The 57671-nt window shown below is 42.4% G+C and carries 52 protein-coding genes, 3 tRNA genes and 1 pseudogene (1 of these 56 only partly in view); 11 read left to right on the top strand and 45 right to left on the bottom strand.

Going from position 1 to position 57671, the window contains the following annotated elements; all coding sequences use genetic code 11:
• Positions 1-188: 188 nt before the first annotated feature.
• The 4 genes from H8S07_RS03190 to H8S07_RS03175 form a co-directional block, all read right to left on the bottom strand.
• Positions 189-701: a nitroreductase family protein gene (locus tag H8S07_RS03190; RefSeq protein ID WP_186855404.1), complete on the bottom strand. Its 513-nt coding sequence runs from the start codon at positions 699-701 to the stop codon at positions 189-191.
• 78 nt (positions 702-779) lie between these two features.
• Entirely contained in the window at positions 780-2264 is a 1485-nt protein-coding gene (locus H8S07_RS03185) for an AAA family ATPase (RefSeq protein ID WP_186855403.1), read from the bottom strand.
• Between the two features lie 223 nt (positions 2265-2487).
• Positions 2488-2558, bottom strand: a tRNA-Cys gene (locus H8S07_RS03180).
• 42 nt (positions 2559-2600) lie between these two features.
• Positions 2601-2672 (bottom strand) — tRNA-Glu (locus H8S07_RS03175).
• A 175-nt stretch (positions 2673-2847) separates the two neighbouring features.
• Between H8S07_RS03175 and H8S07_RS03170 the strand changes: the two genes are divergently transcribed.
• Positions 2848-5097 carry a DNA topoisomerase III gene (locus H8S07_RS03170; RefSeq protein ID WP_186855402.1) on the top strand — a complete coding sequence of 750 codons (2250 nt, stop codon included), beginning with the start codon at positions 2848-2850 and terminating at the stop codon, positions 5095-5097.
• 20 nt (positions 5098-5117) lie between these two features.
• On the opposite strand, the gene H8S07_RS03165 is transcribed toward H8S07_RS03170, so the two are convergent.
• Positions 5118-6041, bottom strand: coding sequence for a S66 peptidase family protein (locus tag H8S07_RS03165; RefSeq protein ID WP_207722383.1), 924 nt, complete (start codon positions 6039-6041; stop codon positions 5118-5120).
• Positions 6042-6394: 353 nt separating this feature from the next.
• Between H8S07_RS03165 and aroF the strand changes: the two genes are divergently transcribed.
• From aroF to H8S07_RS03150, 3 genes are read left to right on the top strand one after another with little or no spacing between them, the layout of a single operon-like run.
• Positions 6395-7405 (top strand): 3-deoxy-7-phosphoheptulonate synthase, encoded by a 1011-nt coding sequence (aroF, locus tag H8S07_RS03160; protein ID WP_021859576.1) that lies wholly within the window; start codon positions 6395-6397, stop codon positions 7403-7405.
• 18 nt (positions 7406-7423) lie between these two features.
• Complete coding sequence (gene aroB / locus H8S07_RS03155) at positions 7424-8485, top strand: 3-dehydroquinate synthase (protein ID WP_118519799.1); 1062 nt, start codon at positions 7424-7426, stop codon at positions 8483-8485.
• Positions 8486-8536: 51 nt separating this feature from the next.
• A complete protein-coding gene (locus tag H8S07_RS03150; protein ID WP_117537542.1) occupies positions 8537-9280 on the top strand; it encodes an SDR family NAD(P)-dependent oxidoreductase in 744 nt (247 codons plus the stop codon).
• Between the two features lie 53 nt (positions 9281-9333).
• Here H8S07_RS03150 and H8S07_RS03145 read toward each other — a convergent pair whose 3' ends face one another.
• The 5 genes and pseudogenes from H8S07_RS03145 to H8S07_RS14695 all read right to left on the bottom strand — a co-directional run.
• Positions 9334-10209 (bottom strand): phosphatidylserine decarboxylase, encoded by an 876-nt coding sequence (locus H8S07_RS03145; protein WP_117537540.1) that lies wholly within the window; start codon positions 10207-10209, stop codon positions 9334-9336.
• A 48-nt stretch (positions 10210-10257) separates the two neighbouring features.
• A complete protein-coding gene (locus tag H8S07_RS03140; RefSeq protein WP_021859580.1) occupies positions 10258-10926 on the bottom strand; it encodes a CDP-alcohol phosphatidyltransferase family protein in 669 nt (222 codons plus the stop codon).
• A 26-nt stretch (positions 10927-10952) separates the two neighbouring features.
• Entirely contained in the window at positions 10953-12011 is a 1059-nt protein-coding gene (locus H8S07_RS03135; protein WP_021859581.1) for a lysylphosphatidylglycerol synthase transmembrane domain-containing protein, read from the bottom strand.
• Positions 12001-12666: a phosphatase PAP2 family protein gene (locus tag H8S07_RS03130; protein WP_186855401.1), complete on the bottom strand. Its 666-nt coding sequence runs from the start codon at positions 12664-12666 to the stop codon at positions 12001-12003. Before H8S07_RS03130 ends, H8S07_RS03135 begins: the two co-directional genes overlap by 11 nt.
• Positions 12667-13205: 539 nt before the next feature.
• Positions 13206-13358: pseudogene (locus H8S07_RS14695) on the bottom strand (L-arabinose isomerase family protein); the annotation flags it as partial.
• 4 nt (positions 13359-13362) lie between these two features.
• On the opposite strand from H8S07_RS14695, the gene H8S07_RS14840 reads away from it, so the two are divergent.
• The 3 genes from H8S07_RS14840 (at position 13363) to H8S07_RS03110 (ending at position 17434) form a co-directional block, all read left to right on the top strand.
• Positions 13363-13527, top strand: coding sequence for a helix-turn-helix domain-containing protein (locus H8S07_RS14840; protein WP_408640162.1), 165 nt, complete (start codon positions 13363-13365; stop codon positions 13525-13527).
• Between the two features lie 115 nt (positions 13528-13642).
• Complete coding sequence (locus H8S07_RS03115) at positions 13643-15229, top strand: Ig-like domain-containing protein (protein WP_186855400.1); 1587 nt, start codon at positions 13643-13645, stop codon at positions 15227-15229.
• 15 nt (positions 15230-15244) lie between these two features.
• Positions 15245-17434: a leucine-rich repeat protein gene (locus tag H8S07_RS03110; protein WP_186855399.1), complete on the top strand. Its 2190-nt coding sequence runs from the start codon at positions 15245-15247 to the stop codon at positions 17432-17434.
• A 75-nt stretch (positions 17435-17509) separates the two neighbouring features.
• Here H8S07_RS03110 and atpC read toward each other — a convergent pair whose 3' ends face one another.
• From atpC to H8S07_RS03005, 21 genes are all read right to left on the bottom strand, one after another.
• Positions 17510-17926, bottom strand: a complete 417-nt coding sequence (gene atpC / locus H8S07_RS03105; protein ID WP_117537530.1) for an ATP synthase F1 subunit epsilon — start codon at positions 17924-17926, stop codon at positions 17510-17512.
• A 21-nt stretch (positions 17927-17947) separates the two neighbouring features.
• Positions 17948-19357, bottom strand: coding sequence for a F0F1 ATP synthase subunit beta (atpD, locus tag H8S07_RS03100; RefSeq protein ID WP_021860096.1), 1410 nt, complete (start codon positions 19355-19357; stop codon positions 17948-17950).
• Positions 19358-19365: 8 nt separating this feature from the next.
• Entirely contained in the window at positions 19366-20265 is a 900-nt protein-coding gene (atpG, locus tag H8S07_RS03095; RefSeq protein ID WP_186855398.1) for an ATP synthase F1 subunit gamma, read from the bottom strand.
• A gap of 12 nt (positions 20266-20277) precedes the next feature.
• Positions 20278-21783, bottom strand: a complete 1506-nt coding sequence (gene atpA, locus H8S07_RS03090) for a F0F1 ATP synthase subunit alpha (RefSeq protein ID WP_021860094.1) — start codon at positions 21781-21783, stop codon at positions 20278-20280.
• A 5-nt stretch (positions 21784-21788) separates the two neighbouring features.
• Complete coding sequence (atpH, locus tag H8S07_RS03085; RefSeq protein ID WP_021860093.1) at positions 21789-22325, bottom strand: ATP synthase F1 subunit delta; 537 nt, start codon at positions 22323-22325, stop codon at positions 21789-21791.
• Complete coding sequence (atpF, locus tag H8S07_RS03080) at positions 22312-22806, bottom strand: F0F1 ATP synthase subunit B (RefSeq protein ID WP_021860092.1); 495 nt, start codon at positions 22804-22806, stop codon at positions 22312-22314. The genes atpH and atpF overlap by 14 nt, the downstream gene beginning before the upstream one ends.
• A gap of 38 nt (positions 22807-22844) precedes the next feature.
• Positions 22845-23072, bottom strand: a complete 228-nt coding sequence (gene atpE, locus H8S07_RS03075; protein ID WP_021860091.1) for an ATP synthase F0 subunit C — start codon at positions 23070-23072, stop codon at positions 22845-22847.
• A gap of 20 nt (positions 23073-23092) precedes the next feature.
• Positions 23093-23755, bottom strand: coding sequence for a F0F1 ATP synthase subunit A (locus H8S07_RS03070; RefSeq protein WP_186855433.1), 663 nt, complete (start codon positions 23753-23755; stop codon positions 23093-23095).
• A gap of 411 nt (positions 23756-24166) precedes the next feature.
• Complete coding sequence (locus tag H8S07_RS03065; protein WP_118660029.1) at positions 24167-25564, bottom strand: aminopeptidase; 1398 nt, start codon at positions 25562-25564, stop codon at positions 24167-24169.
• A 100-nt stretch (positions 25565-25664) separates the two neighbouring features.
• Positions 25665-26528, bottom strand: coding sequence for a LysR family transcriptional regulator (locus H8S07_RS03060; RefSeq protein WP_186855397.1), 864 nt, complete (start codon positions 26526-26528; stop codon positions 25665-25667).
• A 43-nt stretch (positions 26529-26571) separates the two neighbouring features.
• Entirely contained in the window at positions 26572-27912 is a 1341-nt protein-coding gene (locus tag H8S07_RS03055) for a peptide MFS transporter (protein ID WP_243060443.1), read from the bottom strand.
• Positions 27913-27947: 35 nt separating this feature from the next.
• A complete protein-coding gene (locus H8S07_RS03050) occupies positions 27948-28667 on the bottom strand; it encodes an HAD family hydrolase (protein WP_021860086.1) in 720 nt (239 codons plus the stop codon).
• A 57-nt stretch (positions 28668-28724) separates the two neighbouring features.
• Positions 28725-30056, bottom strand: coding sequence for an amidohydrolase family protein (locus H8S07_RS03045; protein ID WP_186855396.1), 1332 nt, complete (start codon positions 30054-30056; stop codon positions 28725-28727).
• A gap of 18 nt (positions 30057-30074) precedes the next feature.
• A complete protein-coding gene (locus tag H8S07_RS03040) occupies positions 30075-30950 on the bottom strand; it encodes a purine-nucleoside phosphorylase (protein WP_186855432.1) in 876 nt (291 codons plus the stop codon).
• A 23-nt stretch (positions 30951-30973) separates the two neighbouring features.
• On the bottom strand, positions 30974-31465 hold the full coding sequence (gene nrdG, locus H8S07_RS03035; protein ID WP_021860083.1) for an anaerobic ribonucleoside-triphosphate reductase activating protein: 492 nt from the start codon (positions 31463-31465) through the stop codon (positions 30974-30976).
• Positions 31466-31660: 195 nt separating this feature from the next.
• Positions 31661-32620, bottom strand: coding sequence for a carbohydrate kinase family protein (locus H8S07_RS03030; RefSeq protein WP_117537518.1), 960 nt, complete (start codon positions 32618-32620; stop codon positions 31661-31663).
• A 13-nt stretch (positions 32621-32633) separates the two neighbouring features.
• Positions 32634-34088 carry a glycoside hydrolase family 32 protein gene (locus H8S07_RS03025; protein ID WP_186855395.1) on the bottom strand — a complete coding sequence of 485 codons (1455 nt, stop codon included), beginning with the start codon at positions 34086-34088 and terminating at the stop codon, positions 32634-32636.
• A gap of 11 nt (positions 34089-34099) precedes the next feature.
• Positions 34100-35197, bottom strand: coding sequence for an ABC transporter ATP-binding protein (locus H8S07_RS03020; protein ID WP_186855394.1), 1098 nt, complete (start codon positions 35195-35197; stop codon positions 34100-34102).
• Between the two features lie 3 nt (positions 35198-35200).
• Complete coding sequence (locus H8S07_RS03015) at positions 35201-36052, bottom strand: carbohydrate ABC transporter permease (protein WP_117537512.1); 852 nt, start codon at positions 36050-36052, stop codon at positions 35201-35203.
• Positions 36024-36914 carry a carbohydrate ABC transporter permease gene (locus tag H8S07_RS03010; protein WP_330598498.1) on the bottom strand — a complete coding sequence of 297 codons (891 nt, stop codon included), beginning with the start codon at positions 36912-36914 and terminating at the stop codon, positions 36024-36026. The genes H8S07_RS03015 and H8S07_RS03010 overlap by 29 nt, the downstream gene beginning before the upstream one ends.
• 11 nt (positions 36915-36925) lie before the next feature.
• Positions 36926-38248, bottom strand: coding sequence for an ABC transporter substrate-binding protein (locus H8S07_RS03005; protein WP_186855392.1), 1323 nt, complete (start codon positions 38246-38248; stop codon positions 36926-36928).
• Between the two features lie 251 nt (positions 38249-38499).
• Between H8S07_RS03005 and H8S07_RS03000 the strand changes: the two genes are divergently transcribed.
• Positions 38500-39534, top strand: coding sequence for a LacI family DNA-binding transcriptional regulator (locus H8S07_RS03000; RefSeq protein ID WP_186855391.1), 1035 nt, complete (start codon positions 38500-38502; stop codon positions 39532-39534).
• Positions 39535-39613: 79 nt separating this feature from the next.
• Here the strand turns inward: H8S07_RS03000 and H8S07_RS02995 are convergent, their stop codons facing one another.
• The 9 genes from H8S07_RS02995 to H8S07_RS02955 form a co-directional block, all read right to left on the bottom strand.
• The gene (locus H8S07_RS02995; protein ID WP_117537508.1) at positions 39614-40765 is read right to left on the bottom strand and encodes an ATP-binding protein; all 1152 of its coding nucleotides are present in this window, start codon (positions 40763-40765) and stop codon (positions 39614-39616) included.
• A 33-nt stretch (positions 40766-40798) separates the two neighbouring features.
• Positions 40799-41566 (bottom strand): tRNA threonylcarbamoyladenosine dehydratase, encoded by a 768-nt coding sequence (locus tag H8S07_RS02990; protein WP_117537506.1) that lies wholly within the window; start codon positions 41564-41566, stop codon positions 40799-40801.
• 203 nt (positions 41567-41769) lie between these two features.
• On the bottom strand, positions 41770-43959 hold the full coding sequence (gene nrdD / locus H8S07_RS02985) for an anaerobic ribonucleoside-triphosphate reductase (RefSeq protein WP_021860080.1): 2190 nt from the start codon (positions 43957-43959) through the stop codon (positions 41770-41772).
• A 167-nt stretch (positions 43960-44126) separates the two neighbouring features.
• Entirely contained in the window at positions 44127-45317 is a 1191-nt protein-coding gene (locus H8S07_RS02980) for a metallophosphoesterase (protein WP_117537504.1), read from the bottom strand.
• Complete coding sequence (locus tag H8S07_RS02975) at positions 45314-47164, bottom strand: DUF975 family protein (RefSeq protein ID WP_117537502.1); 1851 nt, start codon at positions 47162-47164, stop codon at positions 45314-45316. The genes H8S07_RS02980 and H8S07_RS02975 overlap by 4 nt, the downstream gene beginning before the upstream one ends.
• A gap of 91 nt (positions 47165-47255) precedes the next feature.
• Positions 47256-48200 (bottom strand): bile acid:sodium symporter family protein, encoded by a 945-nt coding sequence (locus H8S07_RS02970; RefSeq protein WP_117537500.1) that lies wholly within the window; start codon positions 48198-48200, stop codon positions 47256-47258.
• A gap of 200 nt (positions 48201-48400) precedes the next feature.
• Positions 48401-48473, bottom strand: a tRNA-Lys gene (locus H8S07_RS02965).
• A gap of 184 nt (positions 48474-48657) precedes the next feature.
• The gene (arsS, locus tag H8S07_RS02960) at positions 48658-50685 is read right to left on the bottom strand and encodes an arsenosugar biosynthesis radical SAM (seleno)protein ArsS (RefSeq protein ID WP_021860400.1); all 2028 of its coding nucleotides are present in this window, start codon (positions 50683-50685) and stop codon (positions 48658-48660) included.
• A gap of 42 nt (positions 50686-50727) precedes the next feature.
• Positions 50728-51822: a GTP-binding protein gene (locus H8S07_RS02955; RefSeq protein ID WP_021860401.1), complete on the bottom strand. Its 1095-nt coding sequence runs from the start codon at positions 51820-51822 to the stop codon at positions 50728-50730.
• 271 nt (positions 51823-52093) lie between these two features.
• Between H8S07_RS02955 and H8S07_RS02950 the strand changes: the two genes are divergently transcribed.
• From H8S07_RS02950 to proC, 3 genes are all read left to right on the top strand, one after another.
• Positions 52094-52804, top strand: coding sequence for an L-2-amino-thiazoline-4-carboxylic acid hydrolase (locus tag H8S07_RS02950; protein ID WP_117537498.1), 711 nt, complete (start codon positions 52094-52096; stop codon positions 52802-52804).
• Positions 52805-52806: 2 nt separating this feature from the next.
• Positions 52807-54120, top strand: coding sequence for an amidohydrolase (locus H8S07_RS02945; RefSeq protein ID WP_186855389.1), 1314 nt, complete (start codon positions 52807-52809; stop codon positions 54118-54120).
• Positions 54121-54198: 78 nt separating this feature from the next.
• On the top strand, positions 54199-54996 hold the full coding sequence (gene proC, locus H8S07_RS02940; RefSeq protein WP_117537494.1) for a pyrroline-5-carboxylate reductase: 798 nt from the start codon (positions 54199-54201) through the stop codon (positions 54994-54996).
• A gap of 170 nt (positions 54997-55166) precedes the next feature.
• On the opposite strand, the gene H8S07_RS02935 is transcribed toward proC, so the two are convergent.
• From H8S07_RS02935 to H8S07_RS02915, 5 genes are all read right to left on the bottom strand, one after another.
• The gene (locus H8S07_RS02935) at positions 55167-55724 is read right to left on the bottom strand and encodes a hypothetical protein (RefSeq protein WP_186855388.1); all 558 of its coding nucleotides are present in this window, start codon (positions 55722-55724) and stop codon (positions 55167-55169) included.
• 137 nt (positions 55725-55861) lie between these two features.
• Positions 55862-56110 (bottom strand): hypothetical protein, encoded by a 249-nt coding sequence (locus H8S07_RS02930; RefSeq protein WP_186855387.1) that lies wholly within the window; start codon positions 56108-56110, stop codon positions 55862-55864.
• Positions 56111-56335: 225 nt separating this feature from the next.
• Positions 56336-56821 (bottom strand): DUF3267 domain-containing protein, encoded by a 486-nt coding sequence (locus tag H8S07_RS02925; RefSeq protein ID WP_021860406.1) that lies wholly within the window; start codon positions 56819-56821, stop codon positions 56336-56338.
• A 25-nt stretch (positions 56822-56846) separates the two neighbouring features.
• Positions 56847-57296 (bottom strand): hypothetical protein, encoded by a 450-nt coding sequence (locus tag H8S07_RS02920; protein WP_021860407.1) that lies wholly within the window; start codon positions 57294-57296, stop codon positions 56847-56849.
• A 35-nt stretch (positions 57297-57331) separates the two neighbouring features.
• Positions 57332-57671, bottom strand: the 3' portion of a protein-coding gene (locus H8S07_RS02915) for a hypothetical protein (RefSeq protein WP_021860408.1). Its footprint extends 296 nt past the window's final position; the window shows 340 of its 636 coding nt (coding positions 297-636); its start codon lies off the right edge, out of view; the stop codon is at positions 57332-57334.

Genomic DNA, 57671 nt, shown 5'->3' with positions numbered 1-57671 from the left:
TTTTATGTATTTGAAACTGTAGAAATAAGTGAATTCTTATAAAGAGTTCTTATTGTGTTCTATAACGGAATGCAAAAGAGACCGGAAAAACAGGGGTTTATCCTAACAGCAAAAATGCCTGTATATAACTACAGGCATTCACAACAAATAAAAATGTAGAAAATCAGATATCAATGGCATCCTTTTTCTTATTTATACGTCACCAGTTCATCCAGGCTGATTCGCTCTGTTTTATGACGATCCGGTCCTTTTTCTTCTGTATCCGCATAACCAAGTGCCAGCAGATTGATTGGTTCCAGATTATCCGGAAGTTCGAACTCTTCTCTGACAATCTTTGGATCAAACCAGCATACCCACAAGCTTCCAAGTCCCTGTTCGGTTGCTTCCAGCATCATATGATCTGTCAGAATCGAAGCATCGATATCTGTCGTCTGCATCTGGTCGTATTTGCGCACCCATGCTTTATCGTGATCGGCGCATACGATGATAACTGTCGGTGCACCATAAAGGCGTGCAGCTTTGTCCAGTTTTGAACGGCCCACTTCACTCTGTACCACGATCAGCCGCACCGGCTGCGCATTGGTAGCTGTTGGTGCAACGTGTGCTGCTTCCAGGATTTTCGCCAGCTTCTCCGGCTCTACCTGCTGCTCTTTGTATTTGCGTACTGAAAATCTTTTTTTCATTACATCAAGTAATTCCATTGTCATATCCTCCTGCTATCCGTTCCTGTAATACTGCTCTGCTTTTTATTGCCATATGTAAATATTTATTGCGACAGATTAACCAAGCAGTTCATTTACCATTTCTCTTGTGTATGTGATCGCACCTTTATGCTCCACTTCTATTTGATAAAGTGCATTTGCTGCAATATGCTCTGCTGCCTGCTCCAGATCACGGATACCTGTCGTATCTGCATATTTTTCAATAACCGCATCCAGTGCATCGTCTGTCACGATACACTCTTCTTCTTTCAGGCTCATTCGTTTGAGCACTTTTGGAAGTGAGAATTTTGAAAAAATCACTTTCTTCTCTTCAAATGAGTAATCCGGAATGTCGATCACTGCGAAACGTGACATCAGTGGCGCACTGATCTGTTCTTTGTCATTAGCCGTTGCGATCGGATAAACACCCACAGTCGGCACCATACATTCCATATAGTTGTCTGTAAATCCAAGGTTATCTAACAATGTCAGCAGAACATCTGCCGGGTTGCCGTTACCTTTTCCGGATGCGGCCTTGTCCAGCTCATTAATAATAAATACAAGATTGGATTCTCCTGCCATTGCAAATGCATCCATAATAATTCCCGGCTTTGCGTTGGAATAGATACGGGAACTTCCGGTAAGCTGCTCCGGATCATTGATGGAACTCATATCCAGTGTTGTCCACGGCAGTTTCAGAATTCTCGCCACTGCATAGGCGATCTGGGATTTACCGGTTCCGGCAGGACCTACCAGCAACAGTCCGTATGCCGGCAGCGTATGCGTACGATTGATCTGGATGATCGTCTCAATGATACGCTGTTTTACTTTTTCCATTCCATATAATTCTTCATCCAGAATCCGTCTTGCTTCTTCCGGATCGATTGCTTCAAAATAATCACTCTTCCATTGCACATTCATCATAATGGAAAGCGCTCTCTGTGCATGTCTGCGCTCTTCCGGTGAGACTTCGTGGGATCTTGCAACCGCCAGGTTTCTTCTCGCCCAGAGACGGATATTATCCGGCAGTGTATTTCCGGCACAGTCCATAAAATCAATGATGCTCTGTAAGCTGGTGAGCTTCATGCTGTCACCCATCTCTTCCAGTTCTTCGTCACTGACCTGTGAAGTCGGCGCATCGCTGGCAAGCAGACGCTCAATCATAAACTGTAAAAATCCATCTTCCGCCGAAAGCTTTGTTCCACCGCCGAAAGCAATCTCACGGATCTTGTAAACTGCATAACCTCCTTCTGTATTCTCTCCTGACAGGCGGACATTGATATGATTTTCGCCGAGCCATTTCAGAAGGCTTACAAATCTTGCGTCAATTTTCAGAATGTCCGCACTGACAGTTCCCGTCTCCTGCTGAAATTCAAATGCAGTACGTTTTACCGGGTTTGTAAACATTCCAAGGGAATGATGTTCCCATTTTTTCATCTGGTTATCCAGCACCATCATTGGTTTTTCCGGTGTTGCTTCTCCTTCACCGGAGTAAAAAATCGTGTATGTGCACTCCGCTGCTTTCTTGTCATCCGGAGTATTGTTGAAATCAAATACTGGCATAGCGCTCTCCTTTTATATCTTTGTAAATATTTATATTTCTTTTCTTATGTATTGCCTTACTTTTATGCATATCCATGCATAATTATAACGTATCTGCCGAAGTGCGTCCACCCTTAAAATACTTCTTTTATGTTCACGAAACTTTATCACCTGCAGAAATGCCAATAGATACTTTTTTTCTAACATCAAAAAAGCTTCAGGAATTAACCTAAAGCTTTTTTAGAGGCGCCAACCAGATTTGAACTGGTGATAGAGGTGTTGCAGACCTTTGCCTTACCACTTGGCTATGGCGCCATATTATAGATACTATATATGAAAAAGCCCGAAAGCTCTGAGTGACTCCAACGGGAATCGAACCCGTGTTACCGCCGTGAAAGGGCGATGTCTTAACCGCTTGACCATGGAGCCTTATATAAATCACTATCAAACGTGACCGAAGATTAATATAACACACTCACATACGGATTGCAAGTGTTTTTTTACTTTTTTTGCAATTTTTTTTGCAAATATCTGAACAGTTGACACCCCGCCCAAAATCCGCTATGTTGAATAAAAAAACTCTTATTTAAGGAGACTTACATCTATGAAATCACTCGTTTTAGCAGAAAAGCCTTCGGTCGCACGCGATATTGCGCGCGTACTGAAGTGTCATAAAAATCTGCCCGGTGCAATTGAAGGCAATTCCTACGTTGTCACATGGGCGCTTGGACACCTGGTCACACTGGCTGATCCGGAAAGCTACGATAAAAAATTCAAAGAATGGAATATGTCTGTCCTGCCAATGATTCCGAAGAAATGGGATCTTGTCGTCATTAAACAGACTTCTAAACAATACCAGCATGTAAAAACACAACTATTCCGGAAGGACATTTCAGAAATCATTATCGCAACCGATGCCGGTCGCGAGGGCGAGCTGGTCGCACGTTGGATTCTGGATAAGTCCGGCTGCCGCAAACCGATCAAGAGGCTCTGGATTTCTTCTGTCACAGACAAAGCGATCCGGGAAGGATTCCAGAATTTAAAAGACGGCAGAAAATATAACAATCTTTATTATGCAGCAAGAAGCCGCTCCGAAGCGGACTGGCTTGTCGGCATCAACGCGACCCGTGCCTTAACCTGTAAATACAATGCGCAGCTCTCCTGCGGACGTGTCCAGACACCGACGCTTGCTATGATCGCCGCAAGAGAGACGGAGATCCGCTCTTTCAAACCACAGGATTATTATGGTATGACTCTGCAGGCAGGCGGAATTACCTGGACATGGCAGAGTGAAAAATCCAAAAGCACCCGTTCTTTTCACAAAGAACATCTGGAACAATTACGTGAAGCACTGACAAAAAACCGCACAGCCGGTGTATCCTCACAAACCTACTCCGCAAACCGGCAGTCTTTACAGATTACAGATGTGCACAAAACAAAGAAAAAAACATTTTCACCAGGTCTCTATGATCTGACAGAATTACAGCGGGATGCCAACCGCCGTTTTGGTTTCTCCGCAAAAGAGACGCTGAACATTATGCAGCGCCTGTATGAAAATCATAAAGTACTGACTTATCCGCGGACAGACAGCCGCTATATTAGCTCGGATGTTGTTCCGACGATCAAAGAGCGTCTGAAAGCTATCAACTTCGGTCCGTATAAAGCCTTTGTTCCAACACTTTTAAAAGCTCCGATCCACACAAGCAAATCTTTTGTCGATGACAGGAAGGTCAGCGATCACCATGCGATCATTCCAACAGAGGAATTTGTCCAGCTGGATCATATGACAAATGAAGAGCGAAAAATCTATGACCTCGTCGTGCGCCGTTTTATCAGTGTCCTTTATCCTGCTTATGAGTATGAGCAGACTTCCCTCAAGGGAACTGCCGCCGGTCAGTCATTTTCTTCCAAAGGAAATAAAATCCTTACTCCCGGTTGGAAAGCGGTGTATGAGAATGACAGCAATGCGCATTGGGAGGACGATTTCGATAATGAAACGCACAATTTTTCTGTATCCGGGCAGAATCTTTCAGAGCTTAAAAAAGGAGAATATCTTACAATTGACCGCGCCACTCTGACTTCCGGCAAAACAAAACCTCCGGCAAGATTTACCGAAGCCACACTACTTAGTGCAATGGAAAATCCCGTCAAATATATGGAATCAAAAGACGCTGCTGCCCGCAAAACACTTGGCGAAACCGGCGGACTCGGAACCGTTGCGACAAGAGCTGATATTATAGAGAAATTATTCCACACATTTTTGATAGAAAAAAAGGGACAGGAAATCTTGATCACTTCCAAAGGAAAGCAACTGCTTGAACTGGTTCCGGAAGATCTGAAAAAGCCGGAGCTTACCGCCTCCTGGGAGATGGAATTGTCCCACATCGCGAAAGGCACACAGAAAGAGCAGGTTTTCCTGCATGATATTCAGGATTACACCCGGTCTCTGATCCAGGATATCAAAACAGCGGACGGCACCTTTAAGCATGATAATCTTACCAATCATAAATGCCCACGTTGCGGAAAGCGCATGCTTGCCGTGAACGGCAAAAACGCAAGACTTCTCGTCTGCCAGGACCGCGAATGCGGCTACCGCGAGACAATCGCACTCACAAGCAATGCCCGCTGTCCGAACTGCCATAAGAAAATGGAGCTTATCAAGAAAGGAGATACGGAGACATTTGTATGCTCCTGCGGACACAAAGAAAAACTGGAAGCATTTAAAGCAAGACGCCAGAAAGAAGGCGCAGGTGTTTCCAAAAAAGATGTCCGCAAATATCTGAACAAACAAAAAGAAGAACCTGTCAACAATGCCTTTGCACAGGCATTGTCCGGGATCAAATTAGATAATTAAACCATGTATCCGGGCAGTTCTTATATTGCCCGGAACTGTACACCGTATTCCTCCACTGCCTCTATGCGCACCCGTGCGTGCAATGGCAGTGTCATGGAATCTCCGATATGCCCGGCCCTCACTCCATAGATGACCGGGCATTTTACATCTTCAAGTACCTCTTTCACCGCTTCCAGTGCTGTTCCCGGACGGTCTTTCGTATCACAACCACTCAGATCTCCGACAATGATTCCTTTTACTTCTTCAAATTTTCCTGCCATCTTAAGCTGCGTCAGCATGCCATGCAGCCTGTATGGTTTCTCGCCTATTTCTTCAAAAAACAGGATTTTACCACGGGTGTCCACCTCATACGGCGTTCCGGTAAGCCGACTTAATAGTGTCAGATTGCCACCTGTCAGAATCCCTTCGCCAATTCCTTCTTTGTATATATGAAAAGGTTCTCCGTTAAAATTAGAAAACGCTTTTCCTCTGACCGGTGTCGTCACACTCTGATATACCGCTTCTTTGGCATCTTCTGTTATCGTCCTCGTCCTTCCATAAACTGCACCTCCGTGAAATGTTACCAACCCGGTCTTCTGCCCGATTGCAAGATGCAGCGCTGTAATATCACTGAATCCGGTAAATACAGGCTTTCTCTCCCGGATCATTTCATAATCCAGATAATCAAGAAGTGTCATGGTGCCATAACCACCCCAGATGCACATAACTGCTTTATTTTCTTCATCAGCAAATACTTTATTTAATTTTGCCGCGCGCTCTTTCGGTGTTCCCCTTTTAAATGCCATCTCCGGTGCACAGATCACTTGAAAACCTCTCCCTTTCCAATAACTGCTGACCGCTTCGATGGCTTCCTCTGTGTATGCATTTGCCGGATCGATCAGACAGATCTGATTACCCGCCTTCAACGGCTTTGGATAAAGGATTCTTTTTTTTATTTCTTCCATATTTATACCTCTTTTTCTGTCACTAATGATCGCCTTCATATTCATTATATCGGCTAATTTTTCATTTGACAATTCAGTTCACTGATACCTTGCGCCATAATATTCGTAACTCTTGTTTAACGTTTTGTTACTCCACCCCTAAAAACAGAGGTGTTTATACTTAAAATACACATTTTTATACGGTAAATCTACAAATATTTCAGCACCTACTAAGCACTAACAGAGAAAAATCCCCGCTTTCTGCGAAAATGGGCTAAAAAGGTTGACAAATATAGGCTTCCGCGTTAAGATAAGTGTAGTTTCGCACTTTAAACAGCTAAAATTTTACAGTGTGAATATGGAGGAGAACACTTATGATTATTGTATTAAAACAACACTCCGGTCAGAAAGAAATTGACCGCGTAGAGAATCTGATCAAAACAAAAGGTCTGGACACCCATATTGTAAAAGGTGCAGGTCAGACAATCATCGGCTGTATCGGTGATACAAGCCGTATCGATGCAAAGCTTTTCGAAGTAAACCCATACGTTGACAAAGTTATCCATGTACAGGAGCCTTACAAACTGGCAAACCGTGCTTTCCACCCGGAAGACACTGTTGTAGATGTATCTGGTGTGAAAGTTGGAAGCGGCAACATGGCTTACATCGCAGGGCCTTGCTCCGTTGAGACTTACGAGCAGGTATTATCCATTGCAAAGGATATCAAAGCTGCCGGAGCGAATATGTTACGAGGCGGTGCATTCAAGCCTAGAACAAGCCCGTATTCTTTCCAGGGACTTGGACCGGAAGGTCTTGACATCTTATGCGCAGTAAAAGAAGAAGTCGGACTTCCGATCGTTACAGAACTGATGTCTCCGGAATATCTGGATGTCTTCAACGAGAAAGTAGATCTGATCCAGATCGGCGCAAGAAATATGCAGAACTTTGATCTGTTAAAACAGCTCGGTCAGGTTGACCGCCCGATCCTCTTAAAGAGAGGTCTGAATGCGACATATGAAGAATGGATAATGTCCGCAGAGTATATTATGGCTTCCGGTAATGAGAATGTCATTCTGTGCGAACGTGGTATCCGTACTTTTGAAACATATACAAGAAATACACTGGATCTGCAGAGCGTTCCTGTACTGCGGAAGCTGACACACCTCCCGGTTATCATCGATCCAAGCCACGCCGGTGGAAAATGGTGGCTCGTAGATTCTATGGCAAAAGCATCTGTTGCAGCCGGTGCTGACGGACTGATGATTGAAGTACATAATAATCCGGAAGCTGCTCTCTGCGATGGAGCACAGTCCTTAAAACCAGAAAAATACAGTGAACTGCTGAAAGATGTAAAACAGATTGCTGACATCATTCACAGACAATAGAACAGGAGTAAAGCTACAATGAAACTAACCGTTAATCTTGAAAAAAACAGTTATCCAATCTATATCGAGAATCACATTCTTGCAGATGCCGGAACTTATATTAAGGAAGTCTTTCATGGCAGAAAGATCATGATCGTCTCTGACGATAACGTCTATCCAATCTACGGAGATGCATTGTCGGAAGTGCTGGAAGCTGACTTTGAAGTCTTTCATCTTGTGCTTCCGCATGGAGAGGCCACGAAGAAATTTGAGTCTCTTCCTCTGATCTATGACGCATTGCTTCAGGCACGATTTTCCCGCAGCGATCTTCTGATCGCTCTAGGCGGCGGCGTGATTGGGGATCTGGCAGGATTTGCAGCGGCAAGTTTCTTACGTGGAATCAAACTGGTCCAGATTCCAACTTCCCTGCTTGCGCAGGTTGACTCTTCCGTTGGCGGAAAAGTTGCTGTTGATCTGCCGCAGGGCAAGAATCTGGTTGGTGCATTTTATCAGCCTTCCCTCGTCCTGATAGATCCGGAAGTATTACAGACACTGCCGGACCATTTCATTCACGATGGCATGGGCGAAGTGATCAAGTATGGATGCATCCAGGATCCGGAATTATTTTCCCTTCTGGAAACACATACTTCCTTTGCCGACTTAAAGGACGAACTTGGCAATATCATTTACCGTTGTGTAGACTGCAAACGTGTTGTAGTCGAAGAAGATCAGTTTGACACAGGAAGCCGTATGCTCCTGAATTTCGGGCATACGCTGGCACATACGATCGAACAGTATTATCATTATGAGCGTGAGAGCCATGGTGAAGCGGTTGCGATCGGTATGTATCAACTGACGAAACTCGCAGAAGAGAAAGGTCTTACACCGGACGGAACCTCTATACGGATCCAGGATCTGCTTACAATCTACGGACTTCCTTCTTCCTGCGGTGTTGCTCTTGGCGCTTTGACAGAAGCCATTGCACTGGATAAGAAGAATCTGAACAATCACTTGAATCTGATTCTCCTCCATGGGATCGGCGACAGTTATATCTATCCGGCTGCTTTGGATTTCTTTGACGATACTGAACGAATTGTTTAGGTAAATGAATGATTATATATTGATAACTACTTATTTTTGGAGGCTGAATAAATGAAATTAGAAGGTAAAATTGCAATTGTAACAGGTGCCGGCAAGGGCATCGGAAGAGAAGCGGCTCTCGCAATTGCCGCAGAAGGCGCAACCGTTGTCTGTGTTGCAAGAACACAGGCAAACCTGGACGAGACGGTACAGATGATCGAAGAAAAAGGAGGAAAAGCTACTTCCCTTTCCCGTGATCTGACAGATGCCGCACAGGTACAGTCCATGGTTGATGCTGTTGTAGAACAATTTGGACGCATTGATATCCTGATCAATAATGCCGGTGGATACCCATCTGAGATTTATGACAAAGTCGGACATCAGGCAATCAAGATCTGGGAGTGGAGCGAAGAGCAGTGGGATCAGATCATCAAGACAAATCTGAAGATTCCGTTCCTCTGCCTCAACAAAGTTGTGCCGGTTATGATCAAACAGCATAGTGGTGACATCGTAAGTGTTTCTTCCCGCATGGGACGTATCGCTTCCCAGATGGGTGGCTACGCAGTAGCAAAAGGCGGTATCGTGACACTGACAAAGACAACCGCAATCCAGACAAAAGAATATGGCATTAAAGTCAATGCTGTTGCCCCTGGTATGGTAGATACACCGGGACAGCGGGTATACAACCACAATGTCGGTCAGGACAATGCTGTTATGGACAGTGCTGCAGATGTAGCAAAAGGTATTATCTACCTTTTATGCGACTCACCGAAAGTCATGACCGGACAGGTGATCGATATGTTTACCACACTTTAATTTAAGGCAAATCTTCATTATATGAATTTTCCTCAAAAGAATAGGAACGGCAATTACTTTGCCGTTCCTATTCTTTCGCCCATCTTTACGATAGTTTCATATCCTTCTTCTGTATTACGGATGAGATCGCTATCCAGCACTGCTGCATCCTTTTGCAATAACAGGATAATCGTCGACCCACCAAACTCAAACTTTCCTTTTTCCTGCCCCTTACGGACTGTTCCTGCTTCTTCATAGTTTGTGATCCGTCCAACCATAAGAGCGCCGACTTCCATCATTAAAATCGTCTTAAACCGCTTTGTCTTAAGCAGGCTGTACTCTCTTGTATTCTCTTTGTAAATCGGATACACATCATTGGCTACCGGATTCACCGTATGGAATACTCCCCGAATATGATAATTCTGGGATTTCTCTCCGTCTGCCACGTAACAATATCTGTGATAATCATCCACTGTCAGACGGAACACAAGCGCCATGCCGCCCTCATACTGCTTTGCCAGTTTGCCGGATCTCAGAAGTGATGAGGTTGTATAAAGTGTATCCTTGATCCGGAATGTATTCTCTCTACCTGCTATATCACTGATCGGATATACGCTTAATTTCCCATCGCAAGGACTGATCAACGTCTTTTCATCTCCCTGTGGTATGCGTGCTTCTTCTCTTAATTTTCTTGTAAAGAAATCATTATATGAACGAAACTTTGTCTTCTCACACATAGACAAGTCAATATTGTTCTTTTTTACAAACGGACGGATGCCGATCTTGGATATGAAACTGTCCAGAACATATCCGCCAAGCCTGCTCACCCACGGACGGATCATAATCCGGATAACAGCTCTTCCAAATGCATTTCCATATAAATGTTTTAAAAACTGATCCTGTCCGGTCTCAACACCGACATCTCTGCCTTCCCGGTCTCTGTATTTCATCTGTGTTCTCCTCATATCCTGCCGTCTTCTGATCTCTTATGTAACCTTTTATCTTCTGCAAAGCCATGGCCAGTTCATCTGCATATTTACTTTGTACTTTGTAAATATCATCATAATGATCACTGCCGCACCAACGACCAGCACAAGAAGTGCAAGTGTTTTATTGCCTGGTTTTTTTAATTTAAAGTCTACAACAAATAACAGTCCGACAATAAACAGTGCCAGATGCAGGCAGATACGGAAAACAAAATCCGGTACAAAAAACTGGATCATGAATACCAATGGCAATACAATTGCCATGGATGTGATCGGCAATCCCTTATAGAACTTCTCTCCGCTCTCTGTTACCAGTGCCTGTTTTGCTTCCATTACATTAAAATAAGCAAGCCGGATCACCGAATTGATACAATAAAATGCAATTAAAAGCAGACCGATTGGTCCACGTACTCCCAGCAGATAACAAATCATTGCCGGAAAGATTCCGAAACAGACTACATCACACAGTGAATCAATCTGGATACCAAAAGCTTTCTCATCATCTGTACGGTCTTTCTTAGAACGCGCAACTTTGCCGTCAAACATATCGCAAAGCCCGGATAATGCAAGACAGAAAATCGCAATCTTAAAATGTCCGTGTATTGCCTGTGTCATTCCAAAAACGGAAGAGCAGAGACTCATATAAGTCAGCACAACCGTATAATTATAAATTCCTATCATTTTTTCCCTCTTTTCTTTCCGCTGAATTAGCCAGCCTGTTGTTCACAAGTTTCTGTTGTCTCTTCCCGCCCTCGTCCTATCCGAACATGCGCAACCAATGTCAGTGTTGCGCTGAAGAGAAGTTGTACATAAAACGCAATTCCTCTGCTCAGTACCATTCCCGGTAACAGAAGTCCTGCTGTAAATACTGTTTTAAAAATAATCAGGAACAGATTCTCACTAATTCCCATTCCTCCCGGAAGTGGGAGCATATCCACTGATACAGATACGACTGCCTGCAGCATCACTACATCATATATGCTCGTTCCGTGCAGTCCGAAAGCTTTGTATACAAACCATGTTACAAAAAATAATGAAAATCTCTGAAAAAATGTAATCAGTATAACATTAAAGATCACTTTCTTATGCGTTCCGAAATAAGCCGCCGTAGCCTTATACTGTTCCATAGAATCTGCAAGCTTTTTCGTTCTCTTTTCCTTATGTTTCATAAGCCGGCTCTTTTCCAGAAGCCTGAGACCTTTCATCATGATCCATTTGGCAAGCTCCGGATGAAATGCCAGAATCGACATTGCAACACAACAGCCTACATTTAATGCAACTCCCAGATAAAAAATCGGCAGTATTCCTTCCAGATATTTATGAACAAATCCTCTCTGGAAAAATGCAACGAACAGACCAACAAATACCAGTACAGATTTGTATGTAATCGTAACGATCATCAGTACAAGCGTTGCTACCGGAATCGGTATTTTATTCTTTCTCATATAATAGATCTGCATCGGCTGTCCGCCGCTTGCAGACGGTGTCACCGCACTAAAGAAGAAACCTACACAGGAATATAAAAAACACGTCCGTTTCTTTTCATGAATATCCAGTGTACCGAACATATACCAGATAATGATCGATTCCCCCCAGATAAACAGGATTACACCTGCTGTTCCCGGTATCAGATACCACGGATTCACTTCACCGATCGTCCTGAGCACCGCCGGAAGATCTTCACCATGGAATACACTGTAAAGTGTTAATGCGAAAATCAAAACCAGAAAAATGGTATTCGCAATACTTTTCTTCTTATTTAACAATCTTTTTCCCCTTTTCCCGGCTTCGCCGCTCCATAATCTTACCGGAAATCCGGTAACAAATCTCTGCCACAGCAATGCCTCCAAAAACATCCACAATATAATGCTGCTTTGTTACCTGCGTTGATACACAGACTAAAATTGCAAATACAAGACTGAACCTCTGATACCACTTCGGTATCTGCTTCTGTCCACGGATTCCGATATAACAGAACCAGCTTACCAGACAATGAATTGACGGAAACAATCTGGTCGGATCATCTATCTGATACACCCATCTTAACATCTGGCTGAAAATATCTGTTCCATTCACTACCGGACGCACATTCGTTGTCGGCATTACAATATAAAAGAAACCACATACAAGTCTTGACATAACATCCGCCAGAATAAAACGATAACAGTGGCTTCTGTTCATTCTGGTGATCATAATATAATTTACGATCCAGAATAAATAACATCCGATATAAATGACTGAAAATGCCGGAATCACCGGAACCATTCTGTCAACCGGTAAGGTCAGATCATAAAAATTGCGGTGCTCCATCAGCTTATCTGTTCCTATATAAACTGTGAAATTCACAGCTATACAGATCAGCAGCGGAAGTATTGCATAAGAAGGTATCATTTTTTTCTTCTGTGTCGTGTCTTTCTTCATAATGCACCTCTTTTCACCGTATGTTGTTCATTATAGCAGACTTTTTCCTGCTTGTGCACATTCTTCTTATTTCTTTAAAATATCTTTAATGTTTCTTCAGAATTTAAAATGCCAGGGTCATAAGCCTGCAACCACGATGGGCTTGCTCAGGAGTGGGTGCAGGGCTTAATGACCCGCCCCGATATGAGCATAAAAGGGAAGCGCAAGCTTCGCGATATGCGAATATTGGGCAGAATTGCGAGAGTACGCAGTACGGAGCAATTCGTCTGGCATTTTTTAACCTTATCATCATATATTAATGCCAGGGTCATAAGCCTGCAACCACGATGGGCTTGCTCAGGAGTGGGTGCATGGCTTAATGACTTTTTATAAGAAAATGTATTTGTTAACATTTTTTTCTTAATCTCATCACACTTTCATCACAATTTCTGCCTATACTATAATTGTTCGAAGAAAACGAACACTTATAATTCTTTTTCATAACTTTTTCCTCAGGACTGCAAACCTCCCAATCTGCAGTCCTATTTTAATATGCCAGACTGTTCCAGAGATCTCTCAAATCCAATTTCAATTTCTGCCTGCACTGCAACATGCTCGCGGAATTCTTTCTCATCTCTTCCTTCCAGAAGGTTCTCATATTTGTCATAATATTCTTCAACCAGTGTATCGATATCTGCCTGTGATACTACATTCTATGTGCAGAAGATCCGTCTGGAACATGCGGAATCCATGCTGGAACACACGGATAAAACCGTAGACGAGATTATGCACACCGTCGGTTATAACAACAAAAGATATTTTTATAAAATATTCCAACAAAAATATGACACAACCCCTGCGAAATACCGCCATAGCCATTGATTTTCTAATATGTGACCGGCAGACACTATGATTTTTGTCCCCTTTTCATATGATAAAGATAGAGAAGTGAACGTTAAAACCTATACTTATCAAAATCATGAAAAGGGGGCGCACTATGAACAGACTACATCTTAAGAAAATATTCTCCGGCATCGTTCTTGTCTCGGTTCTTACCGTGACAGGAACGTTGTCCTCACTTATCTGTCCGGCGGAGACCGTCCGGGCATCCGACACTTTATCCAATCCGAAAATCACCGATGATTCTTCTCTCTATGCCGGGAAGAAAGTCACCTGGGACTGCGTCTGGCTCGGAAGCTATCCGCAGTCTGAAGTCACAGCAGAAAATGGACAAATTTACGAAAAATTAAAAGCTGCCGCCGACTCCCAGTGGGATGAAAACGGAGATATTACCATTGGAAACTACAAATATCGGAGGCTTTGCCGCAGCCAGACGGATGTTTCTTATCTCCTGGCTCCGGACTACTGGCCAACCACTAAATATTCCCAGACTTATAATATTTTCCCTTGGGAAGATAACAGCACCTGGCACTATTTTCGATACGAGCCATTGAAATGGCGTGTGTTAAAGATGAATAAATCCACCGCTTTTCTTCTTGCTGACAAGATTTTCTACCGGGGAAGTCTGACAGATATTCCTGACTTCTTTAATAACAAACTATTTTTCCAGATATTTTCTTCCGAAGAACAGGCTGCTGTCGTTGATACAACCCGCAATAATTATAAGCCTTCTGTAAATAAACTTTTTCTGTTAAGCAACTCGGAAGCCTACGGTTCGGGAGCTCTGGCATACGGATTCACAGATGTCACCCTGCTGGAAGATAATGCAAGACGCGCGAAGTGTACAGACTTTGCATTTGCACAGAATGTCTGGCGTGACAAACGTCCACAATATGCCGGAAACTGCAACTGGAGATTAGAAACTTATGATACAACGAGAGCATTGTATGACAGTGTCCAAACGACAGGTGAAATCATGAAAAACAGCATAGCATCCCAGGATTACTATCCTTTACGTCCTGCAATGTATGTTAATCTTTCAAAAGTAAATTATTTATCGGCCGGTACGGTTTCTTCCAATAATACAATGTTCGAAAAGAATGCGATGGTAATCAATGAAAATGAAACGCCAAAGCCTGACAAATCAGAAAATCCAGTTTATAAAGTAAAGAAAATCCGGTTATCCGGTCTTTCCCACAAGATTGCTGCCGGGAAAAAGCTTCCTTTAAAAGCCACGATTTCTCCTTCCAACGCAACCAACAAAGCTCTGCAATGGAAAGCAAGTAACACTAAAGTTGCTACTGTTTCTTCCAAAGGTGTTGTCACTTTAAAGAAAAACAGCGGTGGAAAATCCGTTACCATCACTGCCTTATCCAAAGATGGCAGTAAAGTGCAAGGCTCTTTTAAGATTACTTCCATGAAAGGGATTGTAAAGAAGCTGAAAGTCACTGCACCGTCAAAAATAAAAGCCGGAAAAAGTACGAAATTAAAGGCAGTTGTCACTGCATCCGCAGGTGCAAATAAAGCTTTAACCTTCACTTCTTCAAACACGAAATATATGACTGTTTCCTCCAAAGGTGTCGTGAAGGCTTTAAAAGCCGGAAAAGGAAAAACTGTAAAGATTACAGCAGCCGCAACCGATGGCAGTGGCAGAAAAGCAACCGTTTCCGTCAAGGTATATTAGAAAGGATGGTGCATTATGAAAAAGAATGATAAACGAAAAATAAGAATCTGGAAGAAAACATTTGCCCTGGCACTTTCCTCTGTCATGATTTTTTCCTGTATCCCAATGACTCAGGTAAAGGCCGGAGATGAATCGCCGGAAGCGATTATAAATGGGCTTGTGGATCTTCCGAAAACTTTCATCGACAAAGACTCACAGGATCTCGGCAGTGACCGCGTTTTTTACCGTAATACTAATACAGATCTCTCCATGCTTCCGGCGGAATGTTATAAAAAAGCACTACAATCTTACATTATAGATGATGACGTTCCTATGGGCACACGCAAGGGCGACTATCTGCTGTCCGACTGGGATTACCTTGGATGGATCTTATCTGTCGAAAAAGGGCAGGGAAATTATGGTTATCTGAATGATACACTTTGTAATATGACCATTTATGGAAATCGGCGGAAATCTGAACTGAAACTGGACGATGCCTGGTATAACTGGGGCGGGTATTTCAGTGAAAGCAGTCTTGCGAATGCACAGCAGCATATCGCAAATGATCTTACGAGTACACCGCTTGGATCGCTTCCATTAAAAAAACTCGATTCCATTTCCAATGATACCGAAGAATCTCCGGTTGTTGTCCGCTGGCATGGTGCACTCCGTGCAAAAGACAGTGATATCGCCGGACGCTACAAAGCTTACGCTGTGTATTTTCATAATTTCCGTGTGTCACCGATTTTCCCAATGTACGATAACTCCTACAAGCGGGTGATCAGTGACGAGAAAAAGACCAGTAATATTTACAGCTCCGATATCCGCAACAACAGTGGCGTGGAAGTGTCCGGCACGCAGTCGCTGACAAATTCAACTACTTACGGTGCTTTGAGCAGCATCAGTGGCTCCAAATCTTATACTTATGAAGAATCCGTTACAGTTACACATTCCAAGAGTCTTCCATTCTTCGGAGATTTGGAAACTTCCATCGGATTTTCTGCCAGCCAGTCCATTGAGAAAGGCTGGTCAAAAGAGGAGAGCGAAGAGCGTTCAACGGAAAATACTTCCGAAGTATCTCTTTCACTCCTGCCTTATACTGCAGCTCTTATCCAGCAGCAGACAAAAACACAGACTGCAACGACTTATTATAAATGTCCGGTCTATATCAATTACGATGTTACAATCGTTGAATATGACCGCAACTTAAGAGGCGGTAAATTAAATTCTTACGTTCTCGCCAGCTTCACCGGCGCAGGTTCTAAGAATGCCCGCACGAATCTTAAGAAACGAAGCTACATCCAGGCAAGCATGACGGATCCGGATGGCATCAACTGGGGAACTGTAAAAAAATATAAATATGGAGATGAATTATTGAAACGTATCCGCAGAAACGGACTGATGAGCGCAGCAGGCGGCTCTTACACAGAAACATTATCTTCCGTTTCCAGCAAAGTAGATGATCTTATCCCGACACTTCCGCTTAGTGATATCAGTGTGAAAAGCGGTGCGCCAAAATCAGTCAATATAAAGCAGAACTATTCTTTATCAAAGATTAAACTGGTAGCAACCAACACAAAAGGTGCAGACTATTACGGTTTTAACGCCAAAAAAGGAATCTGGAAGATTACAAATGCCAAAGGAACTCCGGTAAAGAGCAGCACTGCCACGCTTTCCGGAAATGCCGGAAAGCAAGTGCTGACCGGTAAGAAAAAAGGGATGCTGTATCTGACATATTTTATCAATGATAACACTTACAGCACTGCAGATTATATAGAGAAATATTCTACAAATAACTCCGTGGACCGCCCAACGCTCCGCATCAGCATTGCCGGCAATACCGCTCCGAAGATCAGTGGTAACACAACATACAAACCTTCAAAGAAAGCATCCGGCACGGTTACAATACCGACGTATGTCAAGCGTGACGGCAAAACTTACCGTGTAACTAAGATTGCGAGCAATGCTTTTAAAGGTAACACGAAAGTTAAGAAAATCGTTATCCCGTCAACCGTAACAAACATCGGCAAGAAAGCATTCTATGGCTGCAAGAATTTAAAGGTTGTCACCATCAAAACCTCGCAGCTTACAACTGCCCGCGTCGGCAGCCAGGCATTTACGAAAACACATGCAAAAGCGATCATCACTGTGCCGAAAGGGAAAGTAAAATCTTATAAGAAAATCTTCCTGAAAAAAGGGCTTTCGAAAAATGCGACGGTGAAATAACTGGCTTACTCTCTGTAATCTCATAACGACTTAAAAGGGGACGGGGCTTTTCCAGAAAAGCCCCGTCCCCTTTTATTAAATCCGCCAGTCTTTTTCCTTCGATGCACGAAGTCTTGCCATAGCTCTTGCAAGCGATGCCTGCGACAGCTGGTATTCCTGAATACTCTGCTTCTGCCGGAGCTGCTCCTGGGCACGCTCTTTGGCTTCTGTCGCACGTCTGACATCAATCTCTTCCGGGCTCTCCGCTGTATTTACCAGTACGGAAACACGGTTGTTCATGATCTCTGCAAAACCTTTAGAAACCGAAGCGGTGATCCAGTTTCCTTCTTCATCCTGCAGATGCAGTTCACCGATTTCCACTGCAATGATCATATTTTCATGATGCGGCAGGATGCCTTTCTGTCCGTCCGGTGCCGGAATGATAAGCTGTTTACAGCGTCCTTCGTAGAACACTCTGTCGCTGGATATGACTTTCAACTGAAATGTATCCATAATTTCACTCCTTCACTGGTACTAAGCTTCCATTGCAGCTTCTTCTGCTTTGGCTTTCTCGATGACTTCATCGATTGTTCCGACATTAAAGAATGCATTTTCCGGATATTCATCCATCTCACCGTCAATGATTGCTTTGAATCCACGGATCGTCTCTTTTAACGGTACATATTTTCCAGGGATTCCGGTAAATGTTTCTGCTACTGAGAATGGCTGTGACAGGAATTTCTGCACTTTACGCGCACGGTTTACTGTCATCTTGTCTTCCTCGGAAAGTTCTTCCATTCCAAGGATTGCGATGATATCCTGCAATTCTTTATATTTCTGCAGGATTTCCTGTACTTTACGTGCAACCTGATAATGTTCTTCTCCAACTACGTCCGGCTCCAGGATTCTGGATGTAGAATCCAGCGGATCTACCGCCGGATAAATACCCTGCTCCACGATCTTTCTGGATAATACGGTTGTCGCATCCAGATGGGAGAATGTTGTTGCCGGTGCCGGGTCTGTCAGGTCATCGGCCGGCACATAAACTGCCTGTACAGATGTGACAGATCCGTTCTTCGTAGAAGCAATACGCTCCTGCAGTGCTCCCATTTCATTTGCCAGCGTCGGCTGATAACCTACGGCTGACGGCATACGTCCGAGAAGTGCGGACACCTCGGAACCTGCCTGTACGAAACGGAAAATATTATCAATGAATAACAATACGTTCTGATGTTCCTGGTCACGGAAATATTCTGCCATCGTAAGTCCCGTCTCAGCAACACGCATACGTGCTCCAGGTGGCTCGTTCATCTGACCGAATACCAAAGCGGTTTTGTCCAGAACTCCCGATGCACTCATCTCTGTCCAGAGGTCATTACCTTCACGTGAACGCTCTCCGACTCCTGTGAAAATAGAATATCCACCATGTTCGGTTGCAATATTGTGAATCAACTCCTGGATCAGCACGGTTTTACCAACTCCGGCACCACCAAACAGACCGATCTTACCACCTTTGGCATATGGCGTCAGAAGGTCGATGACTTTGATTCCTGTCTCCAATACTTCTACTGCCGGACTCTGCTCCTCGAAAGAAGGAGCTTTTCTGTGGATTACCCAATGCTCTTTATCTTTGGCGATCGGTTCTCCATTATCAATTGTCTCACCTAATACATTAAACAGACGTCCCAGAGTCTGTTCTCCTACCGGCACTTTAATACCTGCTCCGGTAGCGGTTACTTCCATATCTTTGCACAGTCCGTCACTGGAAGCCAGCATGATACAACGTGCAATATTATTTCCGATGTGCTGCGCTACTTCCATGACACAGCGTTTTCCGCCATTGTCAACCTCCAGCGCATCTTTGATATATGGAAGTTCTTCTTTGCTTTTAAATTCTACGTCTACGACAGGTCCCATAACCTGTACGATTTTTCCTTTTGTCATAGCGCTTATCACTTCCTTTTCTGTGCATTCGCTCCGCCGATAACCTCAGTCAGTTCCTGTGTGATATCGGCCTGGCGCACACGGTTATAAGTTATATTTAACTCATCCAGCATCTTTGTGGCACTGTCTGTCGCATTCTGCATCGCCTGCATTCTGGAATTCTGCTCACTGCAGTAAGATTCAACCAGACAGCCATAGATCATACCATTAATATAATTCGGCACAATATTTGCCATCACACTGTGTGTGGATGGATAGAACACCATACCTTCCTGATAGACATCTGCAAGTGCGTTCAATGTTTCCTTCGGAAGGAAATCTGCCTTGTGAAGCGGCAGAAGTTTTACTGTATCTGTTTCTACCTGCATTGCATTTACCATGCGGGTATAAATCACATAAACTTCGTCCAGCTCTCCGCTCCGGAACTGTCCGATCATCTCACTGGTGATCGTTCTGGAACGGTACAGCGTCGGATTCTGTACGGTATACCGGAAACTCATATCCAGCTCCACATCTGTACGCTTTGCAAAATACTGCCGTCCCAGTTCACCTAATACAAATAACTTATGCTGTCCCGGTCCTTTTATTTTCTCTTCCACCATGCGAAGTACATTATGGTTATAAGCTCCGGCAAGCCCTTTATCTGCGGTGACTACAATGTAGCCGATTTTCCTGTCTTCCGGTTTCTTCTCTTCCCTCTGATCAAAAAACTGGCTGTGCATATCCGGAACGTGTCTTAAGATTCGGGCAATCTCTGCCTGCATCCTATAGAAAAATGGTTCCGTATCTGACAGTTTTTTCTTTGCCTGTTTCATCTTGGAAGAAGAGATCAGATACATGGCATTGGTGATCTTTTTTGTCTCCTGAATGCTGCCCATTCGTTCTTTGATTTCTTTTGCATTCGACATATTTTCACCTGCTTATCTATTTTCTTTGAACTTTTTAGCTACCTCAATAATCTGTTCTGTCAGTTCGTCATCCAGTACTTTCTTCTCTTCGATTGCCTGTCCGATCTCCGGATGTTCTTGGTCAAAATATGCCAGCATATCCATCTGGAACTCTTTGACTTTCGCATCTTCCACATCCATCATCAGATGGTGCGTTGCCACGCATAACGTAATTACCTGTTCATGCAGTTTCAACGGACGTCCCAGTGGCTGTTTCAGAAGCTCTGTCAGTGTACTTCCGTATTTCAGCTGTGCTTTTGTCGCATCATCCAGATCTGAACTGAACTGTGTAAAGGACTCCATTTCTCTTGCCTGCGCAAGATCGATACGGATACTTCCACTTGCCTTCTTCATCGCTTTTGTCTGCGCCGCACCACCTACACGGGATACGGAAAGTCCAACATTGACCGCCGGACGCATACCTGCATTAAAGAGCGCACTCTCCAGGAAAATCTGTCCGTCTGTAATAGAAATAACGTTGGTCGGAATATATGCAGATACATCTCCTGCCTGCGTCTCGATGATCGGCAGTGCCGTGATCGAGCCGCCACCGGCTTCCTCACTCAGTCTGCTGCTTCGCTCCAGAAGTCTGGAATGTAGATAGAAGACATCTCCCGGATAAGCCTCACGTCCCGGAGATCTTCCAAGAAGCAGTGAGATCGCACGGTACGCTACTGCATGTTTGGACAGATCATCATAAACGATCAATACGTCTTTTCCTTTATACATGAAATACTCTGCAAGTGCAGTTGCGGAATATGGAACGATATACTGCATCGGTGCACACTCACTTGCTGTCGAACAAAATACGGTCGTGTAATCCAGTGCATCGTGTTTCTTTAATGTATTTACAAGCTGTGCTACCGTTGATGCTTTCTGACCGATCGCTACATAAATACAGATACAGTCTTTTCCTTTCTGGTTCAGGATCGCATCCATTGCAATCGAAGTCTTACCGGTCTGTCTGTCACCGATGATAAGTTCACGCTGTCCACGTCCGATTGGGAACATGGAGTCAATCGATAAGATTCCTGTTTCCAGCGGTACGCTTACCGATTTACGGTCTACGATTCCCGGCGCTTCCTGCTCGATCGGGCGGTACTCGGTTGCCTCGATCTCACCTTTTCCATCTATCGGCGCTCCCAGCGGATCTACAATACGTCCAATGTATGCTTCTCCTACCGGAATACCTGCCTTTTTACCGGTACGGACAACTTTTGTTCCCTGTTTTACTTCAGCATCATCACCGAACAGGATACAGCTGATTTCATTCTGTTTGATGTCCTGCACCATTCCTTTTAATCCATTTTCCAGAGTTACGATCTCGCCATACATTGCATGGTCAATTCCATAAATGGAGGCGATACCGTCGCCGACAGAGATGACTGTGCCGACTTCCTGGTCTTTGCATATTTCATCATAATTCTCAATCTCTTCTTTCAGGATCGAGATAATCTCATCTGAGCTTATTGTACTCACTATTTTCACCTCCGCATTAATGTCTGCTCTAAGCGGTTCAGACGTCCTGCCATGCTGTAATCATATTCCTTTCCATCAACAAGGAGTATGAAGCCGCCAAGCAGTTCCGGATCTTCTTTCATTTCCCAGCTCACGCCATCTGCCGCAAATGTTTTACATATAAATGTTTCCATCTTTTTCTTCTGTTCTTCGGACGGAAGCGTTACATATCGTAATTTTGCTGTCGCGATCTTTGCTCTTTTTTTCTCCAGCTCTTCGTATGCGCCGAAGATCTCCATGACGATATCTACTTTTCCGTTATCTACGACAACCTTCAGAAAATTCTTCATTTCTTCCGGAAATATCCGGTCGATGATATCATGTTTATTTTCTTTAGTAATAACCGGATGTTCCAGGATTTCCTTCAACTCTTTTGTCTGCTCCAGAATTTCTTCTGTCTCTTCAACTGCTGCCCCGGAAATCCCAAGTTCTGAAAGTACATGTGCATAACGGATTGCCGGCATGGAGTAGAATCCGGCATTTTCTTTTTTATTTGTCGTCATGGGCGTCACCTGCTTCTTTCAGAAATTGGTCATATGCCGCCTGATCTGCATCCGCCCCATATTGCTGTTTTACCATTTTTTTTGCAGCACTTACTGCAAGAGCGGCAACTTCTGACTGCATGTCTCTCAGTGTCTTTTCTTTCTCCAGATCAATCGTCTCTCTGGCATCCTTCATGAGTTTGCCTGCTGCCTGATCTGCCTCATCCAGAATACGGTCGTATTCTGCTTTTGCATCTTTCTTTGCCTGACCGATGATCCGGGTTGATTCTTCTTTTGCCCCGCCAAGAGCTGACTCATACTGACTTTTCAATGCGTAAGCTTCTTTCTTTGTATCTTCTGCATGCTGAAGTCCGTCTGCGATCATCGTTCTTCTCTGTTCCATAATGTTCATCAGTGGGCGAAATAAAAACTTACGCAGGATGAGGTAGAGAACCACGAGGTTGATCATGGTAAGAACCAGATTAAAATCTAATCTCAGCACTTCTTATTACCTGCCTTTCTTTCGTTCTTTTATACGCCTTATTTCAAGAAGAAGATAATCAGAAGTCCAATGATGAAACCATAAATAGCGGTTGCCTCTGCAAGTGCACAACCAAGAATCAGGTTCTTACTGATCTTGCCCTCTGCTTCCGGCTGTCTTGCTACTGCATCTACTGCTTTACCTGTTGCAATACCGATACCTACACCGGCTCCAACACCTGTTAATACTGCTACTGCTGCTCCAATTGCAATAATTGTTCCTGTCATAATCTTAAATCTCCTTTTCTTTATTCCATTTCTTCATTCATAAATAATCCTGTTAAAAATACAAACACATATGCCTGTAATAATCCGTCAAAGATATCAAAGTAAAAACTAAGCGGTATCGGAACAAAAAGTGGTACTACCTGTTCAACTAATTCCATAACTACAAATCCGCCAAGCATATTACCAAACAGTCGCATACATAATGACAGTGGACGGATAAATATTTCCAATATCATGATTGGTGCTACAAGCGGTACCGGTTTGGCGAAATGTCCACACCAGTGCTTTACACCGTTTTTATGGATTCCACTGTATTCAATCAGCAGCATACTCATAATTGCAAGTCCCGCTGTAATGTTCAAATCTTTTGTCGGTGGTTTAAATCCAAAAAGTCCAATCAGATTCGCACATGCAAGATACAGTGCAACTGTCATTAACCAGGGTATGTAACGTTTGTTTTCTTCCCCTATGATGTCTTTGAAAAAGTTCTCGCCCCATTCGATCACAGATTCTAAAGCAAGCTGAACTTTTCCCGGATTCTCCACTTTGAGGTTTCGCACAAAAAGAATCGAAAGTAATGCCAGTATCGTCATGATGATCCATGTTACGACAACGCCTTCGTCTACTGCGATCCCACCAAAGACCGGAATTGTAAATACTGTTTTGCAGTTCAATTCCTCTATGAGAGCCTTTGTTAAATCTTCCGTATGATCCCCTTCCTTCCTGAATTTTTTGATTATATTAGTTCTATTTTTCCCATTTGTCAATAAAAGCAGCCTCAATAAGAGACTGCTTTTAAATTCGATTTTTTTATTTATTTTTTTAGTGAACATTCGTCATTTTTCATGATTTTTTTATGATTCTGACAGAAAAATGTTAAGATTTTATTACAATCTAATTTTTAATAGGAATATCGCACAACTTTTTATCATCTATTCCAATTATTTTCGTTAATATGTCTATAAACTTTCCGTTTTGCAGATTTTGAAACTGAAAAGGGAAATCATCTGGAGGGATCATGGCATTGGAAAAAACCAGCCCTTTTCAGTTTCTCTGCCATACAAAACAACGAAGAATACCTCTTAAATACATCCTTATCTCATATCTTTTAAGAATGCTCTATAAGCCTTGTAAGACTCATAAATATCAGCTTTGCTTGTCAGTTCCCAAGGTGCATGCATAGACATTACTGCCACACCGCTGTCAAGCACACGCATACCATAGTTTGCCATAATATATGCGATGGTTCCACCGCCGCCAAGATCGATACGTCCCATCTCTGCAGTCTGGAATCCGACTCCGTTTTCATCAAACACATGACGAACCTGTGCCAGATATTCTGCACTTGCGTCACTGGCATTGTTCTTTCCGCGGCTTCCGGTATACTTGTTCAATACAATTCCCTTTCCGAAATAAGCAGAATTTTTCTTTTCAAATGCATCTGCATACAATGGATCAAATGCTGCACTTACATCAGATGACAGCATTGCAGAGTTACCAAGTGCACGTCTTACATGGAGTGCATTTCCTCCTGTCAGGGCAACCACCTCGGCAACTGTATCTTCAAAGAATCTGGAATGCATACCGGTAGCCCCCACACTTCCGATTTCTTCCTTATCTACTAAAATACAGCAGGTTGTCTTCTCCGGCTCCTCCGTCTCAAACATTGCAAAAAGAGACGGGAATGCGCAGACTCTGTCGTCCTGTCCGTATCCTAAGATCATGCTACGGTCCAGACCGCACTCTCTGGATTCTCCTGCCGGTACGACTTCCAGTTCGGCAGAAAGGAAATCCTCTTCATCCACACCGTATTCTTTTTTCAGATAATCAAGCACCATATTCTTAACGGACGCTTTGGCTTCTTTCTCTTCCCTGCTGTCCCCAAGTACCGGTTTAGAACCGATCAGCAGATCAAGACCTTCGCCTTCGATCACAACAGATGCTTTTTTCTCTAACTGTTCCTGTGAAATATGAATCAACAGATCAGAAATAACGAATACAGGATCTTCTTTCTTTTCCCCAATTGAAACTTCCTGTACTGTTCCGTCTTTCTTTGCAAATACACCATGCAGAGCCAGCGGAATTGTTACCCACTGGTATTTTTTGATACCGCCATAATAATGCGTATCCAGATATGCTAACTGAGAATCCTCATATAATGGATTCTGTTTTACATCCAGACGCGGAGAATCCACATGTGCACCCAGAATGTTCATTCCCTTTTCCATCGGTTCTTTACCGATCTGGAATAAGACAATTGTTTTCCCCATACATTCTGCATACACTTTGTCTCCGGCTTTTAAAGATGTGCCATTTTCGATAAATGTTTTCAGGTTCTGATAGCCCTGTTCTTCTGCCAGTCTGCGAGTAAGTTTTACACATTCTCTCTCTGTCTTGGCAACGTCCAGACATTCTCTGTAACGGGCATTCACCGCTTCTAATTCTTTCAGTTCTGCCTCCGAATATCCTTCCCACATGTTTTTACGCTCCATGTTCGTTTGTCCTCCTTGAAGTATCAATCTTATAAGACTATTCTACTGTTTCGGGAGGACAAATACCAACGTCAAAAACTTATCTCATAATAAGGTAAGGTTATTTTAATTCTTCTCTCAATTTTTCCATAAATTCAAATGCTGTCCTTTTATTACAGTCCGCTTTATAATACATCTTTAACACACATTCTTTTTCATAATTTTTTAAATTCCTGATCTCACCGTCATTCCGATAAAAATAATCTCTGTCTACAAAAGCAAAGCCATCATTAAATTCGACTTTCAGTTTCATCGTCTCCACATTACCAGTCTCTATGATCGGACAGGATCCCTTCAGATATTCTTCTGCTTCTTCCTGTAAGCTGACGCCGTACTGGTTTGCGCGATAGTAAAGATGATTTTTTAATTCATCCAGAGAAATCTCGCCATAAGGAATGGTCGTCTGCTTCCCAACGTATATACCTACCGACTGATGGCACAATTCTTTTTTCTCAATTGCCGGAATCCGCCTGAGAACTTCTGTCGGATATCCAACAAATACATCCAGATCCCTGCTCTCCAGCATCAAGGCTCCCATCGCGCAATCTACTTTCGTAAAAACAATCGGACAATCTGAAAAATAAGTCTCATAGACATTCTCTACCATCATCCACATACGCTTATTGATTGCACTGTCTATTCCAACCAGAAGCAATCCTTTATTTTTAACATGCTCCACTTCCCGGATCATCTGCTGTTCCAGAGACAGAATCTCTTTTGCGCGCTTGTACACAACTTCCCCAATCTCGGTCAGTATGATTTCTCCGTTTCCACGGTTTAAAAGCTTTCCCCCGATGCTCTTCTCCAGTGATGAAATATTCTGACTAATCGCAGTCTGCGATACATAATTAATCGTCCCCGCTTTTGTAAAGCTTTTATTTTCTACTACATCTATAAAATATTTATATTTCCACATACTGCTCATTTTTTGTTCCTCTCTCATATCAAATTTCAGATTATTATAATATTTATTCTTTAACCAGACCGGACAGCCGTTTGTCCAACATAAAAAGTATTAACCCCGCTGCCACTGCCGTCACGGTAATCCCCACGCAGACCTTTGTGAAAGGCAGTCCGCTTTCAAACAAACGTCCGTAAACTTTTCCATAACATAATGATGCAAGGAAAATTGCCAGTCCCCACACCGCCATCATTGTTGACAGATACCTGCTCGGTGCATATTTACTGATAAATGCATGTCCGAGCGGCGCAAAAAACATTTCCCCCAGTGTCAGCGTAAATGTGAAAAATATCAGCCATACAGCAGATGGTTTTCCATTTCCCCGGACAATATCGAGAACTGCATAATACAGATATGCCAGCCCAAGAAGAAACAATGCGATCCCTGTCTTCCGGAACAGGCTCATATCCCCTTCCGGCCTTCTGGAAAGTCTAAGCCATACTCCTGCCATTACAGGTCCTAATATGACACAGAACAGCGAATTACTGGAATCAAACCAGCTCACCGGTATCTCATATCCTGCTATCGTCCAATCCATATATTTTGTCCAGTAATAGTATGCCGGCAGATATGCAAGATCCCACAGCATCCAGAAAATAACAGAAAATCCGGACACAAGAAAGATTGCGCCAATCCGTTTCTTTTCGATTGCCGTAACCGGAAGTTTTTCCTTTTCCCAGTTCTTTTCTTCTGCTGTTTTCTCTGTCTTGAACGGTCGTTTCCCAACCTCACCGATCTTTCTCCATCCACTGATAAACCAGATTGTTCCAAGGAACATGGCACATGCTGCCACACGGAAACATGCTGAAAACCCAAAGACGCCGTTCACTGCAAATACATCTTTATATAAGATTCCAAGAGAAAATGTTCCCAGAAAACCGCCTACATTCATTAATGTATAGCGGATTGAATATGCCGCATCCATCCGGTCTTTGTCAACCACGATCCGCCCCAGCATCGCACTGACTTGAAACAGGCTCCGCCCGGCACACACGAAAAATATCATGACATATACAAGCGTCACAGATCTTGCCATAGAGCCGCACCAGTATCCGATTCCGACCAGCACCATACCAATTGGTGTCGCATATCTCGCACCCAGCCAGCGGTCTGTTATCGCTCCGCCGACCAGAGGCCCGAAAAATGCAAAAGCAATAAACAATGATTGTAATGCCGCCCCCTGCGCCGCAGTCAAGCCCAGTCCACCCTGCGCTACAGATGCAGTTGTAAAAATCAGGATCAGAGATTTGCCCATATAATAAGAAATACATTCAAATATCTCTGTACAGCCCGTCTGCCAGAAGCCTCTGCTGAAGCTTCTCTGTCCGTGTTTTTTTCCGTGCTTCATCTTTTATCTCCTTTCAACTGAAAGGCTGAATGGTTCTAAAGCTCACCTCTGCGACACGTCTCCAGAAGTTCTTCCAAAGTGCTCTGATAATTCGCTTTGACATCTTTCGTAAGATCCAGTCCCTCTCCATGTTCCAGACAATCTGTTACAAGCCATGTCTTTATCCCCAATTGTCCTGCTGCCAGATCTTCTTTTACATCATTACCAACCATCAGACATTCTTTCGGATTTAAATGATTATCCCTTAATACTTCTTCAAAATACTTCACATTCGGCTTGCAGTAATGACTGTTCTCATAAGTTGTGACAGCTTCAAAATCCGACGCATCCAACCCTGCCCATTTGATACGGTTCATAGTCGCACATTCCGGAAATACCGGATTCGTTGCCAGATAGATCTTTTTCCCCTGTTCTTTTAATGTATGGATGATCTCTGCTGCCATTCCGGTCGGATCTGTCGAAACAACTGCCTGATTAAATTCATTCTGGTAAAAATCGGTTACATCCGGCTCTACTACTGTTCTCTCCCATCCGGTTACTGCATCAAATGCTTCCCAGAATGCATCTTCATTTGTCTGGTGTCCGTCATTTGCCACCATTGCATAGAACCCTTTCCACACTGCAGAGATCAGGTCATTTGTACTTATGTCATATTTCTTCATCTTTTCTGCAAGAAGCGGCAGATAAAAAGTAACAAACTTCTCCTGATTCATCGGTAATAAAGTTCCATCCAGATCAAATAATATATTTTGCATGTAATTCTCCAGTTCTTTTCTATGTTCAAATTATGGTTTTCGTTCTGTCTTATATTGTTATCTCTTCAATTCTTCTACCCGGCAGTTCACATCCGCATACAGCCGTTCCACATCTTCCGGAACATAAAATTCTCCTTTTTCATAGAGAATCTTTCCGGCGATCATCGTCATCACTACATTCTGCTTACTTCCGCTGTATACAATATTCTTTGTAAGATTATTGAGCGGCTGCATATTCGGCTGATGCAGGTCGATCATAATAAGATCTGCCTGTTTACCCGGCGCCAGGCTGTCACAGTCCGCAAGCCCTATCGCCCGTGCGCCCTGCACGGCTGCCATATATAACACTTCCTTTGCATCAACAACTGCCGCATCTTTCTCTTTAAGCTTTGCAAGCCCTGTCACAAGAAACATCTCCCGGAACATGTCCAGACAATTGTTGCTTGCCGGTCCGTCCGTTCCGATCGCAACCGGGATTCCCATTTGAAGCATCTTCGTAAGTGGAGGTATCCCGCTTGCCAGCTTCATATTAGATGCTGGATTTGTCACAACGTATAATCCGCGTTCTTTAAAAATCTCCAGATCTTCTTCTGTCATGTGGATACAGTGAAAGCCACCGCCGCCATGTGCGAACATTCCAAGACTGTCCAGATACGCTGTCGGTGTCATTCCAGTTCTGTCAATACATTGTTCCGTTTCGGAACAACTTTCTGAATTATGCATATAAACAGGTGCTTTTAAATCCTTTGCAAGCGCTGCTATGTCCTCCAAAACCGGCTTTGATGTCGTATATTCTGCATGGAATCCAAGCTGATACGAGATCAGCGGATCAAACTGATTGTATGTTTTGTACCATTTTTCCATCTCGGGCACGGACTGTACGAAATCATTTACTGCACCACAGATAACCGTGCGGAATCCAAGATCCTTTGATGCCTGTGCCATCGTATCCGGTGTCAGATACATATCAAAATTCGCCGTAATCCCACTTGTCAGATATTCTAAAACTGCCAGTTTTGAAAACAAATATACATCTTCCGGTGTAAGCTTTGCCTCCATTGGGAATACCTGTTTGTTCAGCCAGTCCAGAAGCGGCAGATCATCCGCGTACGAACGCAAGAATGTCATACCCGAATGTGTATGTGCATTCTTAAATCCCGGAAGGATCAGATTGCCTTGGGCATCAATCTCTCGATCCCATTTATCATCAGCACCTGATGCAGACTGTTCTTTTCCGGTACTGCCACAGCCGGATGGTGCAATTTCCGAAGGTCCGACATAAGCAATCTTATCTTCTATAATCTGGATTTCCCCTTCCACAATCTGAAAATGTCCTGCCTTTTCTTCTGTCATTGGTAAAATCCTGGCATTATATATTCTTATTTTCATAGATTCTCCTGTATTTTCTTACTTTTCTTCTTTCTCCTGAGCTTCTGCCTCCTTCTGCTCCAGAAAATCTGAAATCCGGATAATCGATTCGGATACAAGACTTCTGAATAATGGTGCCACACGGTCTGCTGTCTCCTGAACTTCCGTATGACTGAGTGGTTCATCTGTCATGCCACATGCCATATTAGAGATACAGGAAATTCCACAGATCTTCATACCCATATGGTTTGCTGCAATCGCTTCACATGCCGTACTCATTCCGATTGCATCTGCACCTAACAGCCGGTACATCCGAATCTCAGCCGGTGATTCATACTGTGGTCCGGTAAGCTGCAGATAAGTACCTTCGCGCAGAGTAAGCTGAAGATCACTTGCTGTATAGCGAATCAATTTGCATAGATCTTCATCATAGATTTCTGACATATCCGGAAATCTCGTTCCCAGTTCATCTATATTCGTTCCAATTAATGGTGACGGAACAAAACTTGCGATTTGATCCTGGATCAGCATAAAATCTCCCGGCTCATAATCGTAGTTTACACCGCCGGAAGCATTCGTAAGAAACAGCACTTCTGCCCCCATCAGACGCATCAGGCGGATTGGGAGTACAACATCTGTCATAGAATAGCCTTCATAGTAGTGAACCCGTCCCTGCATCGCTACGATCGGTACGTTCCCTACATATCCAAATACAAACTGACCTTTGTGTCCCTGAACTGTAGATACCGGGAAACCATCAATATCATGGTAAGAAATAATTTTCTCCACCTTCATCTTCTTCACATAGTCACCGAGTCCTGAACCAAGTACCAGCGCTACTTTTGGTTTGAACGGAAGTTCCCCCTTTACTGATTCATAACAATCCGTCAATTTCTCATAAGCTGAATTCATAATTAAGTCCCCTTCCTTATTTACATTTACCGCAGTTTTGCAAGTTCCAGAATCCTCTGGTTGCTACTGCCGCGAAATTTCAGCGTAATATCTTTTAATTCTTCTACAAATTCACCATCTACAAGCACATCAATATAAGACAGCATCTCATCTGTCACCTCTGTATACACTCTGCCTCCCTCTGCAAGATCCACATCAAAGAGATAGCCGCTGTAGCACCAGATATCTTTCTTCGGATACGTCTCCTTGATCTCTCTTAGAAGATTCACAAGCACAACCTGATTCTCCGGCTCAAAAGGCTCTCCACCCAGCAGGGAAAATCCCTGAATATATACCGGCTCCAGAAGTTTTAAAATCCGGTCTTTTACTTCATCGGTAAAAGGCTCTCCATAATTAAAATTCCAGGTTTCTTCATTAAAGCATCCCTTGCAGTGATGCCGGCAACCGGACACGAACAGGCTGACACGCACACCCGGTCCGTCTGCAATATCATATTCTTTTATCGTTCCATAGTTCATAGTTATACCTCACATTATTTCTATATAACATTGTAGTGTTTTTTTGCAATAGTGTAAAGTTGGTAAAACAAAGTTTTCATTTTGAAAGCGTGCTTTGAATAAAAGCTTTTGATAAACGGAGGCTGACTGATGCAGCCTCCGATTGTTGTAAGGATAGCATATTTCTATCTGAAATGAAATCGTATTTCCTATGATTTAGGAAATGAGACAGTCCAGAATCTCCTGTCTCTGTGGCATTACTTTTAATGCACCTTTACGTGTAGTAATAATGGAAGATGCTGCATTTGCAAATAACAGCATTTCTGTCAGAGACTCCTGTGTCAACTGCTCCAGTCCTTTTTCCAGCACGGTATTTAATACGCATGCCATAAAAGTATCTCCGGCACCTGTTGTCTCTATCGTATCTTTCCGCAAAAATGGTCTTCCAAAGACAGTTTTTCCTTTGTAATATACCTTACTTCCATTTTTACCCATTGTTGCACAAATTAGTTTTGCATGACTTTTCTCTCTAATTCTGGCAATTCCTTCATCAATGTCTTTCGTCCCTGTCAGAAAGAGAATCTCATCATCTGATATCTTCAAAATATCACACTGCCCAATACCGTACCACATCTGTTGTCTGGCATCTTCCATATCTTTCCATAACGGTGGCCTGAAATTCGGATCAAAAGAAATCAACACACCGTTTTCTTTTGCTTTCTGAACTGCTTTTTTTGTCACATTTTTTATCTCTTCTTCCGTCATAGACAGGGTGCCAAAATGAAAAATCTTTGTATTTACCAGAAAATCGACATTTATTTCCTCCCACTGCAGCATAAGATCTGCCCCCGGATTACGGTAAAAAGAAAAACTTCTGTCTCCGTCTTTATCTGAATGGACAAAGGCAAGTGTTGTGTGTATTTCTTCATCTTCTACGAGATTGTCTATGCAAATTCCCTGATCCTCTACTGTCTTTTTCAACATTTTACCTAATGCATCGTTCCCGATTTTTCCAATAAATGCTGTCTTTTTCCCGAGATTCTTAAGCATAGCCAATACATTGCAGGGTGCCCCTCCCGGATTTGCCTCCAGAAGTGTATTTCCCTGCGCACTTATTCCATTTTCTGTAAAATCTACTAACAATTCTCCTAAAGCAGTCACATCAAACTTTTTCATGGTGTTCTCCTAGTTATTTCACTTCAATATCGTGTTTATGAATATTAACCACCGCAGAGCCATCACATACAAACTGGATTCCATCTGCATTCATTGGTGTATAAAAGGTTGTACTAAATACCTGCGCTCCATCATTAATAAAAATTTCAGCAGAATATTTATCCAGAATAAATCGCATCTTCATTTTTGCATCTGAAGACTTAACTCTGACTTTTCTATTTGACAATACATCACGTACCATGCCGGAATATGTACGGTCGATTTCAAACATTTTCTTATTCTTATAGTAACTAAAGCTTACTTTATGCTGTGCATCCTGTGCAAAATCAACGGTAAATTCACGATAATCTCCATCTGTAATTTCAACAGTCATATCCAGCACACGTCCTGAAATATTTTCCAATTTACGGATTCCCTGAATATTCTCTCTTTCGTAAGAAACTGAATTTTTATAATATTTTTCGATTTCACGTACCGGACATTGCATCAGTCTTCCCTGCTCCATACGCAGTTCTCGCGGCAAAGTCATCATGCCATTCCATTTCTGTCCTGCAGGGCGTACATCAGAATCCCAGGATTTCATCCAGCCGATCATGATTCTTCTTCCGTCCGGAGTTTGCATCGTCTGCGGTGCATAAAAATCCAGTCCATCATCCAGAGAATACACCTGTTCATAATGAAATTTGTGTGTCTTCTTTTCATATTTTCCAAGGTAATAAACGGAATTATTTCCGTTATGTAATTCTGGGCCGGCGGAAATATCCTGTGGTGAAGTAATCAGCACATATTCTCCATCCAATAAGAAGAAATCCGGACACTCCCACATGGAACCATATTTTCCTTCTTCATCACTGGCCAATACGGAAACATATTTCCACTCTTTTAAATCTTCAGAAGAAAACATTACAACCTGTGGAACTCCATCTTCCGTCTTATTTCCGACTACCATGTAATATCCGTCTTCCTGTTTGCCGATTTTTGGATCTCTGAAATGCTCTCTGCTGAAAGTTTGCGGCAGCATTTCTCCGGTTACTACCGGATTTCCTTCTGTTTTTACATAAGTTTTTCCATCTCCCAATGCAATGCACTGATTCTGACGGCATATCTTTTCACCGTTTTCTTCTTTTTCAATTACTCCGGTATAGACGAGTAAATGTCCCTGCTCTGTCTCAATTCCCGAGCCGGAAAAACATCCTGCCGCATCATAACTCTGATCCGGTGCAAGCGCTACCGGAAGTTCTGTCCATTTCATAAAATCTTCCGTTTCACAATGTCCCCAATGCATCGGTCCCCACGCATCACTATATGGATGAAACTGGTAGAACAAATGTGCTTTCCCCTGAAAAGCTGAAAATCCGTTTGGGTCATTCATCCACCCGCATGGCGGAGTTACATGAAATACCGGTAATTCTTCCTTCGCTATGTGATTTTTCGCCACATATTCATTTGCTTTACTTAATTTATTCATACTTTCTCCTTCTATACTGGAATTACTTCTTCTGTCTTACAATCAAAGAAATGCATTCTGTGGGGAACAAAAACAAATTCTACTTTGTCTCCGACATGACACACTTCGTATTTGGATACTCTTGCAATAGCTGTATTGCCTCCAAAATTAAAATACAGATTGTTTTCATTTCCCATAATCTCTATGTTATCCACAACTGCACACATTTTATTGTCTTTGAATACATCCAGATTCTGTGGATCAAATTTGATATCTTCCCCACGGATTCCGAGAATAACTTTCTTTTTATACGGGCTTAATTTTTTTGCCATTTCTTCTGGGATCTGCATACGGTTTCCGTCAGAGAATACAATCTGTCTATCCTCCACTTTTACTTCAAAGAAATTCATCTGTGGAGAGCCGATAAATCCGGCTACAAACTTATTTACCGGATGTTCATAAAGCTCCATCGGTTCTCCAACCTGCTGTACTACTCCGTCTTTCATGATGACAATGCGGTCAGCCATTGTCATTGCTTCTACCTGGTCATGTGTTACATAAATCGTTGTACTTCCCAGATTTCGATGAAGTTTGCTGATCTCATTTCGCATACTGACTCTCAGTTTTGCATCCAGGTTTGAAAGAGGTTCATCCATCAGAAATACTTTCTGATCTTTTACGATCGCACGTCCAAGTGCTACTCTCTGTCTCTGACCACCGGAAAGATTTTTCGGTTTGCGCTTTCTGTATTCTTCCAGACCCAGAATATCAATTGCCCAGTCTACTTTCTTCTTGATCTCTTCTGCAGGTACCTTCATATTTTTCAAACCATATCCTATGTTTTTCTCCACTGTCATGTGCGGATACAATGCATAATTCTGAAATACCATTGAGATTCCTCTGTCTCTCGGCGCAACCTCATTCATCTTTTTCCCGTCAATATATAATTCACCACTTGTAATTTCCTCAAATCCGGCAATCATACGAAGTGTCGTTGATTTTCCACATCCGGATGGTCCTACAAATGCAATAAATTCATTTTCATTAATTTTCAAATTGAAATCCGTAACTGCTTTTTTATTCGTATTTGCATACTGTTTACATACATTTTTTAATTCAATAAAGCTCATCGCTTAACCCTCCTTCGAACCGGTAGATACTACACCTTCTACAATCTGTTTTGAGAATAATGCATAAATAATAATTACCGGAATTGTAACTAACGTAATAACGGCTAATGTCTGTCCCATCGTTGTATTATCGTTTGAAGTGATCGCATTCAAGCCGATCTGTGCTGTCAGAAGATCACTGGAAGTAAATACCAGTGACGGCCATAAGTAATCATTCCATACATTTAAAAATGTAAATACGCTAACCGTTGCCACTACACTCTTTGACATAGGCAACACCATTGTAAAAAAGTATTTTACCGGACTGCAGAAATCCAGCTGTGCCGCCTCATACACATCATCCGGCAAACTTACAAACACCTGCCGGAACAAGAAGATGTTAAATGGATTGACGATCATCGGAAGAACATATCCAATCACATTGTTCAGTAATCCTAATTTTGCGATAAATAAAAAATGAATTGTAATAATTGTTTCCATAGGCACGATCATCAGAAGCATAATGATCAGAAGCCATCTCTCTTTAAATGGGAAATTGATCTTTGCCAGTGCATAACCTGCCAGACCGTTAACAATAATTCCCAAAAGAATCAGCACCGCTGCGTAAAATAGTGTATTCAGCATATAGCGAATAAAATTCGTATTGGTCAGAATTGTAATGTAATTGTCTAAAAATTTACCGCTTAATGCCGGCGGCACAAATGCTGCCAGAGAGTTCATATCACTCGTGATAGCTGCATCTGTCTTAAATGAATTGGCCAGCATCCATATAACCGGGAACAGGAAAAACAAAGACATCGCAATCATCACGACTGCAAGAATGATGTTAAAATGCTTTTGCTTTTTTGTTAACATACTTTGTTCCCTCCTTATCTTTTGTAACAATTGTCTGAATTACAGTAAGAACCATGACAAAGAATGCAAATACAATTGCCATAGTGGAAGCCAGTCCAATCTCCCAGTTCACAGTACCTGTCTCGTATATATCGTATACCATTGTGTACGTAGAATGGGATGGACCTCCTCCGGTCATAACCATTGGCTGTACTAACATGCGGAATGCTCCGATTGTTACAGTAATGAATACAAAAATACACAGTGGTTTTAATTCCGGCAATGTAATATCTTTAAATTTCTGCCAGTTGCTTGCATGATCCATTTCTGCCGCCTCATAAAGTGCCGGATTAATCTGCTGCAAACCTCCAAGGAAGATCAGCATCTGATAACCCATTCCCTGCCATGCACTCATGATCGCAATAGACGGAAGTGCCTGTGAGGCACTGTTGATAAATGGCTGAGCATGGATTCCTACATGTGCAAGAATCGAATTCAAAATTCCTTCCGGGCTGTAAATCTGTACCCAGAGTGTAGAAACTACTGCAAGAGACATTACAACCGGAATAAAAAATGCTACTTTAAAGTAAGTTTTGCAATATGCTACTTTATTGATCAGCAACGCAAGTACCAATGCACCAATGCTCTGCAAAGGGACTATGATTATAACAAATTTTAATGTATTGCCAAATGCCTGTCGGAAATCATCATCCTTCAGGATCTGGAAATAATTGTCCAGTCCTACAAAATGTGTCAGTCCAGGGTTTAATGCCAGGAAATCAGTAAAACTGAATATCAAAGTCAGAATCATTGGCAAAAACAGAAATAAGGTTAACAGTATCAATGCCGGCCCGAAAAAAGCCATTCCCATAATGGATTCCATTCTTTTTCTCATTACTTTATTTTATAACGCTTCAGCTTTGCGTCAATCCTTTCTACAGATTTATCCAACTGTTCTTTTGCATCGTATCCGCTCAGAACAGAATTTTCCAGTACTTGCTGAAATGATGTACTTACCTGCGGATAAGCAGGTGTCTTCGGTCTTGGATGACCGTATTTACTTAACTGATAATATAATTCTTTATAGTTCTTATCTTTTTTAAACACATCGATGGACTCGTATGCTTCATAAGTAGATGGGAAAGATTTTGATTTTTCCCACAGACGTTTTCCACTCTCTACGCCGCTCATCCATTTTACAAGTTCTGTTGCTCCTTTGATATGCTTTGTTTTGGAAGAAGCTGCAAATGCCCATGAACCGGTAGGTGCATATTGCTCTCCATTCCATTCATCTCCCACAACATACGGTGCCACACCAAAAGATACATCCGGATAACTGGTATACAATGTATTTACTTCCCATGCTCCATCGATTTTAAATGCTGCTCTTCCGCTCTCAAACAAAGAGTCTATCGGAACTTTCGACATATATTTCTGTTTCAATAATGTCTTAAAATAAGAAACTGTTTTTATATTCTGTTTAGAATTAAAAATTCCATCTACGGTAAGTCCTGTTTTGTCTGTCAGATCTCCGCCGTTTGACCAGAAAAACGGAGCATAATAATATATGGTAGCCTCACCCACCGGAAATGTCATGTCTAATGCATAACCATTTTTCTTATCCATAATCGGTTTCAGTTTTTTCAGAACTTCCAAAAACTGTGACTGCGTCCATGGATGATCTGCATCCGGCACCTGAATGCCCGCTTCGTCTAAAATTTCTTTATTATAATACAGCCCGACACTTGACTCCATCGCACCTAATGCATATAACTTATTGTTATAAGTTCCCTGCTCAATGATCGATTTCAAATAAACACTTTTTTCTTTTTCTGTCATTTTTGCCAATGGCTGAATAATTCCGTTCTCTGCATAAGCCGCAATATTTGGCCCATCAACAGTAAGTACATCCGGAAGATCTCCAGACATAACCGATGCATTGATTTTATCTGAGTAGCCACCACCGCTATCATTTCTCGGAATAAATTCAATATCCGCAAAATATTTTCCATCATATGCCTTATTAAATGCATTCACTGCTTCTCTGTAGCATCGTCCCTCATCCGTATCTTCGATAGAATGCACCCATATGGACAAGTATTGTTCTCCTTTATCGTACCCTGCAATACTTCCTGGCTTCGGTGTACTCTTCTGACATCCGGTCAGACTGATCATCAGCACTCCGGCCATCAACGCAGCTATTATGCGTTTTTTCATATCTTTTTTGTCTCCTTTCCAGCTTTCCATTCAATCTATACTCCACTGTGTAACCGGTAAAGTAACCGGTTACTTTATAATCCAATAATACATCCGGGAAACCTGTTTGTCAATACTGTTCTACGCATTTATGTAACCGGTTACTTAACTGGTTATTTTACAATTGTATTGTATGCGGACTTCTGCTATACTAAGTGAAGATTTGATAATTGTTGATCATATTACCTGCATATAAAGGAAGGTGTCTATATATGAGTGAAAAAAAGAAAAAAATTACTTTTGATGATATAGCAAGATATACGAATTTTTCCAAAACTACGATCTCCCGATATTTTAATAATCCAGATTCACTCACTCTGAAAAATCAGGAAATCATTGCCCAGGCTCTTATCGATCTGGATTATCAGGAAAATAAACTTGCAAAAGTCCTTGCAAATGGGAAAAGTGAATTTGTCGGCATTATGCTTCCAAATTTATTTTTGCATTATTACTCTGAAATGTTAAATCAAATTTTATCTACTTATGAAAAATTTGGATACAAGTTTCTTGTCTTTTCAACCGGAAAAGGATCCGAAGAAACCGAGCGCAAATATCTCCAGGAATTACTTGCTTATAAAATTGAGGGATTAATCGTATTAAGCCATACTATTCCTTCCAAGGAACTGGCTTCCTATCAAATCCCAATTGTTACAATCGAACGTGAGGATCAATATGTTAACAGCATCAACACAGATAACTATATGGGTGCTGTTCAGGCTACCAGTCTGCTTATCAAAAACGATTGCGAGATTTTGATTCACATTAATTCCCATGTTCCCACACAGATCCCTTCCTATGGCCGAATCAAAGGGTTCTGTGACACATGCGAACAATATAATATTCCGAATGAACTCATTCTTTCTGATTTAGGAAATACTTATGCCGAGACCACCCAGCGGATTGCTGATATTTTTTCTTCTATTGAGGGAAAATATCCAAATATAAGAAAAGGAATCTTTATGGCTAATGATACACATGCAAATATTTTTCTTAATTTACTCATGCGCAAATATGGACATTTCCCTGACGAATACCGTATTGTCGGATTTGATGATTCTCCAATTGCATCTGAAGCAATCATCCCTATCAGCACTGTAGGTCAGCAGATTGATAAAATTGCTTATGAAGCAATGGAATTACTTGTATCACAGATGAACGAGCAAAAAAAACGCAAGCCAAAACCACAGTCTGATATCATCCACAAAATGATTACACCGATTTTGATCCGCAGAGATACAACTTCTTAACTTTTCTTTTTCACTGAAAAAGACTGCACATTATAAAAACAGAGGGAACACGTACTTACTTTCCTGTTCCCTCTGTTTTTTATATTTCATCATAAGTGTCTAAGAAATTATGTTTCACTCCATCTTTCTTATATGCCACAATGGTATTTAAATTGACATTTTCTACGCTCTTGAAAATGTTGCCCTCGACGAACCGGTTCGTCTTTTTCAATTCGCTGATGAGATTCTTGATCTCGATCCGCTTGGACTGGTTCTCTTCATTGTTACATGTTGTACAAGTGTCTGTAAATTTACATGCACACTGAATAAAATGCAAATCGTTATAATCTCTCCATGCCTTGATGTCATCTTCACGCACAAGATAGAGTGGACGAATCAGCTCCATTCCCTCAAAATTTGTACTATGCAGTTTTGGCATCATCGTCTGGATCTGTCCGCTGTAAAGCATTCCCATCAGGATCGTCTCGATCACATCATCATAATGATGTCCCAGTGCGATCTTATTACATCCCATATCTTTTGCGAAATGATACAGATGTCCTCTGCGCATTCTCGCACAGAGATAGCACGGTGATTTCTCTACATTAAATACCGATTCAAAAATATCGGATTCAAAGATTGTGATCGGAATATTCAGTTTCTTCGCATTATCTTCAATAACCTTGCGATTCTCCGGGCTGTATCCCGGATCCATTACAAGAAACTTTACTTCAAAATCAAACTTGTTGTGTACTTTCAGTTCCTGAAAGCATTTCGCCATCAGCATCGAATCTTTTCCACCGGAAATACAGACTGCAATCTTATCTCCCGGTTTTACCAGTTCATACGTGTTGATCGCTTTTGTAAATTTAGACCAGATTTTTTTCTTGAATTTCTTGCGAAGGCTCTGCTCTACTTCCTTTGCTTTCTCATTATTCTGATCCTTATCCATCTCCTCTTTCATAACGTCCATCAGCCAGGCTACATAACCGCCTTCCAGGCTCTCTGCGTTATATCCTTCTTCTTCCAGCTCTTCTGCGATCTCTACGCTGATTTTTCCTCTGCTACAGCAGATAACCTGCTTTTTCTCCGGATCCAGCTCTTTATTTTTTAATTTTTTTTCAATCTCTTCCGGCTTTACCGCAATTGCTCCGGGAATTGCTCCGTGGGAAATCTCTACCTCACTGCGGATATCCAGAAGCTCATAACTGTCTTTTTCTAATTTTTTTAATTCCGCTATTGAAATACTCATCTTTGTATCACCAATTCTGCTTTCTTATCGAATCTATTTCTGTGTTTCTCCTGCAGCCAGGTCTTTTACCACTTCACCGGCAATAATAAGTCCTGCCACCGAAGGTACAAATGCCACACTTCCCGGAATATCTCTTCTCTCCGTGCACTTATGCTTTGCTCCCGGCGGGCAGATACAGTTGTGTCTGCAGCTGGTCGCCATATCTTCTTTCGGTCTGGTTGGCTGCTCTTCTGAATATACCACTTTCAGCTTCTTTACGCCACGTTTTTTCAGTTCCCGGCGCATAACTTTTGCAAGCGGGCATACTTTCGTCTTATAAATGTCTGCCACGCGGAACATACTGGCATCCAGTTTATTTCCGGCCCCCATACTGCTGATGATCGGCACATTTTTCTCCTTTGCCGCCATCACAAGTGCGATCTTTGCCGTTACCGTATCTACAGCATCGACGATATAATCATACTCTTCAAATGCGAAATCATCTGCATTTTCCGGCAGGAAGAAGCAGTCATGGATCGTCACTTTTGCATTCGGATTGATCTCCAGGATACGGTCACGCATCACTTTTGTCTTATATTTTCCAACAGTCTTTCTTGTCGCAATGATCTGACGGTTCAGGTTCGTCAGACATACTTTATCATCATCGATCAGATCAAATGCACCTACGCCGCTTCGCACCAGTGCCTCGCAGACGTAACCGCCCACGCCACCGATTCCAAATACCGCAACTCTGGCATTCGCAAGCCTGTCCATTGCTTCTTTTCCAAGTAATAATTCGGTTCTCGAAAATTGTGTCAGCATCTTCTTATCTTCTCCTTCTGCCGTACGAAACGTGTCTCACAGATTTTATCGCAATAATAGAACACGCTTTGTAAGTTTGTTACGCAAAACCAGCGGCTGCATTCCATGTCTCTCATGCATGCACCCGCCGGTCACTTCATATTCCCAGTAATTCAATAGGTTATATTATATATGGAGTTGTTCTTTTTGTCAATCTTTCCTTCTTACAGGTGAAGTACGCGGTCTTTGATTTCCTGTGTTCTTCCCTGATTCCAGAACTGTGTTCCGATATATCCACAGGTTCTTCTTGCTACACATAACTTATCCTGATCTCTGTTACCGCAGTTCGGACACTCCCAGATCAGTTTACCGTTTCCGTCTTCCTTGATCTGGATCTCACCGGTATAGCCGCAACATTCACAGTAATCGCTCTTCGTATTCAACTCAGCATACATGATATTCTCATAAATATACTGCATAACGGAGAGTACTGCCGGAATATTGTCCTGCATATCCGGTACTTCGATGTAGCTGATCGCTCCACCCGGAGACAACTTCTGGAATTCGGATTCGAATTTCAGTTTCTTAAATGCATCGATCTTCTCTGTTACATGTACGTGATAGCTGTTCGTAATATAATTCTTATCGGTTACGCCTTTGATGATTCCAAAACGTTTCTGTAAACATTTTGCAAATTTGTAAGTTGTAGATTCCATCGGTGTCCCGTATACGGAATAGCTGATGTGCTCTGCTTCTTTCCATTCTTTGCACTTATCATTCAGTTTCTGCATAACTTCCAGTGCAAACGGGCTTGCTTCCGGATCTGTATGGGATTTGCCAAGCATACGCATGCACATCTCATAAAGGCCCGCATATCCGAGAGAGATTGTTGAATATCCATTATAAAGCAGTCTGTCGATCGTCTCACCCTTCTTCAGTCTTGCCAGTGCACCATACTGCCACAGGATCGGCGCTACATCGGAAATCGTTCCGAGAAGACGCTCATGTCTGCAGCGGAGTGCCCGGTGGCACAACTCCAGACGTTCATCCAGAATCTTCCAGAATTTATCCATATCTCCATTGGAAGAACATGCCACATCTACAAGATTGATCGTTACAACTCCCTGATTGAAACGTCCATAGAACTTATGGCTTCCGTCCGGATTTCTCTGCTCGTCCTCAACTGTCAAAAATGAACGGCAGCCCATACACGGGTAAACTTCTCCCTGCTTCAGCTCACGCATCATCTTAGCGGAAATATAATCCGGTACCATACGTTTTGCTGTACATTCTGCTGCCAGCTTGGTCAATTCCCAGTACTTGGAACCTTCTGTAATATTATCTTCATCCAATACATAGATCAATTTCGGGAATGCCGGAGTGATCCATACACCTTTTTCATTCTTAACGCCCTGCATTCTCTGTCTCATCACTTCTTCAATGATCATAGCAAGGTCATCTCTTAACTGTCCGTCTTCTACTTCATCCAGATACATAAATACGGTTACAAACGGCGCCTGTCCATTACAGGTCATCAGTGTGATAAGCTGATACTGGATCGTCTGGATTCCGCTCTTTACTTCATCGCGGAGTCTGCGTTCTGTAATCTTGTCAATGATTTCCGGATCCATGCTCTCGCCACATTCTTGTCTCTCAGCGATAACATTCTTACGGAGTTTCTGTCTGCTGATATCTACAAACGGTGCCAGATGTGCCAGTGTAAAAGACTGTCCGCCATACTGGTTACTTGCCACCTGTGCCACGATCTGGGTCGTTACATTACATGCTGTAAAAAAGCTATGCGGCTTCTCGATCAGCGTCTCACTGATCACTGTACCATTCTGCAACATATCCTGTAAATTGATCAGATCACAGTTATGTTCTTTCTGTGCAAAATAATCAGAATCATGGAAGTGGATGATTCCTGCTTCGTGCGCCTGCACAATCTCTTCCGGAAGGAGCAGACGTCTGGATAAGTCTTTGCTGACTTCTCCTGCCATGTAATCTCTCTGTGTAGAATTGATCACAGGATTCTTGTTGGAATTCTCTTGATTTACTTCTTCATTCATGTGCTCGATCAGTGCGAGGATTCCATTATCTGTTGTATTTGATTTTCTGGTAAGCTCTCTCTTATAACGATAACGCACATACTTCTGTGCGACTTCATATCCACGCATCTCCATGATGCCGGTCTCTACCATATCCTGAATATCTTCTACATTCACGGCATGGCGATATTCGTTCACTTTCTGACCGATTGTATCTGCCACTGCAAGAATCTGATATTCATTCAACTGATGGATCCGTTCTACCTCTTTGTTTGCAGATTTGATCGCATTTATGATCTTATCAAGCTGGAACGGTACTTCCTCTCCGTTTCGTTTGATCACATGATTTTTCACTTGAATTCCCATAATCCCCTTGATTTCTCCTTTTTTAGCATTCTTTTTTTATAACAAAATATAGATATTTTTAACTTGTCATTACACAATATGTTGTGTCTTTTACTATCATACACCAATTCAGAGCGAAAAGAAAGAGAAAGTTTTACTTTTTTGCAATTCCCTTTCTCTCTTTCTCTCTAATTGAATTTTATCTTAATCCGGCAGATCTCACTCTTCGTACCCACTCTCATATCCGGTCCGAATACGCCAAGCCCGGAAGTCACGATATTATGCATCTTTCCCTTTTTCAGATAGCCATAGGAGTTCTCCCACATCATGTCCGTAACCAAGTTCCCCGGGAACATCTGGCCATCATGTGTATGTCCACACAGATCCAGATCCACTCCCGCATCTGCCAGTTCTTTTAATTCTCTCGGTTCATGATCCACTACAAGAATTGGTTTCTTCTGATCCATTTCCTTCACCAGTTCTTTCGGAAGCTTTCTCTTCCTGATCCCTCTTCCCGGACGTTCATAATCAGCTCTTCCGAACAGATAAAAAGCATTGTCGATCTCGACTGCTTCATCCCGAAGCAGATGAATATTTGATTTCTCCAAAAATGTATCCATCCGCGGATCGCTCATCTTCTTCCCTTTTCTCGGAAATGTAAATCCTGCCAGAATCTTCTCCTGTATATCATGGTTGCCGTAACATGCATAGACACCATACCTGCTCTTGATCGATCTTAATATCTTCTCCAGGCGCTCCGGATTATCCAATGCCTCATATTCATTGTCAAAAATATCTCCCGCGATCACTACAAGATCCGGTTTTGACGCATTGATCTTCTCCACCATCCGCTGCATATGGCTGCTGCCGATGCTGTATCCCAGATGGAAATCAGCCACAAGAACAAGATTCAGTTCCTTCCGATTCCCTGCTTTCTTTGATATCTTTACCTGATAATCTGTCGTTACGATATGACGTGCACCATAGATCCCGGCGGCACTGAATGCCAGAATCACTGCCAGACATATACTGCCCACGATAACATGTCCTTTTCTTGAAAAAAGTCTTTCCTTTTTCGGAAATGACACATGTTTCAGAATGAGTCTTATAAGATCTGCTACAAGAACTGTAAGCAAGATATATAATAACACACCCAGCCAGTAATTGCCAATCCCTTTCAGCACTCTTTGTAACATCGACGGCGGTACAAGGAATCCAAAAAGCAGGCTTAGCGCCAGAAAAACGTACACTGTGACGAGCAGTCCCCTGAGAAAAAAATTTTTTGTCACATCGTGACAGGCTGCAAGCCAGTGCAGCATGCGCCAGAGTATATATCCGCATAATAACAGATACAGCGGAGCCAGATATAATGCGATCATTGTTTTACTACCTTCCCTTCTTTTTCATATGTCCGGACGGCTGTCGTCCTCATTTTGCTGATTCCTTTCCCCTCATTCGGATGACGTACCGACCACATCTGATCTGCGCCAAACAATACTAACAACAGCACACATAACGCAATCAGACGTCGCATCGGAAGCCTGCGGATCAGATTGTCTAAAAATGGCGCCAGTACATATACCATTACAACGCCTCCGATTCCAAATGTCAAAAGCCCTTCTGCACAGATCCTTCCGTTAAGATTCAGAAAATATCCATGATAATCCCACCATCGCTTGCCATGCGTTATAATCTCTAGGAAATAAGATGTATAATATTCTATAAATCCACACAAGGCTACCGCTGCAATAAATTCTGCCACAGGTTTTCTGCGCAGACGGTTCAGCAACAATAAAATCAGTACACTGCCAGCCCCGTAAATCGGCAACCACGGACCGTGAAGAACCCCACGGTTAACAAAACATCCTTTGGTCAGAAAATGTAGACTCACTTCCCACACCCAGCCTGCAAATGACATAATAAAAAACATCATGATCACAGACCAGATAGAGTAATGACGCAAAAAGTTCATATTTTCCAGCAGATTATTTCTCTTCACTTCCGAAATCGGATACAGTCTGGTCGGATAAACAATTCCTTTGTATGCACGTATATCATGCACAACCCGGAATTTTCGGTTTGCCTCTTCCTCCAGCGCATCCATCTCTTTCTGATGCAGCACTGTGATTCCCAGTGTATTTGCAAGAAACTTCTGAACTCCAGTCAGACCTTCTATAACAACCGGCGGTTCTTCCTCCACTTCTCTAACGTCTTCATAAGCCGCATCCAGCACCATCTGTTCCGGATGCTCATACAGATATCTATCATTTAACTGTTCTGCCAGCGGAAGTTTCCTGTCGATTGCCTCCTCTCGCAGACTCACATAATATTCTGCCATTGTCGCAGCCATAAATGGATTGATATAGAAAATGTTGGCAATTCCCATTGTAAAAAATCCAAGAAATCTCCAGCCCCAGAACGACAATTCCATCACAAAACATTCCCACTTATGCCCGTCCATCATCTGCCTTGATAATGTGATCGCATCTGCCGCCTTAATTGATGGATTCTCTGCTGCAATATAAGGAACCAGATAATAAGAATAATATTTGACAACGCCCCCGATAACCGTAAGCCCCCACACAGTGTGCAATGCCTGTTTTAACAGAAGCGTGACTCCCGCATGCATCCATTTGCGCACCCGCATCAGGAACCACACTCTGTGTAGCGGAACGCGCTTATAACAGCGCCCTTCCAAAAGCATCCTTCGCATAACAATCTGATACACATCTACGATAAAGGTCTGCACGAAAAAGATCAGTGCCAGGCTGACAACGATCAGCAGCCAGGCAGCTATGTTATCCGAGCCGACCAGTGAGCGCACCGCAACTGCAAGTGTAACAATATATTCACCGGAAGCGGCTTTATTTACAATGCCGGAAAAGACACCCCTGCTTCGTCCAAGAACCGCATTTTCATTCTTTTTTGATTCTTCTTCATAGCGTTTCTTCTTTTCATCAATGCGCGCTCTCTGCTCCGCCTCTTTTCCTTCATTAAATTCTTCCAGATTATCATAGAACGCTCCGATCAGGTTATCCGTTGTCAGACGATTGACCGTGTTCTCTGCTTCCGCATAAGACACTGCTGCGTCCTTTCCCAGTTTCACGGAAGTGGTAAATTCTGTTCCGATCATGCCTGCAATAAGGCATAACATAACAAAAAGCCAGTAATGCGTCTTCAACACACATCTGGCTCTCTTCTTAAACTCTCTTCGTCTTTTGTGCATCCTTTTTCCTCATTTCTTTTGTTGGTAAAATTATAAATAGAATACACATCCTTGTAAAGAAAATAATTCTAAAGATATTCTTAGGGAAATCTTAGTTTTTACTGCTGTCACCCGGCTGCTCCGTTGCTTTTCCATAAAATGCAGCCAGTACCTGTTGGAACAACGTTCCGATCATAACCGGGAACATCACTTCTCCCGGGAAATATGCCGCCGCAATCACGGCTCCCACGCTGATATTACGCATTCCGTTTCCGTACATCATGGAAATAGATGTTTCGTGATCCTTCTTCCATAATTTTGCGACCAGAAGTCCGATTGCATAACCGCTTGCCGCCAGTACGAGAATTGTTACTGCTACAGCTACCCGCTGTCCGTTCATATGGCGAATATACGGTGCCACTTTGGATGAATTGGATATTACAACAAATATCAACGCCAGTTTGGAATAAGGTGCGAGCACTTTCGGCAAACATTCTTTTGCGCGATTATGGCTGATCTGATTCAGGCACATAGCAAAAATTGCCGGAAATGCCACCATGAAGATCAGCTCCTGCATCATCTGTACTGTATCCATATGTACTGTTTTTCCAAGAAGAATCCTTAATGTCAATGGAATTAAAAACGGCGACAACACCGTATCTGTCACCACCAGAGACAGCGATAACGGACTATTTCCGCTGTAGATTGTTATCCACATCAGTCCTGACACCGCTGTCGGCACTGAAAATTCCAACACCATCCCGGCAATCAGCCTTGCATTATCTGTGAAAAATAAATGTCCAAGTCCGCAGGCAAATACCGGCATTACAACATGAATAAGCCCGAGCATCACAAGAAGTATTGACGGGTTCTTAAATACCCCCGCCACATCTTTGAAGCTAGACTTCAAAGCACCATTAAATGTCATAAATGCAAAGACAAACGGAACATATGGGAGTCCATGTTTTGCAATATCCGGGAACCACACGCCCAAAAGAAGGCAGATTGGTGTCACCAGTGCCATCCATTTTTCTATAAAACGGTTAAATGCCGCCATGTTGTTCCCTCCTCGTCGCTATAAATCGAATGTGCCTTGGCACATTCGCGCGCCTGCGGTGGTCGCTTGCGACATCATCATTGTACGCCGCAGTGCGCATCCTGCCGGAGGCTTTTGTATAATAGGAAATGAAATTTCCTATTATACAAAAAATCGCCGTCCCTGCAGCTCTGTTGTCTGCAAAAACAGCGATCTTATAGTGCGCGATCAGGGGTTCGAACCCTGGACACCCTGATTAAGAGTCAGGTGCTCTGCCAACTGAGCTAATCGCGCATATCCTGCGTCATCAGTTTTCCGTGACGCAAGTAATATTATATGACATGTTTTTCTAAAAATCAAGTGTTTTTTAATATTTTTTTATTTTTCTTCCATATTTTTCCAGAAATCATTTTCATAATTTCCAAACAGCTCTTTTTCTATCCGACAAATCACACCGGCAGAACCTTCCACTGCCAACTTAATGTGACAGATTCCCACCACAGCTGCTTCCATATCCTGCCGTACAACTATAGCAAACTGCACAGGTATGAATCTTCCGCGGCTTCGGCGCATGATCCGCAAGCTCTCTGATATGTGCTTCCCCATCTGGTTTCATTCCAAGGACATGATAATATTCACAGTCATACAGACTGCCATCGTAATCAACATTGATCTGATCCCGGCACATAACCTTCGGCAGATTGTCTTCATTGAAGTTCTCACTCTGCAGTTTCAGATAAGATCCAAGTTTTCCCTGGTGCTTTAACTCCTGCCCGAATCTTCCGATCGGCACATTTCCAATTGCGATCAAATCCGTAAATACAATGCCATATTCCTTTTCCAGAATTTCTCTGTATGTCTTTTCCAGCATAAATTCATTCGGTGGCAGATACGGGCCATCTGTATTATACACAAGCGTCAGCCGCAGATCATCCTGTCTGCCATAGCCTCTTGCATTTAATTCCTGTAGAATCTTAATCGCCGGATCAAATACATGTGCGCCTCTCTGCTTTTCCACAACTTTCTTATTATAGTAAGGCAGAGAACAGACAATACGGACTTTATTTTCTGTATATACATCTATTAAGTGAGCATATGCTTCCTTCTGCAAAATAACAAGATTTGTGCGGACAATCACATCGCCAAGCTTCGATGCTGCCTCAATGAAATAAGTAAGATTCGGATTCATCTCCGGTGAACCGCCGGTAATATCCATCGTTCGAAACCCACCGGTCTTAAATGCCTGCAGGCACTGATCCATTGTCTCTTTGCTCATCATCTCCGTTTTATCCGGCCCACACTCCAGGAAGCAGTGTGCACAGGACAGATTACACCTGTAGCCGACATTTACCTGCATTGTCGTGAGCTGCTCTTTGGAATACAGCTCATCCACACCTTTGACACGATCCATTAATTCCGGAATGTCATACCGTCTGACTTCTTCTTTCAGTGTCCTTGCTGTAATCTTTGCATTTTTATCATACTGCGTCGGATTAACACTCTGATCCAGTTCTTTAAACAGGCCATAATGTGTCTCCCCTTCTCCTTCAACCGTAAAATAATTACAGAATCTGGAAGCCCTTAAAATCTTTGCAAGATTACCACTGATTCCAAGTGGTTTATTTTTCAGAAAACGGAATGTCTCATCAAAATCGCAATACCGTTTATTTTCCTCCATCGTTCCAAGATAGGTCGCACTATGTCCGTAATTTTCTTCCCGGTCCTCCAGGCCGCTACACTTAAATGCGCGTACTGTACAGGAATAAAACTGGATGTCTCCTGTCAATCTCGCAATCTCGAAATCATGCGGCTGGATCGGTGTCTTTTCCATCGTATAATAAGTGACAAAACCACATTTTTCCATCATTCTGCGGAAATCTTCCAGATACATGGAGCCACCCATACATTCTCCGCGCATGACCGGATCATTTTTTATTTCATCCGGAAGCCTGCGGTCGGCAAAAACATCGGAGAAATAAATCTCTCCGCCTTCTTTTAATACCCGGTATACTTCCCGGAAAATCTGCTCCTTGAACGGCGACAGATTAATTACGCAGTTAGATGTCACAACATCGATGGAATTATCTTCAATTCCGATGCTTTTCAGATCTTCGATATATCCCAGATGAAAACTTGTATTCGTCTTTTCGAATCCAAATGCCTCCATCTGCGCTGCTTCATTACGGATGGCAACTTCAATCTGGGACGGTGTCATATCTACGCCATAGACATGTCCCTCTTCCCCAACCAGTTTAGATAAAATATAGACATCTCTTCCCGTACCACATCCGAGATCCAGCACATGGCATCCTTTCATTCCCATCGGAATCGGAGAACCACAGCCATAAAAACGGTTTTTTATCTCATCCTTGATCAACGGCAAAATATCTTTTACATACTTCGGCGGCGCTGAACTGCAGCAGCACGCATTTGTTTTGAGGTCATCACTGCTTTGCAGGATGACCCCATAATATTCCTTTATTTGTTCGTGAATATCATTGCTCATAATTTGTGATCTCTTTCCCATTACTTTGTAACAGACTTTCGCTTAATGTCTTCCCTCGTCCATCATTCCGAAGCACTCACTGAAGAATACTTTAATCTTTACATTATATTTTTCAGCTACAGCATCAAATGCATCATCTACAATATCTAATAACAGATCAGATTCGCATACTGCACGCGCATTTACAACAAGACGCAATTTTTCTGTTTCTTCTTTCAGTTCCTGGTCATGGATGATGTCATAATCTACACCGATCAGACTGAATTTTCCATAATCATTCTCTTTTCCTACTGCAAATGTCTTCAGATGTGGAACATTTCTCTTATTTGCAATCAGTCCGTTACGAATCTCGTCAATGAGATCGTCAACTAATTCATTTCCGTCAAATGCTTTGCCGTCTTTTGCTGTGATAAATACATTTCTGTTGAACCATGACATACTCTTCTCAGCTGCAACGAATTCCGGTCCGCCGTATCCGATATCTGTAATGTTCACACGGCTCTCTGCAGTCAGTACATAGTCTGCTACCTGTTCCAGACCGATCTTTTCTTTTGCAGAGATAGGGAACACCGGAATATCCGGGCAAGCTTCTTTTAAGAATTTTACATAGCGGTCCACTTCCTCATCAGACATCAGATCGATCTTATTCAGAACGATACAGTCTGCTTCTTTTAACTGTGCATCCAGAAGGAATTTTAATTCTTCCGGAAGATGGATATCTGCCTGCTCCGGCATGATCATACGAAGTCTCTCCGGGTCTGTTACAACAAGAAACGGAGCCAGTGTAAACTCATCCTTGTGGTTCTTGTCCAGATTGCCATATACATGATCCAGTGCACCGATTCCGCATCCCGGAATATCAGACATAACCAGATCTTTCGGCTCTCTGTTCAGACGCTCGATTCTTTCGATCAATGTATCCGGAATATAGCAGATACAGTCGCCGCCGATCGGTGTGACTTCTACATTCTGACGATCAGAATACTCTGCATCGATAATATAATTTGCTCCCAGGTCATTTGCAATGATTGCTGCATGTTTGCCTGTGCTGTTAATGTACTCTGTAAGTGCTACCATCGTCGTTGTCTTTCCTGCTCCAAGGAAACCACTGACTACCATAAAACGTTTTTTGTCCATTGTTTTTTACCTCTTTTTACATTTTGTCGTTCTTTTTTTCTATATTTTTTATACAGTTTATCTCATATAACCATCATAGCTTTTTTTCAGATAAAAAACCACTCATATTTTTTAATAACTAACGACAGATATAGATTTTTTCTATTACTGATTATAGATTATCAGTTATATTTTGTGTCTTTAGTTTCCTCCCTTACACTGGTATCTTCTTATAAAATGTAGTATAATGTCTCCAAACTTTAACAGACTACTATGTGAAAGGATGATAATTATGAATACAGCCAAAGAAACGGTTTCCTGTAAGATCGAACATCATGCAATGATGTTTGCTTTTCTCGCCAAGCGCGCTATTGAAATCTGTGGCGAAGAAGGAAAACAGGCAATCTTAGACGGTATGACTGTCTATGGTAAAGAACGAGGTGCAAGAATGGCTGCACGAGCGATTGCTCACGGCGATCCGCTCAACACAATGACCAACCAGGCTTACGGCGAGTGGAAGCCTGACTATGACGGACAGATGCAATTTGGTACACTCCGTACCGAACCGACACTTCAGACTTATATTTCGAAATGTGCCTGGTGTGAAGCATGGAAAAAGCACGATATTACAGAATACGGTAAACTTTATTGTGTCAATGTTGATAATGCGGTTTATCAGGGATTCCGCTCTGATTTTGTCTGTACCCCAACTGCTACATCCATGAGCTGGGGCGGCGAACAATGCGAATTTGACTGGGGCTATCCACTGACGCCGGAAGATGTCGAAGCTCTCGCTGCCAAGAAGAAGGATCTCGGCACTTCCTGCATGAAAGATTTTAATTTTCACACCGCACATCTGAAAGATACAATTAGTAAGACACTGATCGAAAAGCTTGGCACAAACGGTCAGAAAGCAATTGATCTTGCCCTTGCTGATTACGTGGATACTTTCGGTCAGGAATATCTGGATGTATTAGAGGGTGCTTACCCGGAGGAAGTTTAAATATGACAGATTCTACGATCAATCATTTCAGTGAAGAAATTTGTTCCGAATCTTCCGCCAGCCGTAACATTGTAGCAGACTGGCTTAAAACACATCAGGCAGAATTAATTGATACGGCAAATTACATATTTGCCAATCCGGAACTTGCCTATCAAGAACAAAAATCTTCGGTGCGTTTAAGTACTTATTTACAGGAACAGGGATTTACTGTTTCAAGCGGAACTGCAAATATTGAGACTGCCTTTACCGCAACCTGGGGCACAGGAAAACCAATCCTTGGATTTCTCGCAGAATACGATGCACTTCCCGGTGTCGGACATGCCTGCGGTCATAACTTACTGGGCACTGCCGTAATCGGAGCCGCCTGCGCACTGAAAAATCATATGGAAACAGAACAGATTCCCGGCACGATCTGCGTCTACGGTTGTCCTGCTGAAGAGATCATGTCCGGCAAGATTGTTATGAACAAAGCCGGCGTCTTTGATGGCCTGGATGTTGCCGTAACATGGCATCCATTTGACCGGAACCGGATCAGCAACGATATCTGGATGTCCCAGGATGTGAAAAATTATACTTTCCACGGAGTCAGCGCACATGCCGCCAAATCTCCGCAGGAAGGGCGAAGCGCTCTGGATGCAGCCGAACTTATGAATATCGGTGTAAATTATCTGCGTGAACATGTGCCGGATGAAGTCCGTATGCATTATGCATATGTCGATAACGGAATCCCGTCAAATGTTGTTCCGGATCTTGCAAAGACGAATTATTTCATCCGTTCTTTCAAGCGTTCCCGCACAGAAGATGCCAGTGCACGTGTGGATAAATGTGCACGCGGTGCTGCCATGATGACAGATACAACCGTAGATATTGAACTGGTCACCAGCTGTAAAGAGATGAAAGTCAACCGTGTGCTTGCAGAGCTGTACTATGAGGCAATGACACATATCCCGACTCCGGAATATACCGAAGATGAACTGACATTTGCCGCCGAACTCAGTAAAGAAGCCGGGTTGGAAAATGACGGGATTTATTTCAAAGGACTGGAACCGCTGGAGCCGGAACCTGTTCCGATCTTCATCGGTACAGACGCTACAGCAGTCAGCCACACCGTTCCTCTCATCACCATCAGTGCTGCTACCATGTGCCGCGGTACGTCTCTGCATCACTGGGCTGCCGCAAAGCAGGCAGGCATGAGTATCGGACACAAAGGTATGCTTTACGCTGCACGCTGTATAGCAGAAGGGACAAAGCTGCTGTTAGAAACCCCGGACAAACTGACTGCTGCCTGGGAAGAATTTAAGAATACAGATGCCTGATTGTGAACGCGCAGCGCGCGACACAATCTGTCTGATAATAATTCATATTAAACATTTTGATTTAGGAGGTCGATTATTATGGTAACAAAGAAAATCGGAGTCATCGGATGCGGAAACATGGGAGGCGCGATCCTCTACGGCGCACTGGAAAGCGGTGTACTCGCAAAAGAGAATGTATACGTTTACGACATTAACCCTGCCATGATGGAAAAAGCAAACGGCTGGGGTGTCAATCTCGCGGCAGACGATGAAGATGTCTGCAAGAACAGCGACATTATTTTACTTGCCGTTAAACCTCAGAATGCCGCAGAAGCTTTAGAGCAGTGCAAAAAAGCACTGGACGGTAAAGCAATGATGTCTATCGTAGCCGGTGTAACAGTCGAAAGACTTCAGGCTATGATCGATGGTACACCTAGAATCCTGCGCCTTCTTCCAAATACTCCGGCGATGGTATTTGCAGGAGCATTTGCTCTTTGCTCTGACAATGATTTCAAAGAAGATGAAATGGAAATCGCCAAATCCATCTACAGCTCTATCGGTGTTGTTGAACTCCTTCCGGAGCATCTCATCGATGCAGCCTGCGCATTAAACGGTGGCGGTCCGGCTTATGTTGCAATGTTCATCGAAGCAATGGCAGACGGTGGCGTAAAACAGGGACTTCCTCGCGCTACTGCATACCGCCTTGCAGAGCAGACCTGCCTTGGAACTGCAAAGATGCTTCTTGAGATGGATATCCATCCGGGTGCTTTAAAAGATATGGTAACTTCCCCTGCCGGAACTACCATCGAAGGCTGCGAAGCACTGGAACGTGGCGGCATGCGCGCTTCGGTTATGGAATGTATCAAGGCTGCTGCTGAAAGATCCAGACAGTTATAATCCAGAATATTAAATTGTAGTATGATATTTTTCTTACATAATCTGAATTGATTGAAAAAGAGATTGGCATATCATTCAACTGATACGCCAATCTCTTTTCATTCATACTAGTTACAATTTTTATTTTATAGCTTAAATAATTTCCGGACTAAACCCACGGTGCAGTACCGTTAAATATTCAAACCTGTTTTCTCTCGAAATTCTTTCAAAGAGTCTGCTCTCGCGGCTGCTTTCAGCCAGCTCGTTAAAACCTGCAGGTCTTTTTCTGATTCAATCCGGGTTTGAAGTACTTCCGGAATATCGCCAAGTTCCTGCAAGATTTCCATCAGCGAATCAATCTTGCCCTTCCGTATTCCAGCGGCTTCGCCTTTCTGTATTCCAGCCGCTTCGCCATCTGCATATTCTTCCATGCGTATTAACCTTTCCCGCTTTTCCCACGTATAATCCAGATGTGTCATTTTCTTCACTTCATCCTTCCTGCTTCTGAAAAAATCTTCCAATATATGATTCGTTATACAATCATTTATCGCACTGTCCACAGCCTCTTCCAGATTCATTCCCTGCCTTTGATTCTCCCTTACCTTTTCCACAAAATATGTATATCCTTCCAGTACTGCTGATTTTCTTTTCAAAATCTGATTGTTTTCCGGATTGATATTATAAACTTTGCAGATGATCTCTATCTGCAGTTCTTCGGCTTTGTGGTAAAACGAATCCGACAGTCTCATTTCTTCGTATTCCGTTCTTTTTTGTGTCCCATTATAAAATACGATAAAATGCGGTGTCGGTATCTGTATTTGTCTTCTGCTGAATAGATCCTTGTCATTATCTTTCAGCCAGTCCTGCAATGTATTTACAAAATAGATTAACTTCGAAGTGGCATATTGGGATTGTATGTGGATTGATGCTCATAAAAATTGATGTTCATATCAATAATGAATGAAGCATCATTCCGAATGGAGAGCGACACGCCCCGCTCCAACTGAACAATCTCCACTTCCTCCGGATTGGTATATTCCGAATCGTTTAATGCATTGTAAACTTCCAGCGCATTTTCTTTGCTTTCCATTAACATGGAAAATACATCACTTTTGTACTCTCTGTTTTTTCTCATGAAATACTCCCTTCTTTATTCTGAGTCCTTCACAAGAAATTGTGCGGTCTTCGTTAGTACCTTCAGGACTCCTGCTGTTATTAGTGAAATTTAAAAGCATGAATTCCTTTCAGATACTTTAGATATGAATAAGACACGCTTAAAAGCGCAAAAGAAAAAGATGCTTTTATAGGAGTTTAGCACTATCAAATCATCTTTTCAACTTATTTTTATTTCTTTTTTGTTCTATTTTTCAAAAACAACAACTCCACATTCATATGGATGGTCATAATATACCTGGTCTTCCTTGTCAGAGTGATATCGTAATATTTTCATAATAATCAAAAAATCTCCACCGCCGCCGAGAGTCATAAATTCCGCAAGATAAAGGCACACAAGATTGCCTGTCATGATTGCCACTACTCCCAACCCTGCTCCAAGAACCAGTGTTGGCATTGCCGCTCCCAATACATACTGCCATTTCTTAAGTGGTACCGAACAATGGCAGTACGGCGTCAGCATCTTCCAGATCACGCCAAAATTTATAGATTGAAAATGTTTTTCTGCAAATATTCCCCATGTAATTCCGTGAATCAATTCATGCACAACTGTCAACATCAGCGTAAACGGGAGCTGCCATATTAAAAGTTCCAGAGAAAGTGGGGATGCCCTGACAGCTAAAACAGCTACAATATACTTACACAACAGTATATCGTAGCTGTTTTCTTTCACTTAACTATTTTGTTATCTCTTTTAATCATTTTTTCAAGCCAAAATTTTGTTTGAGTACATCATATAGTTTTGAATTTTCGTTTAAAATAATATATGTTATATCTGTTTGATTTAAGTGAATTTCACCTTCATTATTTACAGTAAATGTTATATAGTCATTATCCGAAGAAACTGTCATTGTATAGAGTGGCTTTTTTATTTCCATCCCTAATTCTCTGCGTTTACGCTTCATCTTTGTTTTTTTAATTTCATCAATAAGATTCTTATATATTACCGTCTGCAAATCTGTGTCATGTACAATTGGATTCTCATCACTCTCCATTTTTTCGACAGATATAATTTTCCATTTTGTTGATGAACCTAAATTTTTGTCTATTTGTCTTACCAATGTCGTATGTCCATTCAAAACTATAATTATTGCTATAATTCCAACTACAACAACAGTACTTATGCACATTAAAATTCTTTTTTTCATTATTTTCCCTCAACAAGAGACAACTCCTTTTAGAGCTATTTTTTTCTCCACTTTTCTGTCAGAAGCTCTGAAGATATTGTCCACATTTCTTTTGTATTATGATTTGCCAATATATTACATCTTTCCAAGTTCCTTGACTTTTTATCATAATAAGTTGTTTTAACGGTTGCTTTACTTTTTAATTTTTTAGTATATGTCGACTTTTTAAAACCAACTCCAACTGGATGAAATTCATAAAACACATCTGCTACACCTTTTTCATCAGAAAGTACTACTTTTTTCTTTTTCTTTGCATTGTCCTGATAATAAAAAATATTTCTTGTCGTATATTTTGCCTGAAAAACATAGGATGAATATGATTTTTTATCATATTTA

The sequence above is a fragment of the Dorea hominis genome (assembly GCF_014287705.1).
Classification (GTDB): domain Bacteria; phylum Bacillota; class Clostridia; order Lachnospirales; family Lachnospiraceae; genus Dorea_D; species Dorea_D hominis.
Note: the sequence above shows the minus strand (reverse complement) of the source record. Positions and strands in the feature narration are given on the sequence as shown.

Bases quoted from the DNA above. Each gene is read 5' to 3' on its own strand.
- H8S07_RS02955 (WP_021860401.1), bottom strand. From the start codon at position 51,822: ATGGACAAAAAACGTTTTATGGTAGTCAGTGGTTTCCTTGGAGCAGGA.
- H8S07_RS02975 (WP_117537502.1), bottom strand. From the start codon at position 47,164: ATGCACAAAAGACGAAGAGAGTTTAAGAAGAGAGCCAGATGTGTGTTG.
- atpD (WP_021860096.1), bottom strand. From the start codon at position 19,357: ATGACAAAAGGAAAAATCGTACAGGTTATGGGACCTGTCGTAGACGTA.
- H8S07_RS03130 (WP_186855401.1), bottom strand. From the start codon at position 12,666: ATGAAGAAAGACACGACACAGAAGAAAAAAATGATACCTTCTTATGCA.
- H8S07_RS03150 (WP_117537542.1), top strand. From the start codon at position 8,537: ATGAAATTAGAAGGTAAAATTGCAATTGTAACAGGTGCCGGCAAGGGC.
- H8S07_RS03010 (WP_330598498.1), bottom strand. From the start codon at position 36,914: ATGGAATCCATTATGGGAATGGCTTTTTTCGGGCCGGCATTGATACTG.
- H8S07_RS03145 (WP_117537540.1), bottom strand. From the start codon at position 10,209: ATGAAATACAGAGACCGGGAAGGCAGAGATGTCGGTGTTGAGACCGGA.
- H8S07_RS03045 (WP_186855396.1), bottom strand. From the start codon at position 30,056: ATGAAAATAAGAATATATAATGCCAGGATTTTACCAATGACAGAAGAA.
- H8S07_RS02970 (WP_117537500.1), bottom strand. From the start codon at position 48,200: ATGGCGGCATTTAACCGTTTTATAGAAAAATGGATGGCACTGGTGACA.
- H8S07_RS03060 (WP_186855397.1), bottom strand. From the start codon at position 26,528: ATGAGCAGTATGTGGAAATATAAATATTTTATAGATGTAGTAGAAAAT.
- H8S07_RS03020 (WP_186855394.1), bottom strand. From the start codon at position 35,197: ATGAGCTTTATTGAATTAAAAAATGTATGTAAACAGTATGCAAATACG.
- H8S07_RS02920 (WP_021860407.1), bottom strand. From the start codon at position 57,296: ATGAAAAAAAGAATTTTAATGTGCATAAGTACTGTTGTTGTAGTTGGA.
- nrdG (WP_021860083.1), bottom strand. From the start codon at position 31,465: ATGAACTATGGAACGATAAAAGAATATGATATTGCAGACGGACCGGGT.
- H8S07_RS03170 (WP_186855402.1), top strand. From the start codon at position 2,848: ATGAAATCACTCGTTTTAGCAGAAAAGCCTTCGGTCGCACGCGATATT.
- H8S07_RS03050 (WP_021860086.1), bottom strand. From the start codon at position 28,667: ATGCAAAATATATTATTTGATCTGGATGGAACTTTATTACCGATGAAT.
- aroB (WP_118519799.1), top strand. From the start codon at position 7,424: ATGAAACTAACCGTTAATCTTGAAAAAAACAGTTATCCAATCTATATC.
- atpG (WP_186855398.1), bottom strand. From the start codon at position 20,265: ATGTCGAATGCAAAAGAAATCAAAGAACGAATGGGCAGCATTCAGGAG.
- H8S07_RS03140 (WP_021859580.1), bottom strand. From the start codon at position 10,926: ATGATAGGAATTTATAATTATACGGTTGTGCTGACTTATATGAGTCTC.
- H8S07_RS03030 (WP_117537518.1), bottom strand. From the start codon at position 32,620: ATGAAAAAGTTTGATGTGACTGCTTTAGGAGAATTGTTAGTAGATTTT.
- H8S07_RS03185 (WP_186855403.1), bottom strand. From the start codon at position 2,264: ATGCCAGTATTTGATTTCAACAATACTCCGGATGACAAGAAAGCAGCG.
- H8S07_RS02935 (WP_186855388.1), bottom strand. From the start codon at position 55,724: ATGAGACTGTCGGATTCGTTTTACCACAAAGCCGAAGAACTGCAGATA.
- H8S07_RS03190 (WP_186855404.1), bottom strand. From the start codon at position 701: ATGGAATTACTTGATGTAATGAAAAAAAGATTTTCAGTACGCAAATAC.
- H8S07_RS03005 (WP_186855392.1), bottom strand. From the start codon at position 38,248: ATGAAAAAACGCATAATAGCTGCGTTGATGGCCGGAGTGCTGATGATC.
- atpE (WP_021860091.1), bottom strand. From the start codon at position 23,072: ATGACAGGAACAATTATTGCAATTGGAGCAGCAGTAGCAGTATTAACA.
- H8S07_RS03025 (WP_186855395.1), bottom strand. From the start codon at position 34,088: ATGAATAAATTAAGTAAAGCAAATGAATATGTGGCGAAAAATCACATA.
- aroF (WP_021859576.1), top strand. From the start codon at position 6,395: ATGATTATTGTATTAAAACAACACTCCGGTCAGAAAGAAATTGACCGC.
- H8S07_RS03115 (WP_186855400.1), top strand. From the start codon at position 13,643: ATGAACAGACTACATCTTAAGAAAATATTCTCCGGCATCGTTCTTGTC.
- H8S07_RS02945 (WP_186855389.1), top strand. From the start codon at position 52,807: ATGACAGATTCTACGATCAATCATTTCAGTGAAGAAATTTGTTCCGAA.
- proC (WP_117537494.1), top strand. From the start codon at position 54,199: ATGGTAACAAAGAAAATCGGAGTCATCGGATGCGGAAACATGGGAGGC.
- H8S07_RS03165 (WP_207722383.1), bottom strand. From the start codon at position 6,041: ATGGAAGAAATAAAAAAAAGAATCCTTTATCCAAAGCCGTTGAAGGCG.
- H8S07_RS03000 (WP_186855391.1), top strand. From the start codon at position 38,500: ATGAGTGAAAAAAAGAAAAAAATTACTTTTGATGATATAGCAAGATAT.
- H8S07_RS02995 (WP_117537508.1), bottom strand. From the start codon at position 40,765: ATGAGTATTTCAATAGCGGAATTAAAAAAATTAGAAAAAGACAGTTAT.
- H8S07_RS02980 (WP_117537504.1), bottom strand. From the start codon at position 45,317: ATGATCGCATTATATCTGGCTCCGCTGTATCTGTTATTATGCGGATAT.
- nrdD (WP_021860080.1), bottom strand. From the start codon at position 43,959: ATGGGAATTCAAGTGAAAAATCATGTGATCAAACGAAACGGAGAGGAA.
- H8S07_RS02930 (WP_186855387.1), bottom strand. From the start codon at position 56,110: ATGAGAAAAAACAGAGAGTACAAAAGTGATGTATTTTCCATGTTAATG.
- H8S07_RS03110 (WP_186855399.1), top strand. From the start codon at position 15,245: ATGAAAAAGAATGATAAACGAAAAATAAGAATCTGGAAGAAAACATTT.
- atpC (WP_117537530.1), bottom strand. From the start codon at position 17,926: ATGGATACATTTCAGTTGAAAGTCATATCCAGCGACAGAGTGTTCTAC.
- H8S07_RS02990 (WP_117537506.1), bottom strand. From the start codon at position 41,566: ATGCTGACACAATTTTCGAGAACCGAATTATTACTTGGAAAAGAAGCA.
- H8S07_RS03065 (WP_118660029.1), bottom strand. From the start codon at position 25,564: ATGGAGCGTAAAAACATGTGGGAAGGATATTCGGAGGCAGAACTGAAA.
- arsS (WP_021860400.1), bottom strand. From the start codon at position 50,685: ATGAGCAATGATATTCACGAACAAATAAAGGAATATTATGGGGTCATC.
- atpH (WP_021860093.1), bottom strand. From the start codon at position 22,325: ATGACGACAAATAAAAAAGAAAATGCCGGATTCTACTCCATGCCGGCA.
- H8S07_RS02950 (WP_117537498.1), top strand. From the start codon at position 52,094: ATGAATACAGCCAAAGAAACGGTTTCCTGTAAGATCGAACATCATGCA.
- H8S07_RS03015 (WP_117537512.1), bottom strand. From the start codon at position 36,052: ATGTTAACAAAAAAGCAAAAGCATTTTAACATCATTCTTGCAGTCGTG.
- H8S07_RS03055 (WP_243060443.1), bottom strand. From the start codon at position 27,912: ATGAAGCACGGAAAAAAACACGGACAGAGAAGCTTCAGCAGAGGCTTC.